Below are 57,671 nucleotides of genomic sequence, written 5' to 3' on the forward strand. Positions count from 1 at the left end.
AATGCGACTACGTTCAATGGGTGCCATGGCTGACCAAACAGCAAACCCTTGCTTAGCGCTTTCAATCGCGGCGTTTTGTACAAAACTATCAGCGACTTCTACATGATAAATTACTTCATCAGTTGCAGGGTTTTTAACCGCGAATGTTTCACCGCTTTGGTTTTTTAAGAAATCACCGTTAATAAAATTTTGGTAAACTGGCGTTGTCACATTAAGCTCCATACTGCTTGATTAGTGAACGTACAAAGTTTTTAGCTAAGTGCTCACAATGTTCAAATTGATCTTGATCAGACTTACTTAGTACAGCTCGTAACCATAAGCCATCAATCATGGCAGCACTTAGTTCAGCTGCTAATTTGGCGTCGTCAATACTCATTAACTGTTTAAATGAGCTGGTTAAATTACTAAAAAGTCGTCGGCTATTTACATTCTGTAAACGATGTAATTCAACATCGTGCATTGATTGCGCCCAAAAACTTAACCACGTTTTGGTGGTGTCGCTTTGCTGCTGTAAGCGCGCAAAGTTGGCTTCGATGATAAGCATCAGCCTTTGTTCGGGCGTCGTTGTAGATGTTAACCGTTCAATTAATACCTGCTTTAAGTTAGTTAACAAGTAGCGCACAGTTGCTTCAATCAGGCCCTGTTTACCACCAAAATAATGGCTAATAATACCCGACGACAAACCGGCTTTTTGGCTTATGCTATTAATCGTCGTTGCTTGTAATCCACGCTCAGCAACAGACTCTATTGTGGCGTCTATTAACTGTTGACGACGAACAGGTTCCATTCCAACTTTAGGCATATTTTTTATTAATTGAACGTTCAATAAAAATAAAGGTTAAAGTAATAGAACTGATAATTCAAGGTTGACAAGCTGTGAATGAACAAAGGGTGGTATAGGAAAGTTAAGCTAAGTCACTGTATTAGCATTTATAAATCGACTTAGAAAAAAGGTTTAAAAAAGTCAAAAATAATTGCTATTTTTATTAATATGTCGCGAAATGCAGCAATAATGCTCATAGTGCAAGTAACCCGAGTTCTGGTTAAATAAATTCACACCAGGAGTTTGATAACGTCTGCTTGTGATAAATTTATAATGATTTTCATCGTATTTCTATTGTAGTGGTTAATTGTAGTGGTGATAGAGTGTACGAAAAGATCACTCGCGTTGTGCTTTAAATGAATTTTCCTTGAGCTTATTTAATATCATTTCCATTGTAGGTATTTGTTAGGTTCTAACATCTGTGGTTCGCGGACACTTTCACATATCGCCAGCATAAACAGAGCAATATGATGTTTGTTCCCTTATGCAAAAATGTTATTAGAGCGTGTTGACCTTTGTGGATTGAAATTTGTTCAATCTAGGGGCGGTTTAATCGCGGCGCGAGGTTTGCAATCGAGTGGGCTCGATAACTGCTCCTGCGTTATTCTACTGGCTCACACCCATGTGAGAATAAGTAAAAACCGAGCAAAACACAGTTACCTCGCTTGATGACGGCCGCAACCACTATTTTTACAGCTTCACAATCCATAGCCCACTCTTTGTATTAGTTATTAATAACAGCTTTTAGCTTATTAAGTGCTGAAACTGAAAACCCACGGTCATAAAAGTAAATAATTGTTCCATCGCTATCCAGTAGCACTACTCGAGTATTATTTGGGTTTTCGTTACCCGTGAAAGCTTGTACTGCATCTCCATCTTTATAAATTGTGATAACTCCACCCCACAATTCTTTTGGGATACCCTTTCTCATACCGTTATCTATCAGTGTGCTAAACATGCGCGGCGCCATACCTTGAATTGTTGGTAACTCATAAGTAGGTATTGTTACACCAGTCATATCAAGACCTATTAACCAGCGGTCAATATCAAACTGACTATCTTGTTTATAGCCTATCAATAGTAAACTAAGTTGTTCGTTAAAATCAGTGGGGATCGTTATCCGCTTCTTCTCTAAATTTTCACCGCTTACAATTGGGAACTGTTGACCACTCACGTCTTGGTTTGGGTATTGACTTGAGCAGCCAGTCAATACCATGAATACAAAAGTAATAATTAATAATCTAAACATATGCACGTCTCTTTTTGTTTATTATTCAACCTGTAATTTTAAGGCGTTTAAGTGATAATTTTTATACATATACGCTAAAGCAACAATAAAAGATTCATTATCCTTCAATCAACGTTGTGATTTGTAATACTTTGCTAAAATCGCATCAGCCAATTAATTGTGTATCAATCGCATAGGTATTATTCAAAGCAGTGACTAGCTGGCCGCTTTCTATTGTTACCTTACGACTTTAATAAAAAGCTAAAACAGGTAATTATTGTGTTAAATAAATGCTACATTCAAACTTAGTTAATAGCACTTATAGCTTAAGATAATTTTTAAAGAGAGAGTATTTACTTATGTCACAGCGTTCATCTGTGCGTTTTAAACACATAAAAATTGCATTGTTGTTTTTAATTAGCTCGGTGTGTGTCACATTTACTCTACATGCCAAGGCACAAATTGTGATTGGTATCGTCGGGAAAACAAAAAATGACAGCTTTTATATACAATCATTTAAGGGTTGTCTAAAGTTTGCAGAATCAATGCCTGATGTTACCTGCGTATATGATGGCCCTGACGATTATCAAGATATTCGAACGCAATCACTCATTATTCAGGACTTAGTAAAAGATAAGATCGACGGTTTACTCTTAGCAACGACGGATTCGGATTACTTAGTAAGCAGGGTATTAAAGGATCTTGATAGACAAAATATCCCCGTGATCACTTTTGACTCAGATCTACTGCCTAAAGATCATCAATATAGGCTTGCGTATGTTGGTACAAACAATTTTGAGTTTGGTGTTGCACTTGGTAATCAAATTAAATTATTTGCGAAAGATTCTCCCCTAAATACCGTGTGTATTCAATCTGGCCATCAAACAACACCTAATCTCAATGAGCGGATCGCTGGTGTAAGATTTGCACTTTCAGGCAAAAGTGAGAAACGACTATCAGGTGAAAATGGTTGGGATGAATTTAGCCGCTGCCCTTTATACAGTTTAGGAAAAAGGGGGACTTCCTTGGAGCAGTTAAAAAACGTATTAAAAATGAAGCACCCCCCTCTTTTCTTGGCTGTTGCAGGGTTTGCTCAGTTCAACTCTGATTACATTAAATCAGTACAATCGCATAAAAGCAGGATAGAATCTGGTAATGTCGTCATTATTTCAGCAGATACTGAAGAGGTGCAGTTACAAGCTTTAAAGCAAGGTCTATCGCAATCTAATATTGGTCAAAACCCATTTGAAATGGGTCGCTTAAGCGCAGAGTTAATGTACAACTTTATTGTTAATGATAAGAAACCTGAAAAGCCTTTCTACTACTTAGATTTTCACTATTGCACTAAGAAAAATGTAGATACTTGTACTAAAAATTATTAAACACTCAAACAGAAGACTTTTAAAATGAAACGTATTTTTACGTAAAAACAGCATCTAGATTGCAAATTATTATTTATAAACCACACAATTACGGCCTTTTTCTTTTGCTAAATAAAGATTTACATCTGCCGCTTTTAAAAGTTCAGAAAGACTAGAATCAGTTGATGTCGAAACACCAATACTCACTGTAACATGGATGTTATCTTTGCCATGGGTAACGTATTCGGCCGCTACTTTCGATCTAATTTCCTCTGCCTTAATAACAGCAAGTTCAGGTGTTACATTTTCCATTAAAATACAAAATTCTTCTCCTCCAATTCTAAATACACTATTTCGATTTGTAGCTGAGGTCAAGCCCTGCGCTATTTTCTTCAACACTTCATCACCAAATGGGTGACCGTATGAGTCATTAACATTTTTAAAATAATCAATATCCAAAAGCGCTAAACTAACTGGTTGGCTTTTATTTAATTGGGAATACGTTTTGGTTAAACTAAGTCGATTAAAAGCCCCTGTTAACGGGTCTTTTAATGCTAGTGTACGCAGCGCTTTCTCTGAGTTTGCGCGTGATGTCTCATATGTATGAGAAATCCCCCAAACAAGAAGGTAACTAAAAGCAAAGTTCAATAACGGTGATGTGTAAAACGTCTCTGTTTTAAAATAGATAATAGTGATTTGAGCAACAAAGTAAAAACCACTTAAAACAATCCCAAAACGCTTACCTAATAAAAGATAAAACACAATCGGCAGAGCGAGCGCCCACATTAAAAGGTATGACATTAGTGGTGCCATATGTGCGCCACTTGCAATAAGCCCAACGAGTGAATACACATACAGCTGCTTTGACCAGTGCAAGCTATCTGTTTTACTCGCGTTTAAATATAAACCAAGTGAAAAAAAGGCGTAAAGACATTGCATACCCCCATAGATAAAATGTTGGCCGATAAAGATATTAAGGAGCCCCAAACCCAAAGCGAGCAATAAAGTGACACTTGTCATACCCCTTATTACTTTAAGTCTGAGCCTTAACGTGTAATCAAGATCAAACGTATCCATAACAGCCATTTTTAACATTCTTTATAGTCATTGTATTAATAAAGTAATTAGATAACATAGGGACAAAACAATCCAGAAAATAATAGGATAACTTACATGTGTACGCGTATTTTTAACAGTCTAAACCCAGATTTTCCAGTAACAGCTAGAAATATGGATTGGTTTGCAGGCGTAAATGCTTTTTTATACACTTTTCCGGTCGGATTAAAACGTATCGGCTTCATATCTGAAGATACTGATCAATTTAAAGTACCCCAAAGGCAAATACTCAAGTGGAAATCTCATTACTCAAGTATTGCAACTGTAATGGGTGATAAACGAATGGGCACAGCTGATGGCATTAATTCGGCAGGCCTCGTGGTCAATGCTTTATACGATACAGGAGCAGATTACATACCTATACGCGCAGACAATAGTTCGCCTTTGCTGAATAAACGCCAAACTGAGCACTCCCCTCTTGAAGAAAGTAAAAAAGTATTAAGTGTGCTCAGTTGGGCGCAGTTCACACTCGATAAATTCGGATGTGTCAAAGCTGCTGCAAAGTACTTCAGAAAACAAAAAATTCAAATTGTAGAAGAGAATGTTCCTGATGGTTTAGGGAAATCAACCCCCGCAACACTTCACCTTTGTTTATCAGACAAAACCGGAAACTCCGCCATAATTGAAGTCAATAATAACGCATTCGTTGTGTATGAAAGCGAAAAATTTAGAGTTGCCACTAATGAACCTAATTACAAAACCCAACTAGAAATAAATCAGTATTGGCAGTACATGTGGGGCAAGGCTGAGACGCCCAACTCTCGACCTCTTTACACCGTGCCTGGTGGCGTTTCTTCAACCCAAAACTTTGAGCGAGCTTCTTTTTACATATCACTTAGCGAACCCGTTAATTCAACAATAAAAGCCGTATCACAAACACGCTCAATGGTTGCAGCCTGCGCTGTACCACATGGATTTAATCCAAGAAGTGCAAGTATTAGCTCAAGCACTATTTGGTCAAACGTTAGTGATCAAGCAAGTGGCACCTATTATTTCTTAAATATGTGTAACATGGCACAAGTTTGGCTAGATTTTTCCACTGAAATTACAACATGTCAGCGAGTCCAAGTAATGACACTTGAAGGTGAAGAGCTTATTGAGCAGCCGCCTATTTTTGGCAACTTAAACGACAAATGCACAGTAACAAACGATCCATACGCAAGGGCTAAAAAAGCCTAGGGCGTGTTGACCTTTCGTAATTAATTTTGTAGCAGTCTATTTGGTAGTTAGGCAAGGCAGAGCCTATGGTGTGTGGTTGTTCCCCATAAATAGGCGAAACGCAGTATAAATGCCAAACATGCGCTACCCAAAGGGCTCTTCCTAGGGGCAATTAACTCTTTGTTACCTACACGGATGTAGGAAAGGGGCGTGAGCAGGACGCACAAGCTTTGCTCGGTTTTTACTTATTCTCACATGGATGTGAGCAAGTAGAATAACGCAGGAGCAGTTATCGAGCCCACTCGATTGCAAACCTCGCGCCGCGATTAACCCCCCCCTAGCTTGAACAAATTTCAATCTACAAAGGTCACCCAGCATTAAATCTCTTTTGGATAACACTAAGGTAGCTCTGATTTTATCTAGTTCATGCTTAGCGCTGGCAACAGGCAACAGGCAACAGGCAACAACCTTATTACGCCCTCTATTTTTAGCTAAATATAAATTCGCATAGCACTGCTTTAACCAATCTTTCCTGTACTTATTACAAACAAGTTCGCATACACCAATACTGACCGTTAATTCGCTCTCAGGAAGTAATTTACTCTTTTGCACATGGCTGCGTATCTCTTCTGCCGCTTGTATTGCTTGGTTTTCATCCGCACTGTGCAATAAAATTAGAAACTCTTCGCCTCCTAAGCGAAATAATATATCGTTGCTGTTCGAATTTGCTTTCATTATAGCTGCAAAGCCTTTTAAAACTTCATCACCTACGTCATGTCCATATTGATCATTTACCTTTTTAAAATGGTCAAGATCCAACATTAAAATTGACATAGGGGCTTTCTCGCATTGATTTATAAAGATGGCATTTTCTAAATAGTCACTAAGTAAAAAGCGATTGTTTAGACCCGTTAATACATCTGTTATAGATAACCTATGTAGCTGAGCATGCTGTAGAGCGATTTCTTTAAGAGTTAAATAAGCAAAAATACTAATGCTAATCAACACAGCATAAAAACGCGCAAATACATCAGGTGATAAATTATACCAACCGAATGGCAAAATTATGGCTAAATAAACAATGTTCGCTAATCGCGCTAAATGCAGCGGCAAAACAAAATAACAAGTTAAAACAGCTGGGTATGCCCAAAACGATGCTGTGACACCCCATACATTAATTGCAGCAAGTGAACAGCCTGCCATTATTGGCATCGTCGCAAATAAGTTTAATGGCAGGCTATAGGTCCCTTTAAAACACAATACGGCATTAAAAGTGCAAAATAAAATAGCAATAACCCCCAGAAAACCCATGCCATTTTTAATCACATAAAAATCATACACAGTAAAAGGGGCTATTGCTATTACACTAACGAGGGACACATTTAAGGCTGTCTTCAAGAGAAATTCAGGGTGCTTAGAGGTATGATTTACTTTCTTCATCCGGGATATATCCTAATAAAAAATATGTACCCAAAAACTTAAATTCAGGAAAACAAACTTCATGCTTATTCTAAATTGTATTTTTTTAGAATTACTGCCAATTTCCCTGACTTTTTAATATTTAAAAATGCCTTTTCAAATTTTTTTATTTGTAACTTTGACACCGATGTTTTACTAAATGCAAAATAAACAGGCTCAGAATTAATTACAAATGGGCTAATTGTCACTTTCATAAAATCTGGATTGTTTTGCACTTGATACACGATGTTATATTTTTCTTCTAAAAAGCCAGAAATACGCCCATGGCGTAACAAATCCAGTTTTAATTGGTTATCTGGTACGTAAATAAATCGCTCATCGGTATCTTGCTCTTCTATAAAACGTTTTTCAAATGTACTACCGTAATAAGCACCACGTTGAATTGCTATTGGTGCATCAAGTTCAAATAAACTACTTACAGTATTTATGCTGTAAGAACGTTCTGCATTCATAGCAAATACAATATTCTCCTGCTTTTGAGGGCCTATAAAATAAGCAAAACGCATACGTTGCGCCGTTTTAGACACGCTAAGCATTAGGTCCACTTCGCCATTTTCGAGCATTTTTAATGAACGCCCCCAAGGAACACTTACAAAGCGATACTCACAGCCAGCCTCATCAAGCAATGCTTTTGCAAAATCAACATCAAGTCCATGCCAGGTTAAGTCTTCATTTTGATGCGATTGTGCGGCATAATTTTCAAAGCGAACAATAATCTGGCACGTGTTCTCAGCTGAATAACTTACATTACTAAACATCGCACAGGACAACACAGCAATAATTAAATACTTCACATAATATGCTCTCAAAGAAGCGATATGATAAGTTTAGTTTATTTAATCAGCATCGCCACTACATACTTTGCTATCTAGTTTATAATCGCTTAAATGTTTACTGGCCTAAAAAGCGACTTTTTAAGTGCTATTTAAGTGCTGTAAAAAACACGTATTAATTTTTATCATCCCTAAAAATTCGGATAATAAGAGACAACCAATTACCGCTTATTATTCCCAACAAAAAAGCATTAAATTTTAAACTCTTTTAACTAAATAAAAAGTACTTGAAGGCTCTGTTTTTAACTTGCTATCAAACCAATACACTTCTATAGTCTGCAGATTATCACTCCCTAATTTTTGAACTACTTTGTCTAAAAAATCTCACGTACCTGCTAGCCCTTTTGGAGAGCTATTAGGCTATGCACTTGGTAATGTTGCTGTTTATTCGTCTGACTACGACAGTGCTGATGAAACAGCCTACCCAAATAGGAGTGCCTACAGAAGTTACCTCTATGGCATTTACATGGGCTATAAATGGCAATGTGTTGAATTTGCACGCCGCTGGATGTATCTCAATCACGGTTATATATTTGATGACATTGCAATGGCTTATGATATTTTTGAGCTACGCTCGGTACGTGATATAAACAGCCAAACTAGACTTCCTTTGCATGCATTTCGTAATGGTGCAAAACACCACCCAACAGTGGGAAGTTTACTCATTTGGGAAGAAGGCGGAGAGTTTGAACAAACAGGTCATGTTGCTGTTATAGTTGAAGTCCATACAGATAAAATTCGCCTAGCAGAACAAAATGTTGGCCATCAAGTATGGCCGCAGGGCCAGCAATGGTGCCGTGAGCTCAAAGCTAAAATCACACAGCAAGGTGACTACTGGATTGAGTGTTCTTACAGCGATGCCACTATTTTAGGCTGGATGACACAAACTGATCAAAGCGAATTTAGCGAGCCAACGCCTGAAGTAAGTACAGATCTATTTGCTATCAAACCTCAACATGCAACTGACTCTGGACAGGCCAAAAAGTCATGGCTTAACATTGCTAATGACGACGAAGCCGCCTACGTAGATATGATGCAAGGCCATAAACTAACTTCAGTAAGTGCTGATCAACATCATTACTTTACTATATCAAATACTGCACAACAAACGATTGAACATGCCACCAATGAGTTACATGGCTTATTTATGCATGCAACAGACTATGTGTTACAGCACCCTGAATTATTAAAAAAGTTTAATTTACCTGATGTCGTACTCAATAAAATTCGCCAATCATGGGATAACCGCTTAAACCAACTGATCACCAGCCGGTTTGATTTTGCACTCACACCTGCCGGATTGAAAGTATATGAATACAACTGTGACTCCGCGTCATGCTATATGGAAAGCGGTAAAATACAGGGTAAATGGGCTAAACATTTTGGTGTTAAAACAGGTGTTGATGCAGGCCATGATCTCTTTAAAGATTTAGTTAAAGCATGGCGAAAAAGTGAAGTAAAAGGCCTTATACATATTTTACAAGATGACGAACCAGAAGAGCATTATCACGCGTTATTTATGAAAGAAGCTATTGAAGCTGCTGGTTTTGAATGCAAAGTAATTATTGGTTTAAAGAGTTTACGCTGGGATGATTCCGGCAATATAGTTGATGCTGATGGTGAAAAGCTCAACTTTGTCTGGAAAACATGGTCATGGGAAACTGCATTAGATCAAATTAGGCAAGAGTGTGAAGCAGATCAATCCCAAGGGGATGATTTTGAACCTCAGTGGCAAGCGGGTAAAACGCCACGTTTAGTTGATGTACTGCTGCGTAAAAACGTCATGGTGTTTGAGCCACTTTGGACCTTGATCCCAAGTAATAAAGCGATTTTACCTGTGTTATGGAGCTTATTTCCAAACCATCGATTTTTACTCAATACTGCATTTGCTCTAAATGATGAATTATTACAAACAGGTTATGTAGTTAAACCGATCGTTGGCCGATGCGGTGCTAATATTCAACTCGTTGATGAACAACAGCAAGTCATAGAAAAAACCGTGGGTCATTTTGCCGCACAAGATCAAATATACCAGCAACTATTTGCACTGCCTAAAGTTGCTGACTACTTTGTACAGATATGTAGTTTTACCGCCGCAGGGAAATGCGCAGGTGCTGGGGTACGCGTTGATAAAAGTATGATTATAAATGGCCAGAGCGATTGTATGGCACTACGTGTTAGTGATGATAGCCTTTATATCTCGTAAACAATTAAAGTTCGTAACCCTCAAGTACACAAAAGAGCATCAGGTAAAGTCCCCTGATACTCTTTTAATTAACGGGTTCGTTTAATACTCATTGTTAATAGCAATAATCCACTAGCAATAGCCAAAAAGTAATAAGGCATTCCTGCATCCCAACTCGACTGACTGTTCACGCCTAAAAAGTCTAAATATAATCCAGCTTGCAGAGGCCCTATATACCAAATAACTAAAAACACGACTTCAAACATTCGCTTTGTTTGCGTAAATGCACCGCAAAAATAGGCTAATGAAACCATAAACGAAATAGCCACAAACAATTGTACCAGCAGCAACCACTCCGCCATTACTACGTACCGCGCAATACTACCTAAACACGCTAATGCTAACAGTCCCCAGCCAGCACTAAAACTCGCCATATTTTGCAATAATGGGGATTGCTTACTGTAAGCCATAATTTCAAAGGTATTTGTTTGCCTCTCTAGCTGCCCTAATGGTGATATAACCAATACACACCACAGCAATGAGATAGGTAAAAAAAGGCTCAATAACAGCTCCGGATCAACAAAAGCTTGGCATACATTCAAAGTGACCAACCCGATGAACCACAGATTTGTTTGCCCTTTGAGCATTAACTTAAACTCTAATCGTAATAAACATGTAAAAGCGAATGACTTTGTTGCGCCAGCAAATAATCTATCGAGTATTCCTGTGACTTTTTCAATTACGCTGACTATTCGCCATGGCTTTTTAGCCTCTTTCAGTGAGCCATTACTGAAACGATCAAAAAATAAAAATGCTAAACTCAAACCTATTAAGCTGATCATCAACAAAGGCAGCATTCCTAAGAGGTGCACAACACTTGGCTCAAATCCATGCCAAACAAATGTGCTTACAGATTCACTCGCTGTTATGCCAACATTGGTGCCACCTTGCTCTGCTGGAAAACGCGCAGCAACCTCCATATCTAAACTTTCAAGCACCGCACCAATGCCTGACACCCCTTCAATGCTTTGCGTTATCGAGCCAATCCACAAGAAAAAATACGCCACATTACCAAAACCACCTTTGAGCCACGTTATCGACTCAAACAAAATAGCAATTGATGCAATTGCTAATAACAGCGGTAAAACAAACACTAATTGCGGCCAAACAAGTGCCCACATATCAATCTGGTAGCTTTCGCCATAATAAAGTTGGATCAATACACTACTGAGCAACATCGCCAATACAATTGAAAGTAAAATCAGTACATTAACTCCCCACTTAGCGAATAAAAAAGCCTGTTTGCTAATCGACGTTGCTGCAATAAGCTCACATGTTTTTGATTGCCTATCTAACTCAAGTGCATTTTTAACTAAGTAAAAACAAATAATGGGTAAGAACATGACATTCAGCATCGCTAAACATACGCCAATCCACGCGCTGTTATAAATCCCGCGGTAGCCATTAATAACCAAAGTTTGGTACTGCGCATCAGGGGACGGAAAATACAATAACGTTAATACAGACATAGCCAACAAGGTCACCATATAACTTTGTTGGCGTGTGCGTTGTTTAAAGTCAGCTACCATACATTGCCAAATCTGTTTCATTAACGGATCCTCACTGCGCTGTGAGATGCTGATTGTTCGCTGGTAAAATACAAGTAAGCATCCTCAAGTGATGGCACTCGTTCCGTAGCTTTAGAGTCAGGGCAATGATCCGCAACAAGGTTTAATTCAAGCTTTCCTTCTTTTCGAATGCTGTGGCTAACTATATACTCATGCTGGATCTGTTTCAGCTCCGATGGTTCAACCGTTAGTGTCCAGCATTTTTCAGCCACTTTTTGCTGTAATACATCTGCTGTTGCTGATTGGATAAGCGTGCCACCGCGCATAATTACAATGCGATCCGCAATCGATTCAACATCTGACACAATATGCGTAGAGAAGATAATGCAACGATCCGCCGCAAGCTCGGTCAATAACTGTCTAAAGTTGGCGCGTTCATGCGGATCAAGACCAACTGTCGGCTCGTCAATGATCAATAACTTAGGATCATTTAATAACGCCTGCGCAATTCCAATGCGTTGTTTCATACCGCCAGAATAGCCTTTTAGCGGCTGGTGCGCGGCGTGAGTTAAATTAAGCTTATTCAGTAAATCATCAATAACACTCTTTGCATGGGCACTTTCAAGCCCTTTAAGCCCTGCCATGTATTGCAAAAACTCAATACCCGACAGCTGTTCATACACGCCAAAATATTGAGGTAAATAGCCCAGCTCTTTGCGTAACAATTGTGGTGATTTAACAATATCTTGGCCTTGCCATAAAATGACACCTTGTGTTGGCTTAGTAATGGTAGCCAGAATTCTCATCAAACTAGATTTTCCTGCTCCATTAGGGCCTAACAAGGCTAAAATACCAGGTTCAACTTGCAACGATAATGTATTAATTGCGCATTTTGCATCTTTGCTTTTATTATATTGATGACGTAATGATTGAATATCTAATAGCATGAGTGTCTATTCCTAATTAAGTTACACTCATTCAGCAAATATTAAGCCATATAAATAGCAATTAATAATCAACAACTTAAATTTTAAAATTTTTAAATAAACAATATTGAATAACAACTCTCACCAAATAATGGCGAAAAGCATCAACGTGATAAGTTAGGGTCTTTCTCACTCGCTGATGCATGTAACTTATTCAGCCTAACCACTGTAAAAACTAAAACAAACTTTGATACTGATCTATTAGATAATCTGTGTAAGCAATATCGCCACGATAACGCGATAAATGCGTGGTATCACGGTACATTTGCGGGGTTATTTGCGGTATATTTTGATGGTTTTTCAGCTTAATACCAGTAGCTTGTTCTATTTGCGTAATTACCGCAGCTAAACGTTTTTCAGCCTCTGGTGTTGTTTTTATCCACTTGCTGTTTTTTGGCAGCATGATCACTTCAACGTTATCAGATACACGTTGAAAGTTTTTTACAATGTTAATAAAGTGATCAACTAATAATGGCTCAAAATGAAGCTGCTCTATATCGGCACTACTAATGCGACTGAGGCGGTCATTTCTCATTGCGTTATCGGTTTGCGTAACGCGGTAATAGTCGTTAAATATGGCTAATGTTTCTGCTGAACGCTCTTGTGGAATAGTCCCGCCACCTTGCCATTCATAGCTCCATTCTACCGGCTTATGATCAGGGTATTCTTCATCAAACTTCTGACCAAGCAATCGCCCTAAGCGACGACGTTGCGCAATAGTTTCATCATCATCTTTAAACGTTTGATGTGACTGAGGAGGAAACATCCCTCGGCCAAAAAAGCTGGTGATCATTTCAGCTGAAATATTACCGCGCAAATACTTTATATTGAATAACCGTACGCCACGAGTAAGATCATTTTTTGCAATTTCCATTAACTCCTCGTCATTGGCAAGCAACGTTAAAAACGAGTCTAAAACTGGCGCAGCTCTATCCCAGCGTGTTTGCGTGGTTTGAAACGGATTAAACTCAATCATGGTTAGCTTTATTTTGCGATCTTCTTCGATAAATTCATCCGCAATACGCCGTGACAAGAAATCTTGAAAATATGGGTTTAGCCCACCAAAGCCATAATTAAACGATTTAACCTGCTTACCCCGCTGCGCTAAATCAGCATCAAATTTTCGCGGCGAAAACCCAGCTCGCGCCATTGATGAACCAAAAAACATCACAACATCGTTTGGTTCTTTCACTATTTGTGGCAAAGCCGCCCGTGACTCAGTGACCCTGCCTAATACGCCTTGTGAATTTGCCCCCATCCCATGCAAAATAAGATGAATACTGATAAGTGCGAAAGCCATACATAAGCCAATAACAAGAATCGACTTTCCATATAATTTTTGTGATGTCATTGTTGCTGTACCTTGATGATTAGAATTGGAAATAGATAAACTCATTACTTGGCTCCCCGATAAATAAACACACGCCTTGCCCTAACATCATTAACAGCCAAAATAGCCAGGGTTTATTTTCCAGCTTGTCAGCGCCCTTTATTACGTAAAAATCCATAATATGTACAAGTAGCACCCATATACTGGTCATTACAAAAATAATCATTGCGTTGCTTCCTGCTGCTATTGTTGAATTAAATACATGTAAATTAGTAATAATATCTATGGCAGAAGTTAAGTCGTTGGCTGCAAAAAATACCCAACCTATAAGGACTAAATAAAACGTGATGGCCCACTTAATAAAAGTAACAAGCAGCGCGTTGGATTGATTAAAACGTGCAAATATTTTCAACCCTGCTAAATAGTGCGTGACAGTAATAATAGCGCCATGAAATGCGCCCCACGCAACAAAGGTCCACGCTGCACCATGCCATAAACCACCCAATAACATAGTTAAAAACACATTACGGGTACGGTTATTATTTCTGTTTCCACCTAATGAGATATATAAATAATCGCGTAACCATGTAGAGAGGGAGATATGCCAACGACGCCAAAAATCAACCGGAGAAAGCGCAAAATAAGGCACTCTAAAGTTCAATGGAATACTAAAACCAAGTATCAGCGCAATACCAATTGCTATATCGGTATAGCCCGAAAAATCGCCATAGATTTGCCCTGCAAATGCCAGTACTCCAGTCCAAAGTTCAAGCGTGCTAATAGGGCCTTTTGCTTCAAAAGCATGTTGCGCTGGGATAGCTAATATATCAGCCCCCGTTTTCTTGATAAGCCCAACAGTGATCAGTAAAAAGCCATGTTTTACAGCCGTATATTTAGGTAATGCGATGGCGTGCATTTGTGGCAATATATGGCTTGCACGAAGAATTGGCCCTGCAACCAATTGAGGAAAAAATGATAATGCAGCAACAAATTCAACGAGGCCTTTACGTGGCTTCATGTCGCCACGATAAACATCAATGGTGTAACTTAAACTTTGAAAAGTATAAAAAGAAATACCGACGGGCAGCACCCATCCTAATGCTTCAATAGAGGCATTGTAACCAAGCGAAGATAACAACTCAGACACAGAGTTAAGTGCAAAATCGGCATATTTAAACACTGCAAGTAAACCTAAATTAAGCACCACAGATAAAGTCACCCATTGCTTTTTACGTTGCAGCGTTGATGCTTTATAAATAGCTTGGGCAATAAAGTAATCGGCTACCCCACTGCCCACCAGCAAGGGAATAAAACTATAATTCCACGCGCCGTAAAACACTAAGCTACCAACTAAAATTAAGTACACTTTGGGTTTTTGTTTTAAAAACACAAACCCGTAAAACAAAATAAAAATGGCAAAAAACCAAAAGAATATGGGGGTATTAAAGATCATGGTGTCACCTTCGTTGTTATTTTTTGTGTGATATGTGTTCTTTGATAAGGAATATTTGGGTATAAACATACTATTTCCTTTATTTAGAACGAGTTTGGCTAACCCACTAAAAGTAGGGTAAAAATCAATCAACAATTAATTGAAGTAATTTAAATAAACGTGATGCAGGCTAACTTAAATTGCGATAAAGCTAACCGGCTTAAAGCACACTAAGGTGGTAAGTGAAGTAAGATATAGATCATTGCCGTGCGCCATTAGCTATTAGTAGCGCTTTAATTGACTCAGTACGCGCACGATTTAGGGGCGAGCGTCGCTGATAACCATCAGAAACCCCTGTCGTAACCGCTAAGTTAACATCAGCTCCGCGTGCAACTAATAATTGGCTCATGTCGTAAAAACCAAAGTACGCTGCATTGATAAGCGGTGTTTCATCTCGCGCCACAATTGCATTTATATCAGCGCCGTTATCTAACAATAGCGTTGCCAGTTCAATATTATTGCTCATCGCAGCGACTATCAGCGGGTTACCATCACCACTTGATGACTGATTTACATCAGCGCCTAAGTCAATTAATGCCTGTGTCATTGCTTTGTTATTTTGTTTCACCGCAATCATCAACGCAGTGCCATCGCCAATCACTGGCACGTCAATATCAACCCCATCATTTTTCAGTGCTTTAATTGCGCCAATGTCATTACGAGTAACGGCATCAATCAGTAAGGTACTTTCAAATTGCGGTAATAGTGAGTAATGTCGAGCATCAACGACGGTGTGTTTAATACTGACTTTAGGTGAAAAGGCCTGTGTAGCTTGAATTGTGGTGACTGTTAGCCCTGCACATACCAGCATAATGATCGTGATACGTGGCTTTTTAAATTGCTTGTTTTCTAAAACCGCGCCGATACGATAATTCAGCTCTTTTTTCTTACTAAATAGTCCCATTGCCAACACGCTCCGCTGCTCCATCACCATTAATTTTGCACAATCAATCAGTGACTGCGCGTATTGCTGCGTATTTTTAATTTCGTTCACTGCGCGTAAATCACACGCTATTTCACGCTCTACATGAATTTGCTTATTAAGCAGGCGGATCACTGGGCTCCACCAAAATAAGATAGCAATGATCTCCTGAAATAAGCCAAACCAGTTATCTTTACGTTTTATATGCGCGTTTTCGTGGAGCACTATCGCTAGTAATTGCTCATGTTTGAGTTGTTCAGTAATGCTTTTTGGAAGGATGATTTTAGGTTGCTTAAACCCAATAACCAAAGGCGAGGATACTTTGCTTGAAGTATAAACATCTGTATTAATATGGGCCGATAAGTGCGGCGCTTTTTCTATCGTAGAGCGGAGCAAGTTTCGTGTTTGCATATATGACGATAACACCGTAAATCCACGCCATATACTACCTATAAACCAAAGTAGGACACCAATACTGAGTAAAAATGAGAAGTTAAATACAATCTCACTGGGTAAATGCCAGTTACTCTCCTGATCACTCATAGCGACTTTATTATCAGTTGCTGAAAAGCTATCTTCTATTTTTAAATCAACCGATTGCGCAACTGTATTTATAACGCTTGAAGTTTTATCCGCATCCATTGTGATCAAAGTGAAGGGGATGACTGTTGCGATAATAAATGCCGTCATCCATAACCAACTGCGCAGCTCCGCACTCGATGGTACACACTTATTAATCAACGCAATTCCCAATAAAAGGATAAAACCAATAATTAGGTGGTGAAATGCCAACGTTGTTAATAAAGTATATTCAATCATCATAGCCTTGGCGTCCTTATCTTGGTTTGTTAGTGTTTACTTTGGTCGACTTTACGTTGCAGCGCTTCTAGATCATCAAGGTCTATGTCGGTCTCTTGCATTAAGTGTTGCGCCAACACCTTAGGTGAGCCACCAAAAAACTTGTTTAACATTGAGGTTAATGCACTTTGTCGGGCCTCTTTTTGAGTGATTTTAGGGATATAAATAAACGCTTTACCCTCTTTTCTAAAATCAGCATAGCCTTTTTCAGCAAGGATCTTACACAGGGTTTGTGTTGTGGTGTAAGCCGTTTGCTTCTCTTTTGATAGTTCATCTGTTATGTCGCGCACAGATGCTTCACCATTTTTCCAAAGCACTTCCATAATACTTTGCTCACCATCGGTAAGCTGGTTTGATTTATTTCTAGCCATCGTATTTAACCCTTTATTTTAATCTACTAATTAATTAGTTTTAAATACTATAGCGCGCATAATTCCATCTATCAACTAATTAATTAGTTTTTAAACAAGCGACCATTTAACAGCAATTGAAGATGCTAATAGCAAGCTACAAATAATTAGTTGATGATTTGTAAATAATACATCTATGCTCTAAACCTAAAGAGTACCTATCAAATGGAGCACTTTTATGCCGACAACAAATACGGTTGATAAAAACACAGAGTTTGCCCGCTGTTTGCAATGTAATAAGGTAAATACATTCGCTGCATTTCATTGGCTTGCTCTTGCGTTTAAAGATATGACGCGAGCACCAATACTGAGCTTAATTTACGGATTAATTTTTACTATTATTCCTTTAGCTATTGTTTACACCGCCGTATTTGCAGGAACTTATATTGTGATTATTCCTGCAACCGTCGCGTTTGCTCTAATTGGGCCTGCATTTGCTGTTGGCTTATATGATGTAGCATGGGAGCTTGAAAAAGGGCATAAACCCACACTTACACATTCGTTAAAATCAATGTTTAGGAATCCTGTTGGGGAATGGGGTTTTGCAATTTTGTTGATGGTTATTATGATTGTTTGGATGCGCCTTGCAGCCTTAGTACATGCACTTTACCCAAGCCATGCTAACCCTACCTTTGAAGAATTATCAGCATTTTTAACCTTAGGCTCCATTATTGGCGGGATTTTGTTAGTCACTGTATTTGCAATTTCAGCGTTTACGCCGCAAATAATGATGGAAAGACGGGTCGATATTATGACCGCTGTCATGTCGTCCATGCACGCTGTTAAAACTAATTTTTCTGCAATGGTGGTGTGGTCTATCTGTATTTTTGTACTTGTGGCACTGGGTTTTGCAACCGGAGCAACAGGCTTTATTGTGATTATGCCGCTACTTAGTTACGCCAGCTGGCATGGCTATATTGCGATAATCAAAACTAAAAAGGCCAGAGGGTATGAGTAAATAAATAGAGGGCGAGTCAACGCTAGGGCGTGTTGACCTTTCGTGATTGATTTTGCAGCAGACTGTTTGGTATTTAGGCAAGGCAGAGCCTATGGTGTGTGGTTGCTCCCCATAAATAGGCGATAACGCAGTATAAATGTCAAACATGCGCTGCCCAAAGGGTTCTTCCTAGGGGCGATTGACTCTTTGTTGCTCGGTTTTTACTTAGCCCACTAGGTTACAAACCTCGCGCCGCTATTAAATCGCCCCTAGATTGAACAAATTTCAATCCACAAAGGTCAACACGCCCTAGCCCTTTGTTACTTAATTGTAATTTGACTTTTATTTTCACTAAATAAAAAACAGATCAAAACAACAATTGGAATATTCTTAGTAATTGGCCCAAACGGATGCAGCCAAAAGCTTGCATCTATCAACGTTAGCAGCGCAGTATATGTAATTATTACCGCCACTTGAACAAGACAGCAAACTTGGGTTTTAAAAGATGTGACGAGCCAAAGCCCAAGTGCTATATCTAACATACCACCAGCGTAAATTGCAGCTTTAGCTGGTAAACCTACAATATTGGCGCCCGCAAGAATTTCATAGCCAACGTCAGGTGCAAAATATACGGAGGTTAAACCGGTAAAAATCCACAAAAATGCCAATGCGTATTTTGTAGCATACAGCAATGTTGCTTGCTTAAAGTTATACATATGCCAAACCACCTCACACAAGCGAAAATGGTTTAAACACCATTAACCAAAATATCCCTAAAATAGCGGCAAAAGCGGGGATTCCTAATAAAGTCCACGTTTTCATCAATGATTTAAATTCTGCTGTAACTTGATTTAACTCTACCGATAATTTAGCAAGCTCACGTAATTTGTATTGAATACGCAACACAGGCAACCAACACACACCTATAAAAGTAAATAACCCAACAACCCAATAAAACCAAGGGGCTGAAAACGAGTACCCTAGCTTGCCCATCAACATTATGCCCGTGACAATTTGAATAATGACTGCTGGGGTTGTAAAAATCCAGTCTGCTAAAATAACGTGCTTAGCCGTAATATAAATAACCTGTGGATTGTTGGAACGATTTGCCATAAACATAAAAAAAGCAATACCGCCGCCAGTTCCCGTTACCACAACTGCAGCAAGAATATGAAGTAACTTTAAGAGCAAATAATATTCCATTATATGTGCTGCACTTGATTATCTAACGACATTTCTTGTTGATATGTAATACCAAGCGTATCAAAATAGTGACTAAAATCATCAAGCTCAAATAACCCTGCGCATGGTATTGCACCCACGCCCTGCTTTGCAATAAACGCCTCATTGCTCAACAATTTTTTGGCTAATACAATACTTGAAAGCGTTGGAATATATGGACCATTACCTTTTGGTGCGTACAGTGTCCATTTAATTTGTTTTGTTTTATTACTATGATCTTGCCCACTAATGAGTACTTCCATTGCACCATCTTGTGTGCCAAATGGTAAAAAAAGATTACTCGTGCTCACAATGGCTTTCGCTAACGGCGCCCAACTTTTTACAATGCCAATTTTTGATAAGTAAGCCATCCCCACCATCGTCCAATGCAATATGCCCAACTCTAAACCCGCTTGAAAACTCACTTGCTGTGATACGTTATAGCGATTTGGGAAAAGCTCTAAATCGGGCACATCCACATTGGCTAAACAACGCTTACCAACAAAGCTGCCAAAATCATTTACCCTTGAGTCCATCCAACCATAGACATCTTGCCAATGACCGCCTTTAAACACACTTAGCGGATGTCCGGTATAAGATAATATTGCAGCAACAGTAGCCACACCTCGCTCCGCTTTATTGCCTGGCGCAATCGCTAAATTAATTGATTCAATAGTACTAAATTGATTTTGATAATGATCGACAACCGCAGAAGATAAACCCGGCACAGAGCTGGCACCACTCACTATAAGTACGCCCTTTTCTTTGGCTTTGCTATCCAACTGATTAATATCGCAAACAAACCTGCGATCATCAGCTAAATCAATATAATGTGATCCACACTCAATGCACGCATTGGGTACTCTATAATCTTGCCCTTGAAAAGGACCGCTCGTATGAATAACCAAAAATGGCGCAAGGCTTGTTAATCTAGCTTTAAAATCATCAGCAAAAATATCAATAACTAATGGCGCTAAAATAGCGGCTACTTTCGGTTGTAAATGCTTAGCAAGTGCAATTGCTTTATCGTTATTCCTACCTGCAATAAGTATTGTTATTCCTGCTGTTTTTGCTAGATTTTCAACAATTCTTTTACCAAAGTTACCATATCCGCCTAACACAACGACCGTCTTCATTTAGCTACTCCTTCTTACTACGGGCTAAAATATGACAGCATTAATAAGCTAAGCAAAGCTTTAAAATACTATCAGCTAAATAAATAAGCCAAATCGTAAGCCATTAACCTCATGCGCTATGCAATTTCAATTTATACCACCACAGCTTTAACTATTAAGCTCGACTAACGCCGAGCTTAATTTCGAGGTGTTAATCCTTGCGCTTATAAACCATTAATAGCAAAGCTGGTAATACGGTTAAACTTACAACCGTTGAAACAGCAATGCCACATAGGACAATGATTCCGACTCCGCGATATAACTCAGAGCCTTCACCGGGTATAAATACCAATGGCGCTAAGCCACATAAGGTCGTCATTGTTGACATAACGATTGGTTTTAATCGCGTTTCCAGTGCACCAATAACAGCTTGATAAGCCTCAAGCCCTGCGGCTAAATTACGACGGCTTTGATCAACAATTAAAATTGGGTTATTCACCACTGTGCCCAGTAAAATCAAAAAGCCGAGCATAGTGATCATATCAAACGGTTGATAAAACCCACCAAATACAGAACCTACAGCGTTAATTGCATTTAATCCAAGTAGGCCACCAGCCATGCCTAAAGGCACCGTTGCCATAATAAATAAAGGCTGTCCCCAGTGTTTAAAAATTGCCACTAAAAGCAAATAACACAAGGCTAAAGCCACTATAAAGTTACTGCTTAATGCATTGCGTGTTTTTTCAAGCTGATCTGCAGCGCCACCAATACTTATATTTACCCCAGGTAATAAATCGCCCTGCTTTTGCAGCTGTGGCAATAGTTGTTCTCGGACCATTTGTTGGGCCCGCTCTAGAGCTACATCCCTCGGTGGAATAATATAAACAGTTACTGTACGGCGTCCATCTACTCGGCGTAGGCTGTCACTGTCGGCTTTTTCGCTTAAATTAGCCAAGGCGTTTAACGGCAACAAACCTTGCGATGTTACGACGGGTGCTTGCTCAAGCCCCTCTAAGCTTTGCTTGTTACCTGCCTCTGAGAATATAAACACATCCACTTTATCATCACCTAAAATTAATTCATCAACGTAGGCCCCGTCGCTAAGTGCTGCAACGGTATAGCCCAGCTCATCGGCGGTCATGCCCACCTCAGCAAGACGCTGCCAACGAGGTTGAATTTCAATTAATGGCTGATCAAGCGTTAGTGAAGACGGCTCAGAGTCAACTTGTGGATTATCAAACACCTCACTCGCAAGGCGGTATACAGCATCGGCAGCACGGTATAAGTCCACTTGCTCTGTACCACTAATATCTAGTGCTACCGCGCGCGTACCACCGTCGTTACTAGAGATAATCGAGCCTCGTGATGAAAATGCTCGCATTCCTGGGTAACTTTTAAATTTAGCGGTTATCGCCGCCATCATTTCGTCAATATGCTCTGGATTATTCGGCTCACTTAAAAACCAAATATTGCCCACCCCAACCGATAACGAATAATACTTTAATGATGGTAAATCGGTTTCCCCCTGCGCAAAGTCACTGCTTGGTGCATTTAAATGATTATTAAAATAGGTCAATAACTCATCACCAATTTTTTGCATATGGCTCAAGTTATATCCTGGGGGTGCTATCATCATTGAAAACGCTTTTGGTTCTTCACCTTCAGGAAGATATTCGGCTTCCGGCATAAATAACCAAGCGCCACCAATTAAACCGATTACAGCCACAACAACACACACTGAACGCTGAACTTTAGAGGCTAAAAATGCAGGAATAAACTGAGGTAGTCGCATTTTCGATGTCATTGTGCCATCAGACTTTGTTACACAAGCAAACCGTGCAGAAGCCGCGGGTACAACTAATAACGCGACCAGCATAGAAGCTATAATGGCCCCAGAAATGGCAATCGCAACATCTGAGTACAACTGGCCAGCTTCTTGTGTAATAAATAAAATAGGTGCAAACACCAATACTGTGGTCATTGTTGAAGCTAAAACCGCAGGCCATACTTCTTGCACGCCAGCAATAGCGGCTGCTAATTTTGACAGACCACGTTGTTTAGCTTGCTCAATATTTTCAAGTACCACAATGGTATTATCAACCGTCATGCCAATCGCAAAGGCAACCCCCGCTAATGAAATAACATTAATGGTTCGCTCAAAGAGTAATAAACCTAAAAATGCGGCAATCGTACAAATTGGTACACCCATTACACCAATCAACGTAGAACGCGGGCTTTTTAAAAACCAGAACATCACTAAAGTTGCCAGTAACGCCCCAATAGCTAAGTTAGTCCATACATTTTTAACTGAGCCTTTTACATAACGCACGTCGTCACTGAGTAGGGTTAATTGCAGGCCATTTTGCGCTAATAAATCACGGTTAATACGCTGTACAACTTGCGTCATTTCGTCTTTAATTGCCATTACATTTGAGCCACTTTCGCGGCGTACCGATAGCATTAAATTACGCTCGCCATCGTTATAAGAAATGTTTCTCAGTTCATAATGGTCTAATTTTATTTTCGCAACATCTTTAAGACGTACAGTGCGGTCTTCATGCTGAGCAATGACTAACTCTTCTAGTTCTTGCGCCGATTGAAAGCGCCCAACCATACGCAGTAAGTAACGGCGTTTTCCGCTATCTATATCACCCGCTGAAGCATCTTGATTGCGGCTACGTATCGCATTTCGCACTGCTATCAAACTAATATTTCGACTTGCAAGCTTTTGCTGATCGATCAATATCTGTATTTGATACAACGCCCCGCCTCGAACGCTAACCTGTGATACACCAGCCACACGTTCCATTTCTGGACGTACGTTATCTTGGGCAAAATCACGTAGCATGTCGATATCTATATTAAGCGGATTACCCGCCTGCGGTTTTAATGAAAAAAACATAAAAGCATTGGATGAAAATGAGCTACTGTAGAGCACGGGTTGATCGACGTTTTCAGGGTAATCAGGCACTTGTGCTAATGCGTTACTAACATTGATAAGCGCTTCATTAACATCAACGCCAAATGGGAACTCGAGTTCAACCTCAGCTTCGCCGGTATTAGCATAACTCGACATACGCTTTAAATTTGGTAGCGAGCGTAAATAGCGTTCTTGCTCTATGAGTATTTCCTTTTCAACATCTTGTGGTGTAGCACCTGGCCATTGGGTCACCACAGTGATAGTGCGAACATCTAAATCAGGGATCATCTGAACAGGAATTTTAAACGCGGCTACTAATCCTAAAATACATGCAATAAGTACCGCAACCGTCACCAATGTTGCATGTTTAACTGCGCCTTCGAGCATTATTGAATCCCCGTTGGCGATATCGCCTTAACTGCTTGACCATCTTGTAATAATTCATTGCCTTGAGTTACTACCCATTGCCCAGCTTTTAGACCTTCAATTACTTCTACTTGGCTATTCATACGCGCGCCTACTTGAACACTTTGCCTTACAGCGACTCCTTCAAGCACAGTAAAAACACTAAAGCCTCCATCAGGGTGGCGTAACAGCGCATCTCTATCGATAACAACACTGGCTTTAGCCGTTGGCTTTAATGACACTGCTGCACTTGCCGATAAACCCACTTGTAAGTCACCCGTATTATTAAGTTGTAAACGCAATAAAAAACTACGATGAGTGATATTTATCACAGGTACTTTCGCAATGACTGTTGCTGTAAATGCTTCATTTGGCCGTGAAGCTAAATACACTTCAACTATGGTTTCAATATCTATTGCTGCAAAGTGCTCTTGAGGCATATATAAATCAAGCCAAAGCTTGTCATTGTTCACTAATTCAAAGGCGCTTTGACCACGGGTAACCCACTCCCCTACATTCACCATACGCTTAGCAATAATGCCACTAAAAGGAGCAACTAGCTGATGACGCACTAAAAGCTGTTGTTGGTAAGTTTCGTTCGCTTGGGCTTCAAGTAAACTTGCTTGAGCACCTTTAACGGCTGCGTAGCGCTGCGCAAGTTCGGTCTCTGCAAATAATTTTTGTTTGGATAAAGATTGCGCTTCAGTATAACGACGCTTAGCATCATCAACGGTTACTTGCGCACGAGCTACAGCCGCTTTATTGGCTTGTAATTGTGCTTTAATTAATGCGGAATCTAACGCGAGTAAAGGTTCGCCTTGTTTTAGGTATTGACCTGCCTCAGCATAAATATCGGTGACTACCCCCTCAGCAAGTACCGAAAGTTGCGCATGACGCTGCGCTTTTAATGACCCCGTAAGCGTCACTTTAGGAGCAAGTTGCTGCTGCTTAACTTGCTGGGTAACAACATTAACGGTCTCAGCCGCAGAGCTAAATACACTAAAAAGCATCAAGCATACATACCAACAATACTTATAAATATTCAAAATAACTCCCTTTTCTATCCTATTAACACCGCGTGAGTGCTTGGATAAAATTTCGATTAACGCCAACAAGTAACAACATGCATGAGCAACTTGATAAGAATGTGCCTAATATAAAGCAATTACTCCACCGTAAACAAGAATCATTTGCAAAATAGTCGTTTTAACAGCAGAATTACGTGTAACAATAAAAAAATCTAGATTTTGCGACTTTCAACGCCAGGAATTTTTATGAGGCAGCAAGCCCTTCACGATGCAAAAACATTAGTATTCACAAAAAGTAGTGGGGTTATGTCGACCCTTTCTCATAACTTAAGAGGATACCCTTTTGGCTCCGTCGCCCCTTATATGTGCGACGAGCAAGGCCGTATTTACTTTTTTATTAGCAATATCGCCCAGCATACCAAAAACCTACAACATGATAGCCGCATGAGTTTAACGGTATTTGATGCCGCCGAGCAAGGCGATCAAAATGAGCATGGCCGTGTAACAATAGTGGGGGATGGCCGTTTAGTTGACACCGATAAAGCTGAATCGTTAATCGACAAATACATAGTCCTTTACCCAGAAGCACAAAGCTATCGTAACGCTCATGATTTTAATCTTTGGCAATTAGATGCAATACGCGTGCGTTATATCGGGGGCTTTGGAAAAATATTTTGGTTAGAACAAGATGAGTGGCTACAACCCTCTAAGCCGTGGGATGAAGAACAAGAACAACATATGATTGAGCATATGAACGGCGATCATCTAGATGCCATTAGCTTAATTTTAAAACAACACTGCAATGTAAATGACCCATCACCCATTATGAGCGGCCTATACCCAAACCACCTCAAGATGCGAGCGTCGTTGGAATTAAAAGCGATTTAGGCAAGGCATTGATTGCAAGTAATAGTGGTTCTATTATTAAAATCAATAACGCAGTATAAATCGCTTTTAAACCAACCCGTTGGGCGTTTCACAGAGACTTACTCTCATCGTTGTTCCTTCTTAAAAGGGACGGCCATTCTTGCAAAGTAACGCCTTGATATTAAGCCTCTGTGAAACGCTGAATTCTGCATCTTGAGGTGGCTTGGGTATATTACCACAGGGATTTTACCTGCAAAGCCAACAACGTAACTATTACATTGCATTTTATGCACTTTGTGACAGCCCTATGGCTGTGCGTAAGGCATTAGTTAAATTAACAAAAGCTGCCCGTGCAGAAAGTGAGTAGTTAGCTCAAAAGTCGGCTTTATAAACGCTTAAGCTGTCGCTTTATCAAAAAAGTACCTTCGTACAAAAATTAACGCAGGTACTTTAATGGCTAAATTAATCGCAGATAAATTAGCTTCTACGCCCGCTCATCTTTAGGTGAATCCATCACAACATGAGAGGTTATTGTACGCACTTGTGGTATTGACCCTAGCACATCCGCATGAAACGCTTTATAAGATTTAATATCTGCGGTTTCTATTCGTAATAAATACTCAAATGCACCGGTCACATTGTGACATTCTTTTACTTCATCAATAAACTCCAGCGCTTGCTCAAAAGTACGTTGTGATTTAGTAGAGTGCTCATTTAAGCCCACACCAACATATGCAACAAACCCCAGCCCAAACGCATGATTATTTATCACTGCACGATACCCCGTGATCACACCTATTTTTTCTAATTCTTGCACACGGCGCAAACAAGCTGATGGCGATAAACCAACTCGCTCTGCAAGCTCAGCATTTGCAATTCGGCCATTGAGCTTTAGCTCTTGCAATATTCTGTCGTTTATTCGATCTTTTTTCATTTTAAATTGTCAAAAATAATTTTAGTTGCATTAATAAGCGCAAAAATTGCGAGGTAATAAACATATAATTGCATAAATACAAGCAACTAAGTGAGCATTAAATATGAATATTGAATTATTATCAGCATTGGCGCTATTTGCGCTTGTTTCTTCTGTCACGCCTGGGCCTAATAACTTAATGCTGATGAACTCTGGCGCTAACTTTGGTTTTAGGCGCACTTTGCCACACTTATTGGGCGTAACAATTGGCTTTGTGATAATGCTCGTGCTGGTTGGTTTAGGAGTAATGCAATTATTTGATGTTTTTCCGTTAAGTTATCAACTATTAAAAGTGCTTTGTATTGCTTATTTACTTTATCTTGCTTATAAAATTGCCAGTAATAAAACACCTGTTGGCGCTGAAAATGGCGATACTAAACCCTTTACCTTTGTCCAAGCGGCTTTATTTCAATGGGTAAACCCGAAAGCGTGGACCATGGCATTAAGCGCAGTGAGTGTATATGCGCCTTCTAAAAGCATCGGGGCGATCGTGATTGTCGGTGTTATTTTTGGCTTGGTAAATTTGCCTTGTGTCAGCGCGTGGACATTACTTGGGCAAAAATTACAAATATGGCTAAGTCACCCTGAACGTCTGCGAGCGTTCAATATTTTTATGGCGATACTGCTCGTCGCTTCTGTACTTTTTAGTATGCTCTAAATTTTTTAATTAAAGCGATCCCAATAACGACACACCTCGCCTTTTTATCAGTCCCATTATCGACACACTGTAACTTTACCCTGTGAAAAATAAAATCTAATAAATTGATAATTAACGGTTATTTTTATTGGCATTGAAACTGCTATATCTAGTTATGATCAGCATTTTTAAGTTACTTTAAATGGATATAATCCGAAAAAAACAAAAAGCAGCAAACAAGAAACCTTATATTATTGCTGGGATATGCTTAGTATTAGTGATGGTGATTTGGCAAATATCACGCTCAAATGCCAGTAATATAATTGCCACTAAAGACACCTTGTTAATCGATACCGTAAAACGGGGGCAATTTGAGGTGACCGTTCGTGGTATCGGAGTGCTTGTACCCAAAGATATTCGCTGGGTAGCCACCAATATCAGTGGTCGTGTTGAAGCTATTTATGCTAAAGCCGGTGCCAGCGTAAAAGTTGACGATATCTTAATGGTTTTAAGTAACCCGGAGCTTGAGCAACAACTTGAAGAAAGCCAGTGGGAATTAGAAGAAATGAAGGCGCAACTTCATGCTCAAAAAATTGCCCTTGAGTCACAAGTATTTGATCAAGAAGCTTTAGTGATCAATAGCCAATTAAATTATGAACGCGCCCTGCTAACACTTAATGCGCAAGAATCTTTAATTGCACAAGATATCGTCGCGGTATCAAAAATAGCTCATGAAGAAGTAAAAATTGATGTAAACCAATTTAAGCAGCGCTGGCTACTAGAACAAAAGCGTTTACTAAAAAGCCGCGAAAACATGCAAGCACAAATAAAAGCATTTTCAGCGCGCTCAAAACGCATGCAGCATATAGTCAGCAGAATGCAAAGCCAAGTGGACGGCTTAACGGTTAAAGCAACGATTGATAGTATTGTACAAGAAATGCCGCTGGAGCTTGGCCAACGTGTAAACGCAGGCACTAATCTAGCCCGCCTTGCCAAAAGTGGCGAATTTTTAGCTGAACTACGCGTTCCCGAAAAACAAGTCAGCCATGTTGCTCTAGGTCAACACGTCACCATCGACACCCGCGCAAATATCACAACAGGCATTGTCAAACGCATTGATCCTGCGGTGATCAATGGCTCTGTACAAGTCGATGTTGAATTAGTCGGTGACATTCCAAAAGAAGCACGCCCTGAACTGTCTGTTGACGGCATTATTGAAATAGCAAAACTCGATGATGTGTTATTTGTAAAACGCCCCATGTTTGCTAAAGCAAACAGCACAGGCACCATTTACGCATTAGATACAGCCAACGAATATGCCCAATCAACAACAGTCGAATTTGGACAAATGTCAGCAACCCATATTGAAATAAAACAAGGATTAGCGACAGGCAACAACATTGTCGTCTCAGATGTCTCCGCGTGGGATGGTCATCAACAAATAAAAATTAATTAGGAAGCACTATGAAAACGCACTCAAACCCTGTACTGGTCGAACTCAAACAACTGAAAAAAGTTTTTGTTGCTGATGACATTGAAACCCATGCCTTAAATGACATTAACCTGTTGATTAACCAAGGTGAATACATTGCAATAACAGGCCCGTCAGGCTGTGGAAAATCTACGTTACTTTCTTTATTGGGTTTATTAGATAACCTTTCGCAAGGGCATTATTTATTAGCTAATCACGACGTATCAAACCTTGATCGTGATGAGCGCGCACATATTCGCAATGAAAAAATTGGTTTTATATTTCAGGCCTTTAACTTAATTAGTGATTTAACCGTTGCCGAAAATGTTGAGCTGCCATTAACCTATCGTAAAGACATTAGCAAAGAGCAACGTAAAACCATGGTTGCTGATGCTTTAGCCAAAGTTGACATGGCTCACCGAGTTAATCACTTTCCTTCTCAGTTATCAGGTGGGCAGCAGCAACGCGTTGCCGTAGCCAGAGCGATAGCAGGCAACCCGTCGATTATTTTAGCCGATGAGCCCACAGGTAACCTTGATTCAAAAAATGCGCAAGCGGTGATGAACTTACTCGACCAACTTCACCAAGAAGGCGCGACTATTTGCATGGTTACTCATGATCCGCGTGGCGCGAGTCGTGCAAAACGCACAATTGAAATATTCGATGGCAAGATTGTTGCCGATCACGAAAACAATCAGCAGTCAGCTGCAATTACGGTATAAAAGGACAAAATGATGTCATTAGCTATCGAGTTAAAATATACCGCACGAATGTTACTAAAAAAGCCAATGTTTACTGCTTTAACCATCTTGATTGTCGCAATTGGCCTTGGTTTAACACTTTACGCCTATTCAATTTTAAATAATTTGGTGTTTAAACCCATGACAATGAATGGCGACACGCCACTTGTCGCCATTGAAGCTAAATATAATTATAACCATCAATACCGAATGCAAGCAGATCCTTTTCATTTACTGCAATTAGACCAACAACTAGGGTTATTTACAGATGTTGCCTATTATTATGAAGGAACGACTATTGCAGGAGGCGCAAAATCAACCAATAGTAAGCTCCAACAAGCAAAAAAATATAATGCAACTTACACCAGTTGGAATATTTTTGAAATTGCCGGTGTACAACCCATACTGGGGCGAGGATTCGCACCTGAGGATTTTTATGACGGTGCGGAGTCTGTATTTGTACTCAGTTACGAAATATGGCAACGAGACTTTAATAGCGACGCTAAAATAGTTGGCCAAACAGTATCACTTGATGCCATGCCCTCACGTGTTATTGGTGTTATGCCTGAAGGCTTTTCATTTCCACAATATGCACAAATATGGCAACCTTTGGGTCCTGATTACTTAAACCCAATTGAAGCAACCAGAAACAGCGCTTTTGGTATTGCTCGCCTAAAACCAGATGCCACATTCGCACAAGTCGAAGCCGGGGTTGCCTCTTTCAATACGCAAATTGAGCCTGAGTTAATGAAGGATTTTCGTTGGAGACTCAGCGATAACGGCGAATACCTAATTGCAAAACCCTACAAACACGCCAGTATTGTGCAGTATTACACTATTTTTGTTGCCTTGTTTGTTGTGGTATTTCTTATATTAGCGCTTGCCTGCATCAATGTAAGTAACTTACTCCTTGCACGTGTAAACGAACGTCTAAAAGAGGTCGCGATCCGTGTTGCTCTCGGTATTCCTAGAAAACGTTTAATTTTACAAATGCTGTGGGAAAGCGTCTTTATATGCTGTACTGGTGGACTGTTTGCATTGTTATTTGCCGCTTACGGATTAGAAGTCAGTAACGAAATACTTAACGCCAATTTTACTGTCGAAAATAAAAAGCCATTTTGGTGGGATCTATCACTTGAGCCAAGCGCTATAGTGCTATTAATCGTCTCAGTGGTGTTAATGATTGCAATCACTGGCCTGCTCCCTGCGATTCGCTCGTTATCAAATGATTTTAATGCAGTAATACGAGATGGCACACGAGGTGCTTTAAGTAAAAAAGCAGCTAAAGCTGGCAGAGTGTTAGTCATTTCTGAGATTTTACTGTCCTGTGTTGTATTAGTCATTGCCACTATTTTACTTGTCACAGGTTACTCTGCAGGCACCGCTGATTACGGTGTTGATACCGACAAGCGCCTTACAGCACAAGTACAACTGTCACCTGAAAAATACCCTGTAAGATACGATACTGAGTTTGAATACCAAGACCGTATAAATCGTTCTGATATGTACTATAAATTAAAGGAAACACTTGAAGCCATGCCAAGTATAGAAGCCGTCTCTTTCATGTCACAACTACCTGGTCGAGGGGAAGGCACCAGTTATTTTGAAATTGAAGGACGCGCCGCACAAGTTTGGAATGAAAACCCTTACAGTAATAATGAGCTCGTTGCCCATGATTCATGGCGAGCCATTGGCATGGAAATAATTCAAGGTCGTGCTTTTGATTACCGAGACCGAGAAGACGGTGCGCTTAGCATTATGGTTAATCAAACCATCGCCAAGCAGTTTTTTCCAGAAAATGATGCCATTGGTCAGCGTGTAAGGCGTGTTAGTGCAAGGGGCGCATCTGACGATTGGTATACCATTGTTGGCGTTGTATCTGATACCTTTCATGGTTCAACTATGCGATCCTCTAGTGCCTCTTATAACTCCTATCATTCAATGGATAACATTGGTCCATGGCGGCTATATGTCGCATTACATTATCAAGGCAATGAAGCAGCTATCAAGCAAGCCCTAATGGATGCTGTAAATACTGTTGACCCTGATCTTGGTATTTATCATATACAAAATTATGACGATCTAATTAATCAACCAATGTTACTGGTGCTGTCAGTGAGTAAAATATTTTTACTGTGCGGGGTAATCGCTGCATTTTTGGCAGCCAGTGGCATTTACGCAATGGCTGCAAATAGCATTACTCAGCGCACTCAAGAAATTGGTATTCGCAGAGCCCTAGGCTCACCTGATAATGACATTATTAGATTATTTATGAATCAAGCCATTAAGCAGTTAGCTATCGGCCTTGCAATCGGTGTTTGTCTGTCGCTATTATTAGTCAGTACCATGACTAATACATTAGTGATAAGTAACACCAGTTATGTATTAAGTCTAATTTGTGTCCCATTGTTAATAACAGCAATGGTCTTATTAGCTACCTTTATACCCGCTAAAAAAGTGATCAAAATGGAGCCCAGTGACGCATTACATCACGATTAATGCTTAGGGCGTGTTGAGCTTTAGTGATTGATTTTGCAGCAGTATGTTTGGTATTTAGGCAAGGCAGCGCCTATGGTGTGTGGTTGTTCCCCATAAATAGGCGATAACGCAGTATAAATGCCAAACATGCGCTGTCCAAAGGGTTCTTCCTAGGGGCGATTGACTCTTTGTTGCCTACACGGATGTAGGTAAGGGGCGTGAGCAGGACGCGGAAGCTTTGCTCGGTTTTTACTTAGCCCGCTAGGTTACAAACCTCGCGCCGCGATTAAATCGCCCCTAGATTGAACAAATTTCAATCCACAAAGGTCAACACGCCCTAATATTTCTTTTATGCGAACAGCTCTAAATAAGTTGTTCGCTGTTAAAATGGTAAACTAATGACACCAAATACCCCATCGATACTCGTCGCTGATGACGATGCTAACGTACTCATAGCTTTAAAAATGCTACTTAAATCAGAAGGTTTTGAAGTAACCACCGTTGAAAAGCCGTTTGATGTATTACAGCTATTAAAACGAAAAGACTTTGCCTGTGTATTAATGGATTTAAATTATCACCGCGATACCACATCCGGACACGAAGGATTTGAGCTACTTACTGCAATTAGAGAGCTTGACGAACAAGTCCCAGTCATCGTTATGACCGGGTTTAGTAGCATTGATATTGCCGTTGCATCAATGCAATTAGGGGCTGTCGATTTCATACAGAAACCGTGGAAAAATAACGACCTAATTACCAAGGTTAACGCACAAATCAAACTCAGTACTTTAACCCGCCAAGAGCAACGTTTAACCCAAGAAAACGCCTTACTTAAACAAGAATCACAACTACCAAAAAGCCAAATAATAAGCCAATCTACTGCAATGCAGTCGATCATCAACCAGCTTGAACGCTTAGCTCTCAGTGATATGAATATTATTTTTACTGGCGAAAATGGTACAGGTAAAAGTATGCTCGCTAATTATTTACATCAATGTTCTGCCCGTGCCCAACAAGCATTTTTGTCCGTCAATATGGGGGCTATTAGCGAAAACTTATTTGAAAGTGAAATGTTTGGTCATATAAAAGGCGCCTTTACTGACTCCAAAGAAACCCGTATTGGCCGTTTTGAAATGGCTGATAATGGCACTATTTTCTTAGATGAAATAGCCAATATTCCATTATCGCAACAAGCAAAATTATTAAGGGTGCTTGAAGAGCGACAATTTGAAAAAGTGGGGAGCTCTAAAACCCAAAAAATTAATGTTCGCCTAGTCTCAGCAACCAACGCTGATTTACCTAGTTTGATTGAACAAGGACAATTTAGGCAAGATTTGCTATACCGACTCAATACTGCCGAAATACGCATTCCTGCACTGCGTGATCGCACTGCTGATATACTTCCTTTAGCCCATTATTTTCAAACACAGTTTTGTGAAAAATACCGCTTATCGTGCAAACCGTTTTCAAAAGATGCCATTAAAGCATTGCATAGCTATCATTGGCCCGGCAATATCAGAGAATTAAGCCATATTATTGAACGCGCATTATTTTTAGCCCAGCACGATGAGATACAAGTCAGTGATTTAGGCCTAGCAACACAAGATAAGCCCGAAGCATTCGCGTTTGATGAAGCAACATTAGACGATATCGAATCACATGTAATTAAAAAGCGCCTTGCTTTGTTTGATAATAAAGCCCACGAAACAGCGCTATCTTTAGGTTTAAGTCGCAGCGCATACTACCGACGTTTAGATAAATATAAGTTACTATATGACGAAAATTAAACGCAAAATAGTAAAGAGCTACGAAGGCGATATTATACGTTTAGTGTTACTAGCAACTGCTTTACCAAGTGCTTTGTTATTTTATTTTGTAATATCAGCAGGTATATCAATTTACTTAAAAATACTGATTATACTTTTTGTAGTTATTGTTACCGGCTATAGCTGCTTCAGTATCTGGCAAAAAATAACCTACCAATTACGCACATCTATAAACATTATCGAATCCGTTATTTTTGGCGATGGCACAACGCGCCCTGTTAGTCGATACAAACAAGGTGCGCTTGCTGAGTTTAACCACACCCTTACAGGTTTATCGTCGGCAATTAGTACACACAAACAAGAGCTAAAAGAACAACAGCTACTATTAACAAAAATCATCAATCAAATCGATGTTGCCATTATTACCACTGATCATAATAACGCGATTGTTTTAATGAACCCCAGCGCTGAAAAGCTTTTTACCTGTCGTTTTGAAGCCGTTATCGGTGGGCCAATTAATCAGTTAGGTTTGCAAGATGCGTTAAACGTGGATGGGCAAAAGGTGGTTGAGTTTCAATTAAAGCAGCACCGTAAAAAAGTGTATCTGCACGTTGATAAGTATTTAGTTAATACCCAAACACATAATTTGATATTTATCACGGATATTCAACAACTGCTGCGCGAAGAAGAGCGAATTGCATGGCAACGCTTAGTAAGAGTATTAAGCCATGAAATTAATAACTCATTAGCGCCGATAGCCTCAATAAGCGAGTCTTTAGCAAAGCTCACGAGGGCCGATTTAACCCAAGCTGACAATAAAGCGGATTTACATCAAGGCTTATGTGTTATTTCAGAGCGCGCGCATTCGCTCAATACATTTATTAAAAGCTATCAGCAATTATCTACCCTTCCGCCACCAGCAAAGTCTCTTATGTCTGTCGCTGATTTTATCCACAGCACCACGGCCCTTTACCCGCAAATAAACTGGCAGTTACCTAAAAGCCCAGACATCTCTTTTTTTGTTGACTGTCAACAATTACAGCAAGCGTTGGTAAACTTGATCACTAATGCAATTGAAGCTTCAAACACAAACCAATCAGCCAGCAATAAAGAACCGATTAGCTTAACGTTGCAATGGAAAATTAGTGAGGGAAAGCTATTAATACAACTACTGGATTCAGGCGTTGGAATAGCGAATATTGATAACTTATTTGTGCCATTTTACACCACTAAAACTCAAGGTAGTGGTATAGGGTTAGTCCTCAGTCGGCAAATAGCCATGAACCATGATGGCGATCTACACATAGAAAATCGTGATACTCAGCGCGGCGTACAAGCCACGATTGTTCTACCTACACGTTAATATAATTATCTTGTGAAGTTTGCAGATTTTACAAATGCCTGCAAACTTTTCATAAAAAAATTATATAAAAACAATCACAGTGACAAGTAAAAAAACCCAACTAATTGTATTTAAAGAGATTTAATTTCAATTCACACTAGGCATGACCATTGCTTTATATCCTATGGATTATTTAAAGCATCAATTTATTTAAGCAGGAGAAATTATGAGTAATAGTAAAGTTGCTGAATTTACAGCTCCCGGTATGACTAGCGAATCTGCAACACGCACCATTGACCTACTCGATAACCGCATGGTGGCCCTGATTGATTTACAACTGACTTTAAAGCATATTCATTGGAACGTAGTAGGTCCTAACTTTATTGGCGTACATGAAATGCTTGATCCGCAAGTGGAGGTAGTTCGAGAAATGACCGACACCATCGCTGAGCGAATTGCCACGCTAGGTGGTGTGCCAATCGGTACTCCTAAATCTATTGTCGATCGCCGCTCATGGGAAGATTATTCAATTGGCAAAGGCTTGGTAAAAGATCACCTAGTAGCACTTGATAAAGTATATAACGGCATTAATGGTGATCACCGCAAAGCTCTTGAAAAGCTATCTGAATTAGATCCTGTGTCTGAAGACATGATCATCGCACAACTTGCTGACCTTGAGCAGTTTCAATGGTTTGTTCGTGCGCACTTAGAGTCGTCAACTGGGGAACTAAAAACCAAATAACCCCCATAATACCCAGACAACCCTGCCCGTAGTGCAGGGTTTTTTGTCGCTATTTTTTACCTACGCGCTCAGCTTCTTTATAAAAATAATAATCGTCTTCGCAGTCATATTTATCATAGTCTCGATGACTTATAGTAAACGTTTTAGGGTCAGCTCCAAGTACTTTTTTCTCGTGCCAATACACGGCATCAGCATCTTTTAGCAGCTTATCTCGATTAACAACTTCCATGCTATCAAGATCTACCCCATGTATTTTATGGTGACCAAAATACACTGTTTTTCCGTCACAGCCATACATAGCAAACCGCTCTAATAGCGCGAACTCCTGTACATCAACAGATTCCAATTGCGTGCCTTGATAGTAAACTGCATCAGTCGTTTTTAAAAAATCATTGTTGCTTAGCTCTACTCGCTCGTCGCTATAAGGACCAATAAGCTGTTGTTTAAAATATAGGTGATTTTTATCGCTGGAGTAATTTCCGGATGGAGATAATAATGTAAAATGTTCAGGCACTACTTTTTCTAGTGGTTTAGCTAAGTAAAAAACCTGCTGTGAGTCACACCCAAATGCAAAGTTACTTAATAGCTCAAACTCATTAGCTTTGGCATTGGGTAATTCCTCAGCCCCTAAATACACTTTACTATCAATAATAAAGTAATCGTCGTCGAGCACTTTTAGTGTATTAATATCTTTGTATGGCACGCATTCAAGCCATGTTGTTGTATTAAAAGAACCATCAATATCCTGCTCATATTTGCCTTGATGCCAATATAAGTGGTTATCGTCGTATATGTAGCGCTCATCAAATGCTTTTACTCCAACGCCACTGACAGCCGTTCTATTAAACGTATCATCGCATTTAATAAACACGCTATGTTGATCTTTCACTATAGACTCAGTTAAATGTGAAAACGTGTCGTAACCGATATTCTGGCGTACAAAGTTATAATAATGGTGGTTGCAGTCTTTTGCCCAAAAATCATTCATTAATACAAATGTGGCAGGATCTGCACCACCTAGAATGATGAACTGTTGTTCTGGTCTTAATTGACTCGCCATGGCAAAAGACACGCTGTGCTTATGAATAAAAACATGGTATTTATCGCGAATAACATCGTGCTCTATAATTTCAAAGCTATCGTAATCCACTTGACCTGAAATAACATGGCAACCGTAATAAAGCTGATACTTATCTTTTGCAAAGTTACGCGCGATGACTTCAAATGAATCAATATCAGCGCCTTCAACTAAGCTATTACCGAGTGAAAACCAGTTTCCCATTGGAGAAAAACGGATCTGCTTTTTATTGACCGAGTAATAATATGAATCCGAGCGTTCACTATCAACAGGTCCTGAAAAAACCATTGACGGGCTTACTAAAAAATTAAACAACGTACTCTTATTTTTAAGCGTAGGAAATAGTGAGTTCAAAAGTTGTAGCACGGCAAAAAAAGCAAACAATACAAAAATACAGGTCCAAAAATCCATTTTAATATCTCTATCCATAGGGGAGTAAGCATCTTAACTCAAATTATATTTAAGCTAAACTTTCGTCAGCCAATCAATCATTTTCTGCTTACATAAAAATAGGTTATTTTATATAACCTAAGTTATTGCTATTAAGTAAAAAAACAGACTCTGCGCTATACTGATTAGATTAAATTTACTACCAAAGTGTAAAAAGGAAGCTATGCTGCTCTCTCGTTTATATGATTTTATGCCCGGCTTAAATACGTTACTTCACTATGAACGAAAATGGTTTGCTGATGATGTAAGAGCTGCACTCTCTGTCGCAGCGGTGGCATTACCAGTTGCGATTGCCTATGCACAACTCACCGGTGTTAACGCTGCGGTAGGTTTATACTCTTGTATTTTACCGATGATCCTTTACGCATTATTTGGCACTTCAAGACAGCTCATCGTCGGACCTGACGCAGCAACTTGCGCTGTTATTGCAGCAGTCGTTACACCACTGGCAGCTGGTGATAGTTTCAAGCATTGGCAACTTGTTGTCACCATGACTGCAATGACCGGCTTTTGGTGCTTTATTGCAAGCCGCTTTAAGTTGGGAGTATTAGCTGACTTTTTATCTAAGCCGATTCTTATGGGTTTATTAAATGGTGTCGCGATTACTATTATTGTTGGTCAATTTTCAAAAATACTTGGCTTCACTTTTGATGAAAAGTATTTATTGGAGCGTTTAGCCGCAATACCAACATACTTATCCCATACTCATATTCCAACTCTTTTAATGACCTTCTTTACAATTGCTGTTTATTTTACAATGAAACGCCTAAAGCCCACCTGGCCTGCATCTATGTTCGCCATCGCATTTGGCGCAATACTCGTATGGCTGTTTAATTTAAAACAGTTTGATATAAACACTATTGGTACTGTTACAGGTGGATTACCGGTATTTCACCTCCCCGTATATGATTTTGGGATTATTCGTGAGCTGGTGGTGCCTGCACTTAATTTAGCTATTGTTAGCTTTGTAAGTATGATGCTTACTGCGCGCAGTTTTGCCGCAAAAAATGGTTACGACATAGATGCTGATAAAGAATTTAGAGCACTGGGTATTGCTAATATTGGCTCAGCTTTATCACAAGGCTTTGCTGTAAGTGGCGCAGACTCACGCACTGCTGTTAACGACGACTCTGGCGGTAAAACACAGTTAGTGTCAATCATTGCAGCTGGCATAATCGCTATCATTGCACTGTTTTTAACAGCCCCCCTTGAGTTTATTCCCAGCGCAGCTTTAGGTGTGGTGCTTATTATTGCCTCTATTCATTTATTAGATTTAAAAGCTGTATGGCAATTAAAACGCAAAGACAAACACGCATTTTACCTTGCCTTAGCAACCTTGTTCGCCGTGCTCTTTATTGGTGTAATACCGGGGATCACACTTGCTGTACTATTAGGTTTATTTCAATTTATTCGAACTGTAATGCGCCCAACAGACAATGTGCTCGGCGTTGATGTAAAAGGCGTAGTAAGAAGTTTAGACACCACAGATAAAGCAAAAGCCGTACAAGGTGTATTTATTTATCGGTTTAATTCTCCTCTAACCTACTTTAATGCAGGCTATTTTAAACGCAGGCTTCTTGAGCAATACGCACGACAAAAAGACGACACACAGACACAATGCGTGATTATTGATGCTGTGCCCTGTTTTACGCACTTAGATTTAAGTGTCATGGCAATGCTAGCCGATTTAGATGTGATTTTTAAAAAGCGCGATATTCGTTTAGAGCTTGCAGGCAGAAAGCGCCAGCTACTTACGTGGTTTGAAATCGCAGGCATGACAACTGGCAAAGAAGGGATCTACATCCACTCAGACCTATATGTTGCCCTGCGAAAAAACAGCGTCAGTCAGCCTATTAAACAAGTCGACTTATTTGAAGAAAATCAAATAGCGCCTTAGTAATAATAAAAACACACTGCTTAATGGATGAAAATTACTCATCCCATTAAACTCAACAATAAAATTATTTGAGTCGTGTATATAGCGCTATATCAACATAAAATAATAGTTTTTGCCAACGGTGGTCTTTTATCTTTATTGAGTAAAACAAACCAATCAAGTCAACACCTTAAATTGTATGATTTTCATTCGACGATATGAAAACTATTCAATATTAAAGCCAAACTCACAGTGCTAAGTTTTTATTACCCAACAGGGTAAACAATCAATAGGAAATAATAATGAAGAGATTTATAACATTGAGCCTCGCTTTTGCAGTGACACTAGTTACTACAACTAGCTTTGATAGTGAAGCCGCGAATAAATATACAACGTGTAAATATCAAAAAGTTGCCGGTGCCCCTCACGAGCCAAATACAAGAACCAAATATTTTTCAGGTCATGTTCAATGCCCTGCAAACTTAACAACAGGCGAGGGTTATCATAGATTAGTATCACAAGTGCATAACAACTAAACTTAATTCTTAAATTCAAAAAAAGATAATATATTGATTATAAAATAAAAGGTCAGATATTAGCCTGACCTTTTATTTATTTGGAAGTATGCTCTACTTTAATCTTTCCATAAGATAAACATAGCTTAAACTACTCACCATCGCGCTTTGCTCATTATTAGCAGCGCCAGCATGACCACCTTCCATATTTTCAAAGTAAAGAACTTCAAGACCCATGCCTTGCATTTTTGCTACCATTTTACGTGCATGTGCAGGGTGTACACGGTCATCACGTGTAGAAGTAGTAAAAAACACTTTTGGATAGTCTGTCTCCTTTTTCAAATTATGGTAAGGCGAATACGTTTTAATATAATTCCATTCACTTGCAACATCAGGGTTTCCGTACTCCCCCATCCAACTAGCACCAGCTAATAACTTATTGAAACGTTTCATATCAAGTAATGGGACTTGGCAAATAACCGCATTATATAAATCAGGTCGACGTGTAAATGCAGCCCCAACTAATAAACCACCGTTGCTACCACCTTGAATTCCTAAGTGTTTTGGTGACGTTATTTTTCGAGCAATCAAATCCTCTGCAATAGCTTCAAAATCTTCAAAAGCTTTATGACGATTCTCTTTTTGTGCACTTTGGTGCCAGCTTGGTCCATACTCTCCGCCACCGCGAATATTCGACAATACATATACACCATCATTAGCTAACCAGTTCTTTCCTAAACTTGCTGAATAATAAGGCTGCATTGATACCTCAAAACCGCCATAGCCGTATAACAAGGTAGGATTTTTACCATCGAGCTTTAGATTTTTGCTATGAACAATAAAGTAAGGAACTTTAGTACCATCTTTTGACGTTGCAAAATGCTGTTTCGATTCATACTTACTTGCATCAAAGTGAGACTTTGCACTTTTTATTACTTTCGGACTGAGGCTTTTACCATCAACTAAATACAAACTTGAAGGTGTTAAAAAGTCAGTGTAGTTTACGAAGAAATCATCTTTATCTGGATCTGTATTGAAGACCGAGATACTTCCCGTCGTAGGAAAATCGACTTGCTCTATTTTCCATTCATCATTTTTAGCTGGAGTATAATGATAGAGTTTGTTTTTTACATCTTCCATTACAGTGACTAAAATAGCTGACTTTGTAAAACGAAGGCTTTCAATTGAAACGCGCTCAGTAGGTTTAATAAAACTGATAAACTCAGCTTTGTCGGCAATTAAAGAGTTGACGTCAGTATAAATAACCTCCGCTTGCACAAATTTTTTCCATGGCGATTTTAGCTGTACAAACACTTTATCGTTATTTAATCCGACTACAGACGCATCATTAGGAAGATTAAGCTTAACGAGTTTATCTTTTGCTAAAACATACATGTCACGCGTATAAAAACTTGTACCATCATAAATCAAATGATGCGTTTTATCGCCGTCATAAGCCGTATATCCCCCTGCTGATACAGAACTTTTACTCGCAGTAAATACTGTTTTTGCGGACTCTAATTTGGTGCCTCGCTTCCACAACTTTACTACCCCTGGATAACCAGAGTCAGTCATTGAACCTTCGCCAAAATTAGTACCAACAAATACTGTATTTTCGTCATACCAAGAAATAGATGATTTTGCTTCTGGTAAACTAAAACCATCTTTAACAAATGACTTAGTGCTAATATCAAACTCTCTTACAACGGTTGCATCCGCACCGCCACGAGATAATGATAATAAACAGCGCTGATAGCGAGGGTAATGGCAATTCATACCTTTATATACCCAGTTTTCATTTTCTTGCTCAGCTAATTCATCTAGATTTAAAACCGTTTCCCACTTTGGTGAATCTTTTTGATATTCAGCAAATGTAGTACGGCGATAAACACCACGAACATGTGTTTCATCACGCCAAAAATTATAATAATAACCCGCACGTTCTGCGGCATATGGTATCCGCTCTTTGTCATTTAAAATCGCTAACGTATTATCAAATGTTGCTTGATAGCTTTTCTGGGATTTAAGGTGCGTTAAAGATTCATCGTTTTGTTTTTTAACCCAGTCAAGAGCTTGTTTACTTTCAACCTCTTCAAGCCATAGAAAGGGGTCTTCTGTGGCAAAAGTATTCGTTATTATTAACGAAGAAGCGATCAGTGCAGTACGCAATATATTTTTTCTTTTCACGTCATTTCCTTCTGATTAAAAAAACCACTTTATAGCAACCAGTACCTGCAATCAACACAATTGCGAATGCCAAATATCATACTTTGGCCTATACACCCAAGTCACCTCAAAATGCGAACATCGTTGGAATTAGGAACATAAAACAACTATTTCGTAATCGCTTAGCTGTAAAAATTACACAGCAAGGGATAATATAATTACTTTAATAGTCACATATCATAGGCTCTGCCTTGTCTAAAAGCCTAACATGCTGCTGTAAACTCAACCTCGAAAGATAAACAGGCCCTACGCTTTTTTCACAAACTTAGCCGTTATCATCATTTCTCCTACCCCATCGACTTTACAATCGAGCTGATGGTCTTTCGTATCTTTAATCCAACGGATCACCGCTTTGGTGCCAATTTTAATAACGAGCGAGCTGGCTTTAATTTTTAGATCTTTAACCACAGTTACTTTATCGCCCTCGGCTAATAAAGTGCCATTGGCATCTTTAACGTTAACTGCATCTTCTAAGGCATCACTGACAGGATCCCATTCATGTGAACACTCAGGGCAAATCAATAAAGTGTGATCTTGGTATACATATTCAGATTGGCATTTTGGGCAAAGGGGTAAAGACATAAGTAAGCACGCGTAAATAAATTTTCGATTATAATAATCACTCACACTGAATTTGTCTATTTGTAGACATTACGTGCAAAACTCTTGGAAAACACTTTTGCTTACTCACCACTTACTTTGCTCTTTACCTAGGAAAAATGGCATATCCACCTTTTGAGTAGGCTGTTAGCGTTGAAAATAGCCATTGTAGAGAGGTTTATTATCCAGAGTTTTGGTTAATTACAATACAACCCTAAGTAGCTTTTATTGCGTCGTAAAAGCCTTACATGTACCCTTACCTGACTTTTAGAATAAGTAACTATTATGTATAAGCGTAAACTTTTTTATTTTGGCCTAACAACCGCCTTCTTTTTATTTTTGGCCCTGCTTAGCACCGCAATATCGTCGCATTTAACACGTGAAAATTTATTACAAAGTAATATAGCGCACTCATTACTTGTAGAGCATGAAAAGCTATCAAGTATTTCATACCGACTTTTTAAACAACTGACCGATGAAATAATTTTTGGCCAAAATGCCAACCAAGCTTACGTACGTAAAAAACAAAATTTAATTCAGCAGTCACTCAATCAAATTAAAAAGCTCGAAATTGAACAACGAAAAGCACTTGGTATATCTTTTACCAAAGGAAGCATCGAAGATACAGATGAGCTTGTACGGATGATTGATGAAATCACCATTGAATTTAGAGCGGTTGTGAGCAGCGGAAATAAAGCACCGTTAAATCAACAGGCACAACTAAAGCGCTTATTAGAAGTAACCATTGATGATCAGTTTAGAGAGGCTATCAATTCAGCCGTGGCTCGCCAAACCCGTGTTGTTACAGCAATTAATGCCAAAATGGATATGCTCAACACCACTATATTATGGTTTGCTATTGGCCTAGGCGCTCTTTCTATTCCACTAATATTATATGGCTGCTATTGGCTTTTTAACCAGCTTTATCAACCTCTTATATTAATTGCTAACGCAACAAATTCTATTGCGCTGGGCCACTACCAAAAACCTATATCTGTAAAACTAGATGATGAGTTTGAAGAACTTGCCACCTCGATAAATCAACTCGCTCTGCGCCTTCAAGAGCATGAAAACAATGCAATACAATCTAGAAAACAATTAGAACAAGAAGTAAAACAACGTACCAGTGAACTCACTGAAGCCAACCTTTTATTAACTAAAATTGACTCAAGGCGTCGTCAATTTATTGCCGATGTTTCACATGAATTACGCACACCATTAACGATAATCAGAGGTGAAGCACAAGTAACACTGAGAATGCAGTCTGTATCGATTGATGACTTTAACCAAACACTAACCTCAATACTCGGACAAGCCGTGGGTCTAAGCCGTTTAGTTGACGACCTACTACTGTTAACACGCGCAGAGATGAACCAAATAGGCTTAGAGGTTTTACCAACCCAAATAGTGCCATTAATAAGAACTGAAGTTGCTAAATGGCAAAAACTGAACCTAAGTCGCAGCATTGCATGCGTAACTCACTCAGATCTAGACGATTTAGTCGTAACAATAGACACCCAAAGAATACAGCAAGTGCTAGCAATTTTATTCGACAACGCCATTAAATACTCAAAATCAGATCAACCCATCGACATCAGTCTACATAAAACAGAGTCACTTATTACGATTACCATAAAAGATCATGGTGAAGGGATCTCTGCTGCTGAAGTTGATAATATTTTTGAACGTTTTGTGCGCTTTAGTAAACACAGTGAAGGCTTAGGTTTAGGGCTACCAATCGCAAAAGCCATTATTGAAGCTCACGATGGCAGCATTAGCGTTATATCTACCCAAGGACAGGGATCTGTATTTTCAATCTCTTTACCTTTAGGACATGCATGATGAATATATTACTCGCAGACGATGAATTACCTCTATTAAATTTTTTATCGCGAGGTTTACGGGCTGAAGGCTATGAATGTACAAACCTAAATGAACTACACGAAGTGCTCCCGTTTATTAAAAAGCACTCCCCTCAACTAGTGATCCTCGATAGGCTATTTGGTTCACAAGATAGTTTATCAATACTCGAAGCTATAAAAGCCTTACCAACCCCCCCCATGATTTTGATGTTAACTGCACTGGATGAAGTATCTGAACGCGTTAAAGGACTCGAAATGGGCGCTGATGACTACCTATGTAAACCTTTTGATTTTGATGAGCTATTAGCCCGTGTACTCGCATTAAAACGACGCATGAATACACCGCAGCAGCATAATCAAACAACACAAAACATCGGTTCACTCGCTTTACTGATCCAACAACGCATAGCGTTACTCAATGATGAAGAGTTACCGCTGACAAAAATTGAGTTTGAGTTATTGCTTTATTTTGTTGAAAACCAAGACAAAGTACTATCTCGAGAGCGAATATTGAGCCGTGTATGGCAAACCTATAATGAGCCAAATACTAATATTGTTGATGTTTATGTTAGTAAATTAAGAAAAAAAATAGAAAGCGAACCTGATTTAACTATCCAAACATTGCGCGGAAATGGTTATAGAATGAGTCTAAAATAGCGCGAGCGGGTCACTCGCGCTTTAATTATATTAAAGTGAAATAGGCGATAACAACTTAGGGTTTTGCACTAAGTTTCGCACAGCGTGGGCATGATCTTCTTTAAATACATTATCATTACACCACTTACCAACACTGTTAATATCAACCATTGCAACATTAGGTCGGACGCTCCAGCTCACCTGTAACGGTGACGCTTTTTCATTATATGATGGGCCAGTAGTCGATCCTAGGTATTCAACAGGCACCCCCATATTAGTTGGTATATTAGGCGCTTGATAATAGCCATTTACTTTTTCAATATCAGCAAGTTGTGAAAAGTTAAGCGCATTTTTATCATTCGCTAAAACAATCACCTGCCCTTCAACTCTCAAGCCCGGATTCATCGTACTTTCAGCTAAACACGCGCCTAATGTTGGCCCTGGTGTAACTTGTGCAGATGAATAAACAAAGTGCACTTCTAGCGTATCACCTACGTTTAATGAATCCCCCTTTGCAGAACAAATATTACTATTAACGGGTTTTAACTGGGCTGCTGATAATTTACCATCATAGATATAACCGGTGTGATGACCTTTCCCATCACCGTTGCCTGCAAAAGAGGTGAACTCGCCACCTTTATGCTCTGCATTTTTATGAAAATGAATATTACATAAATTAAGATCGCTACGGCTAGGCGCAGTACCAAAGCTACGTAAATTAGTTCCGTAACCTTGATCTATATCACGTGGTGATTGTGGCCCAAAGCCTTTGCCATTCGTGTTTTTTTCAAGTGCTACACGCTGCTCTGCAATCACACTATCACTCACTGTTTTTGCACCAGCCATAGCACTCGTTAAAGTAAATGCCGACAAGCTAATAATACATGCACATTTTGCAATCATTGTTTTTTTCATTTTTTTCACTTTCATTTATGCCTTTTGTTAAAGTTCATAAACTCATGTTATTGAAAGTATCTAAAAAAAACTTATAGGGAACATTAAAATTAGATTAAAACTAAGAGAGTAATCGCACCAACATCGCAGCGATTAATAATTGAAAATGAAATGGTAACCTGACTTGATATTCAAGCTACCTGAAAAAACAGTTCGGTCCATTAATGTGATTTTTTAGGCCCTCGGCGAACCAAATCTTTCCCATTTTCAAATACATCCTGTGTTATCCAGCGACCTAATAACAACTTATGCTGATCATCAAGCACAGCGATAAACGGGCGACCATTTGTATTATTAGTGGCCAATGCCACACCTGTTACATTTTTTAAACCCAAGCCGCCGTTATCAATTAAAAATAAAAAGGCTTCAAGTTCCTCAAGTGTATCTATTACATCATTATCGTTAATCATGTTCATTACTTATTACTTATTACTTATTAATGGACATAGAATAACAGTTATGGGAAAGAGGATAAATAATAACAAGCTTTAACGCCTGCAAAGAAGAACATTAATTAATCAAAAAAGACTTCCGAATAATCAATTTTTAAATTAATTATACAAATTTACCCATATACTATATCGACTAGCAGAACTGTCATAATTTTCAATTAAAGGTCCAAAATTTCACCTGAAAATTATTAATACAAAATAACTTGATCAGCGTAATCAACTAGAGGATGTTTGAAGGGTAATAGCAAAATAAATAGGGTAAAACATGTCTAAACTAAATAGTGCGCTGTTCATTGATTTCGATAATATATTCATTTGCGCTAGCTATGAAGAGATCGGACATTTGTTTATTGATAAAATATCCTCATGGCTCAAAGAGCTCAGTCAAACCCGACATTTTAATGTTAAACAAGTCTACATGAACCCTATCTCATTCTCTCAATATCGACAGCCATTTTTAGAGCATGGATTTAAAGTAATCGACTGCCCACCCGTCACTACACTTGGTAAAACAGCAACGGATCAAGAAATTGCGGTCGATGCAACTATGTGCTTGATAACGCAACCCCATATAGAGGAATACTTTATCATGAGTGCCGATGCCGATTTCACTCCGGTTTTACGTAATGCCCGTGCACTTGGTAAACAAACCGGTATCAGCTTTGCAGGAAAAGCTAGTAAGTGCTACCTATCAGTTGCAGACTCCGTTTATAAACTCAATGAGCTTATTGGCTATACACAAAATGATCTACATTTAGAGCTAACACACACTCCACCGCTTCCCAAATCAGTAAAGCATAAATTAGAAAGTAAGTTAGTGTCCTACTTAGCAACAATTAAAAAACCGATTTACATCGGTAATATTACAACTAATGGTGCACTAGAGGATATCGAAATTCCAAAACATCGCTGGGGGTTTAAAAATTTTACGCAGTTGCTCAAACACCTTAATTTGCACCCTTATAAATCTGATTCGTCCTATCTATATGACCCTGCTTATCATGCTATAAAAGGTAACTATCCAGATGCGCAAATTATTACGCTAACACCATCTAATAAATCAAATAATACAACTAAACTAGTCTTGTGTGACACTGATAAATCCAATATGGCTGATTGGTTAAACACTCAGATTACACTAACGAATAAGCCTATTCATGTATCTAATTGCATACATAACACCCCATTATCTGAGTTTATTGCAGCAAGAAAACAATATGGCTTTAAGACAATATCTTTGCTTATTGCTAGCTTGAAACTAGATGAATTACGCTATCATAGCGGTTATATTTTTCATCCAAAAAAACATCTCATCACGGGTGCTCACCCCAACTGTGTGATTATTAATTTGCCTCATGATGAGACATCAAATTCACAAGCTTTAAATGAGCAACCTGTGACTTCGTTAAACGATAAATTACAAAAAGTACTTGATAGATTAGAAATTCCTTTATTTAATAATAACGTGTTTACGCGCATTTTTTCTGTTTTGTCTAAAGGTATTGCGTTAAGCCTTTATTGCCCAAAAGCACTGTCAAATTTTGTCACTGAGGAAGTCGTTAAGTCAGGTAATACTGTAAAAACGAAACACATTGAAAATATCATTACCCACTTGCAGAATTCGGGTCATTATTTTTCTGATAATGACTGTACTAAAACACTCACAAATGCGTTTTTAAAATATTTACGCGAACAATGCCGAGCTTTAAATATTCCACTCACCATCAAAGAGCAAGTACAAGTAAAAAGCTTTTTTATAGCGGATAAGCTGTAATTAGAGAGGTAAATACAGGCGTATAAAAAGACGAACTTATTTTCAAAAAAACGATATGGCTGTTCTATCTTTCATTTCAGTTGCAAAAATAACAAAGGCCACGAGAACGGCCTTTGTTATTTTTATTTTTATATTAGTCTAGCTGTGCACTCATAAATAAATACACATAATTACTAAACTCAGGCTTAGTTATATGCCCACCTTCAGCTATCGTATCTAATAATTTGGCATAGCTTTGAGCATCAGTCGCATTGCCACCATAACCATATAGCAATAAAGTTAACTCTTCCAACACCACTTGGTCTACAGGTTCAGGAAAAACACTGCCAAAAGACAAGTTAGGGATTTGCCCTGAAACACCGCCACTGATATCCCAATCAAATCGAGTTTCAGCTGCATCACTCACCAAAAAGCTATAGCCCCAGCGCGCTCTAGCAAACCTCTCATCGACATTACTAAAATCAAAGTTTAACTGCGAATCGTTTGCAAACTGCATTAAATCGAAGCCCAACCCCGATGATATCTCTGGTAAATCTGTAGGTATATAACTGCCATCAGCATTGACACTGCTTCGAGCGTAGCTGTTGAAGCTCACTTCTACATTATTCGCATTACTTTTTTGTGAGTTAACTTGAACATAAAAGTTATGCTCAGTAACTGTTGGGAATACGAATAAAGAATCATCACCACTAAAAAATGCGGACTGTACAAACTGATATTTACTCGCCTCTTCGATATAACCTCTTGTGCTAGAATAGCCATTTTCTTGAGTTTGCTGTACGGCCACTTCTACGCCTTCATGGCTAAAATCAGCTTCTGTCAATTTGATAACTTTGGAATCTTGAGGTATTGCTATTACGGCTGCTTTAGCTTCAACAGCAGATTCAGTAATTGCCGTTAAATAGAGTTTTTCTTCACCTGGGCAAATATATACTGTATCTGTAAGCTCATTCCCTGCTTTGTATACTTTATAGTAAGCTGCAATATCACCTAGGTTTATTGTATCCACCCTATATTCCTCACAACCACAATTTTGATTGTAGTTTTCGAAATAAAACTTACCTAGATTGTTTCTATTTTCAATATCAAGCTCTGTTAATATCTGTGTGTATTCTTCTTGCTGATAATCCGTCACATCACCTAATACTGAAAGATGCTTAGTGCCAGTGGGTAATTCACCAGAAAATAGGCCTTGTTCATCCGTTTTTGCTGAACCTATTGAGTTACCATCTTGATTATGAAAAACGATGTCAGCTTGGTAAGGCGTATCAATCTCGCATTGATAAGAAAGCGCTTGTAGTGAAATAGTCTGTGCTTGATTAGAATTCCCACCATTAGAACCAGGTGTTGTAGGGGTCGTATTATCACTATTAGATGATGACCCACCACATGCTGTTAATGCTACTGAAAGTGCAGCTACAAGCGGCGTAAGTATATATTTATTCATTATTGATCCATTCAGTTTTTATGCTATTTTTATTATCTCAGCTAAGAGCGTGCTATAACAGGTTGAAAGTTAAAGAATTGCAATAAATTGTAAACAAAAGCGAAAATAAAGTTACTCAGAAACTTACCCATTACTGACCTTAGCCTATACGCAGCATAATACGCCTTCACTTAATTATTAGATCAGTCAAAAAGCAATCTGTGCATATTATTTTCATCGCAGCTCGTTTGATTAACCCCACCAAAACCTCCATTAAGCACCAATAGCTTTTTAATTTTAGCTACTTAAAATTTTATCTTTTACACACCAACCTATTCCTTCTTGATTTATGATAGTTTTCAAACGGAGCCCATTACTAAATACAACAATCAATATTTGGTTAGGCTTGTATTAACCGGCACTCAGCGATTTTATTTGCGCCAGCAACGCATTAATAAGATAGTAAGCCTAATAAATAGCGCTAACCGCATAGGACCTCCATGATCAAACAACTATTAGCCACTAGCTTAATGCTATCTTCTTTTTCTACCTTGAGCGCTAACTTAACAGTTGAAGAGTTACGCCTTGAAAAAGCCGCAACAGCAATGCCACAGGTTTTAGCTGCATTTTCTGATGATTTAACGCAATTTGAACACAGCTGGAAAAGCCTAAAAAACTTCAAGCAAGCAACAGACTTAATACATGATTACTCAAGCCAACTTTGGCAAAACGCTAAAACCCGTATTGTAACCAGTAAAAGTTACGATGATCGCGAACTATACTGGGCTCGCTTACTTTCGAGCAAAGTAATTCGTACCACAAAAACCGAATTCCCCTTAACTCCAGCACAGCAGAGTACTCTGTTAACTATGTTAGAAAACGGCAGTCGTGGCCGCACTGATCTTGCCTACTCTAAAAGCACCGCAAAAAAGATTTTACTGACTGGTTTTGACCCATTCTTACTTGATCGAAACATCAACCAAAGTAATCCATCTGGCGTAGCCGCATTATTATTAGACGGACAAGTGATCACTTATAAAGGCATTAGCGCAGAAATAAATACCGTGATGGTGCCTGTGCGCTACGAAGATTTTGATCAAGGCATTATTGAAGCACTACTTGCACCTTACTACGCACTAAATAATGTCGATATGATAGTAACTGTAAGTATGGGGGGTAAAGACTTTGACCTTGAGCGCTTTCCGGGCAAACGCCGCAGCGTCAACGCTCCAGACAACGCCAATATTGTTTATGGTGGCACAGCAACAGCCCCTAAAATACCAAGCTTAAACGAGCGCCCGCTACCGGGTAACGAATTTGTAGAATTCAGCCTACCCGTTACACAAATACAACAAGCTAAAGGGCCATTTACCATAAATGATAACCACAAAGTCATTACACTTGAAAAAGCATTTGAACCCAACAGTTTGAATAAACTAAAAAATGCCATTGCAGTAAAAGGCGGTGGTGGTGGCTACCTATCGAATGAAATTTCGTATCGCAGTATTCGCCTGCGTAACGAGTTAAATTCAAGCATTCCCACAGGGCATATCCATACTCCACGCATTGCACAATTTGAACCAGAAACAGAAGCAAAGATAGTTAAACAAATTCAATCAATGTTAGAGAAAAGCTTAATAGCATTATAACGAGAATCATAAACCACTATTAGCTTTACCAAGCTGTTAGTGGTTCAATCAAATTCCCCACGCCCCCCAAAACGAATAAATAAAAATACCTATTAAGTAAACTTTGTTAAACTAAAATTCGTATAGGCATTAGCAAAATTATAAGTTGGATAACATGGAAAAGATTTTTCAAAATAGTCGATTTTTAGTCATCATAGCCGTAATCACCGCAGCATTATCAGCACTGCTGGTTTACGTGTCATGCATTAATATTGTGTTTAATATAGTAAAAATAACTATATTCAATTTGCCTGACTCGGCTAAAGGTGGAAAAGAACTCATAGTAGAGTTACTTAAAATTCTCGATTTACTCTTAATCGGGATCACATTACAAGTTATCGCCATCAGTTTGTATCGTCTATTTATAGCGCCCCCTAAGTCAAATGAGATTCAATTTTTAGCCGCATTCCACATCAAGGACTTTCATGACTTAAAAATAACACTCGTGCAAGTCACTTCTGTCGTACTGGTTATCGTATTTTTAGAGCATGCGGTTGAATTTGGCGGCGCCTTAGAGACTCTTTATTTAGGTATTGCTACCGCCGTTGTAATCGCCGCTTCTACATTTGCATGGCGCTCAATGAAGTAGCTCATATACCCAAACCACCTAAAGGTGCGAGCGTCGTTGGAATTTAAAGCGATTTAGGCAAGGCATTGATTGCTAGTAATAATGGTTCTATTGTTAAAATCGATCCCTTATAAAAGTAACCTAGTATAAATCGCTTTAAAATCAACCCGCGGGGCGTTTAACTGGGACTTACTCTCATCATTGTTACTTCTTAAAAGGGATTGCCATTGTTGCAAAGTAACGCTGATATTAAGCCACTGTGAAACGCTGAATTCTGCATTTTGAGGTGGCTTGGGTATGTAATATCAAATTAACGACATAAAACAGGTCGAAACAACACTTTCGGCCTGCTCTTTTTATAGACAGGTTATTAATTGTTTGGCCATATTTGCGCACCATCCACTTCAACTTGAGTGTGATTTAACGAACTGCAATAACCTTTTTCACTCGCAGCAAAATACACATCGCCTAATACGGGATAATTTTTACTATTAACTTGCTGCTGCGCTTTAGCCGAAGTTGCCATTCCCCACAGAGTAAAATAATTGCTTAAATTAAGCGACGTCACCTCTGACAATGCAATCAGTAACCAATCATTATTAGTTATCAACTTTGCCTCTGCGAGTGTGTAGTCATTAAAGCCCAATGCATTTTTTTGCGCTTGCCAATTACTCTCATTGTTATCGGCTTGGCTAAAAGCACGCTCTATAATGTGTAGTCGTGGATATAAATGCCAACCATTTTCAAGTTTGTTATATGCTTGTGCCGCCATCATAATTTGTAGGTAAATGGCATGACTTTGTGACCATTCGGACATAGCCAACCCTTGCATGTAAGCAAATGGATCAGGCTGCTTTTTACTATGTTGTAAATGGTTAAATAAACTTTCAAACGGTAAACTTTGGCAGTTCGCTGAATTACCTGTCTCATCTTCAAAAAGCGATTTAGTGTAATAAGAATAAAAGTTTGTATTTGAATGACCGCCAAACCCATCTATACGAAAACGCCCTTTTTCTAACCCATGGCCAAGCTCATGAATATCACCATGACCAACAGGGTTAAAATTCCAACCTGCATCATATGGATTACCAGAACACCCCCAACCGCATGTAGGTTGATCTGCATTCATGTGCTTTACAATATCAATTGTTTGCACTTCAAGATTACGGCTAGTGGCAAAGTCATGGATCTCATTAACCACAGAAATACCAGGACCTTTAAAGCCCGCTAACACATGAGGGTAATTATGCGTATAACGCACAACCGCATTAGCAAAGTCAGAAGCGACTGGCCAGTAACCTTCATTAATCGATTGTCGCATTTTCTCAAGTTTTGAATGTATTTCAAAGCCATCCGTTGCCACTTCAGCCCAATCGAAATCGCCTTTTTCTAGTTGCTCTGCAAAAAGCACATCATCAACTGGGCTTCGCCAATATGGATGCTGCCCTACACTTTCAAACTTAAAACTGACCGATATATTATTTTTATCAAACTCAACTTGGATAGGCCCACCATAAGGTGACGTAAAATATACCGTTTCATTGCTAGCAACTGGAACATGAATCGATTGTAATTTAGACGGTCGGTTATAACCATTTTCGCTCATAAAATGAGTGGCACCATCGCGTAGTGAATTAACAAATATTTTGGTAGATACCGCTTGATTATCAGTGCGAGTAATAGAAAACGTTTGCCCAGGTAAAGCATATACCCCAGCAGAGCGAAATTTGGGTTTGCTTACCATAGTCACGGTTACCACTTTAGGCGTTACATGGCTAAAATCGCTGCGGCTAAAATTTCCCAAGTCGGTTTGCTTTGGGTTCACTTTTCGTAGATTCACAACCGAATGATCAGCAAATAATGATTTAAAAAAAGCATTCGTATCACTACTTAGTTTATCCATCGGAAATGTGACTGTTTGGCGATAGTGATCGCCTAATAACGCTAGTAACTTATGAAAACGATGCCCCTCACTTTCAAATATCATACGCTTATTAAGATCAAACTCTCTTAAGTCATTTTTGATAATTTCTGCGGCATCAGCAAACTGTTGTTGGTACTGGCTTTGATCTGGGCAACTGCGTGTATCACAGCTCGAAAGGTCGACAGTGAAGCTATCGTTTTTAAATCGTAACAGTAGATCTTTAACTACTTGAGCCGCTGCGGGTAAAGTATTGTTAAGTACGTTTGAATCCCAATCTTTCAGCTCTAGTCGATGCCAGTAATTATCTGCAATAACATTTATATTCATAAGCTCAAACAAGGCTTGCCCTAACGGTGTTTGACTACCATCTCGTTGAATATAAAGTACCGCTATATCTCGCGCTAGAGCTTGTTTTACCGCTGCTGCTATTATCTCAGTGTTATGTTCTGTACGCAGGTGCTGCGAAATAATTAATACATCAATGTCGTCAGTTAAGCAGCCTGTTAGCGCAGTATTATCACATGCGCCAGCTTCGTTATAACTCACGTTGTCGGCAAAGTGGGTATCGAACCATAAACGTGTTTGACTTTGATCTTTAAAGTAATAACTCTCATCAAGTTGCGCCATAACTAATTTAAGCGGCTCAGCCAAATTAATGTTGCGCCCTGCTAACCATGTAGAGCTATTACCCAAAAACGTCTGCATTTGTTGGTTAATTTCAGTGCGAAATGGGTTACTACCAAAAACTAAATAACGTCCGCTGTTATCTTTATTATTGCCTGCAATAGCTAAAGGCTGCTCTTTGCTTTCATACCCTTGTTGCCAACTATTGTTTGTATAGAGCACAGTTTGATTAAACGGATACTTTGCTTTTAATAAGGTCGCATCCCATGTTGGGTTCCAACTTAGTGCCGTTAATGGGCTCTGTGAATCATATTGAAACAATGCTTGTTTGATGGTTTGAAAGCGCAAACTATGTGCATCAACTTCAGCTAACGCTGCGTCTAATAATAGCTCACTGTTTGGTACATCTAATGCATTACCAGAAACCAAAGCCGTTTCAACATAACTAGGTGAAATAGTGATAATTAATTGTTTAACTGTTGTCACGCGAGCATCTGATAAAGACACATTTAACGTTAACTCAGCAACATCAGCGTCTGTTGCTATCCCTGTTAGCTCAAAAGAACGGCTATTAAAAGACAGCCAATTCGGCAGTTCAGCAATAGATACACTAACTGGATCTGAGTTTACATCACTTACTTGCAGAGTTAATGAAAATGCTTCACCCGCTCTGGCGGCAGCCTTTGTCGTTATTAAAATTGGTGGTGTATTTGCTCGTTCTTGTACTTTAAAAACTTGCTGTTTTGTTTGTTGGTTTTCACTATCACTAAACTGAAACGTAATAATGTGCTCACCCACATCTTTATAAGCAGGTATTCCTGAGAATGTTTGCGTCGTAGCATCAAATACTAACCAGTCTGGCTGCAAACTAGGTGTAACAGTAACTAGGTCGTTTTCAGGATCTTTAAAAGTTAATGAATAACGATACATCAGCCCTTCATGCGCATCCAAAGGCGCTGACAATAAAATTGGCGTTTGATTTATTACTTCTGTGATTGGCGGATCAATAATAGGAGACTTATGCTCATCACTCCCCCCACATCCGCTCAAAAAGGAAAGTAAAAAAGCAGTTATAAGCGATGACTTGAGGTTGGGGCACATTTTTATCATTATCAACTAAAGTTACAGACGATCATTACTGGTATTATAATCTCATATGCAAAACTAATAACTAGCAATAAACACTTATATTCACCCCAATCAAACCAGATCTTTTTGCCACTGATAAATTCAATAAAGCTAAATAACACCAATAATAAAGCGCAGTAAAGGCAAGCCAGCACTCACTTTATATTGAATTATATTCACCTATTGCTGTTTTTAATTTATGCTTGAGTAAATTGCAGCTAGGCATCATTATAAATGAAACATAAATACCCTCCCCTTCACCTGTTAAGTATTTTTGAAGCCGCTGGACGTCTAGAAAACTTTAAAGCCGCCAGTGAAGAATTATTCATTACTCCATCAGCTGTTAGCCACCAAATAAAAGCGCTTGAAGGGCATTTAGGGTTTGCTTTGTTTCAACGAAAAAGCCGTGGTGTAGCACTCAATGCAGCAGGCGAAATGTATTTAAAATATGTGCAGCGAGGGCTAACCCAGTTTGAAGATGGTACTAAAAAGTTGCAGCACCACTTTTCGTCCCCTGCCCTTAAAATATCTTGTTTCACTTCCTTAGCCAGTAACATTATTATCCCACAACTTGGTGCATTTCAAGCTGCCCATCCAGATATAGAAATCAAAATAGAAATAGGAAATAAGCTGTCGGACTTGCGCTACGATGATATCGACTTAGCGATTAGGCTAGGTGATGGTAATTGGCCTAATACTATGACGCAAAAACTCGTTGATATTCAAGTGGCAGCAGTATGCTCACCCACCTTTGCCAAACAACATCAACCTCAATTATTAACAGATATTAGTCAATTACCGTTAATTGACTTTACCTATATTGACGACGCATGGCAGCAATGGGCAAAAGCCATGGGGGTAACACTCAACAGTAGCAAACGCTCACTTACATTTAATGATTACGAGTCTGCAATGAATGCTGCCACACAAGGATTAGGTATGACGCTTGCCATGTTTCCTATTGAAAACACGTCACTGAGTCATGGGATGATTGTCGCACCATTTAATGAATTTATGCCCTACCCAAAATCATTGTATGCAGTTTATCGACAAGAAGATGCTGAACGCCACGACATTCAATGTTTTATCAATTGGCTAAAAAAGTCAGACCTACTGCCACGCAATAGATGAATATGACTCACCCATCGAGTGAATATTATCCTTTTGTGCCGCTAACCATTTGTTTCTAAAATAGCCCATATATTAGCAAACACAATGAATAGCCCATGCTCAATAAAGCCTTACTGATCTGTTATCGCATCATCGCCACTGTGATCATCCTGATGCCGTTGATACTCAACGTCGTTATGCGAGGTGACGTAGTAGCCTCGTTTATTTATGTACCATTACTTGCCCTTGTACTGCTACTTATTGCTGTTTACTGTGATGATAAGCTGGTGCGATTTATAACTTAGGGCAAAAGGTCTGGTTTTATCAAAACAACCACTAGGATCATAGTGTTTATATTTGCGTTGTAGCTGTTTTATATGCCCAAGCCA

The 57,671-nt window shown here is 39.1% G+C and carries 46 protein-coding genes (1 of these 46 only partly in view); 21 read left to right on the plus strand and 25 right to left on the minus strand.

Translation table 11 applies throughout. From position 1 onward, the window contains the following. The 3 genes from betB to HH219_RS09525 all read right to left on the minus strand — a co-directional run. Positions 1-210, minus strand: partial view of a betaine-aldehyde dehydrogenase gene (gene betB, locus HH219_RS09515; RefSeq protein ID WP_054203485.1) — the 5' end (the start) only. It extends 1,254 nt beyond the left edge of the window; the window shows 210 of its 1,464 coding nt (coding positions 1-210); the start codon lies at positions 208-210; its stop codon lies beyond the left edge, outside the window. Position 211: 1 nt separating this feature from the next. Further along, the gene (gene betI / locus HH219_RS09520) at positions 212-802 is read right to left on the minus strand and encodes a transcriptional regulator BetI (protein WP_054203427.1); all 591 of its coding nucleotides are present in this window, start codon (positions 800-802) and stop codon (positions 212-214) included. A 745-nt stretch (positions 803-1,547) separates the two neighbouring features. After that, positions 1,548-2,072: a hypothetical protein gene (locus tag HH219_RS09525; protein ID WP_054203428.1), complete on the minus strand. Its 525-nt coding sequence runs from the start codon at positions 2,070-2,072 to the stop codon at positions 1,548-1,550. A gap of 338 nt (positions 2,073-2,410) precedes the next feature. Between HH219_RS09525 and HH219_RS09530 the strand changes: the two genes are divergently transcribed. Next, on the plus strand, positions 2,411-3,433 hold the full coding sequence (locus HH219_RS09530; RefSeq protein ID WP_169327298.1) for a substrate-binding domain-containing protein: 1,023 nt from the start codon (positions 2,411-2,413) through the stop codon (positions 3,431-3,433). Positions 3,434-3,502: 69 nt separating this feature from the next. On the opposite strand, the gene HH219_RS09535 is transcribed toward HH219_RS09530, so the two are convergent. Continuing rightward, a complete protein-coding gene (locus HH219_RS09535; RefSeq protein WP_082378989.1) occupies positions 3,503-4,507 on the minus strand; it encodes a GGDEF domain-containing protein in 1,005 nt (334 codons plus the stop codon). A 78-nt stretch (positions 4,508-4,585) separates the two neighbouring features. Between HH219_RS09535 and HH219_RS09540 the strand changes: the two genes are divergently transcribed. Further along, positions 4,586-5,707, plus strand: coding sequence for a linear amide C-N hydrolase (locus HH219_RS09540; RefSeq protein WP_054203431.1), 1,122 nt, complete (start codon positions 4,586-4,588; stop codon positions 5,705-5,707). A gap of 162 nt (positions 5,708-5,869) precedes the next feature. Here HH219_RS09540 and HH219_RS09545 read toward each other — a convergent pair whose 3' ends face one another. Both HH219_RS09545 and HH219_RS09550 read right to left on the minus strand, forming a co-directional pair. Continuing rightward, entirely contained in the window at positions 5,870-7,126 is a 1,257-nt protein-coding gene (locus HH219_RS09545) for a GGDEF domain-containing protein (protein WP_169327300.1), read from the minus strand. Between the two features lie 65 nt (positions 7,127-7,191). Then, positions 7,192-7,959: a transporter substrate-binding domain-containing protein gene (locus tag HH219_RS09550; protein WP_349251612.1), complete on the minus strand. Its 768-nt coding sequence runs from the start codon at positions 7,957-7,959 to the stop codon at positions 7,192-7,194. Positions 7,960-8,308: 349 nt separating this feature from the next. Here HH219_RS09550 and gss point away from each other — a divergent pair, with 349 nt between their 5' ends. Further along, positions 8,309-10,204: a bifunctional glutathionylspermidine amidase/synthase gene (gene gss / locus HH219_RS09555; protein WP_169327301.1), complete on the plus strand. Its 1,896-nt coding sequence runs from the start codon at positions 8,309-8,311 to the stop codon at positions 10,202-10,204. 68 nt (positions 10,205-10,272) lie between these two features. Here the strand turns inward: gss and HH219_RS09560 are convergent, their stop codons facing one another. The 6 genes from HH219_RS09560 to HH219_RS09585 form a co-directional block, all read right to left on the minus strand. Next, on the minus strand, positions 10,273-11,793 hold the full coding sequence (locus tag HH219_RS09560; protein WP_169327302.1) for a hypothetical protein: 1,521 nt from the start codon (positions 11,791-11,793) through the stop codon (positions 10,273-10,275). Continuing rightward, the gene (locus tag HH219_RS09565; RefSeq protein ID WP_169327303.1) at positions 11,793-12,698 is read right to left on the minus strand and encodes an ABC transporter ATP-binding protein; all 906 of its coding nucleotides are present in this window, start codon (positions 12,696-12,698) and stop codon (positions 11,793-11,795) included. Before HH219_RS09565 ends, HH219_RS09560 begins: the two co-directional genes overlap by 1 nt. 214 nt (positions 12,699-12,912) lie before the next feature. Next, on the minus strand, positions 12,913-14,133 hold the full coding sequence (locus tag HH219_RS09570) for a hypothetical protein (protein ID WP_054203437.1): 1,221 nt from the start codon (positions 14,131-14,133) through the stop codon (positions 12,913-12,915). Further along, entirely contained in the window at positions 14,108-15,520 is a 1,413-nt protein-coding gene (locus HH219_RS09575; protein WP_054203438.1) for an MBOAT family O-acyltransferase, read from the minus strand. The genes HH219_RS09570 and HH219_RS09575 overlap by 26 nt, the downstream gene beginning before the upstream one ends. A gap of 238 nt (positions 15,521-15,758) precedes the next feature. Further along, the gene (locus HH219_RS09580) at positions 15,759-17,303 is read right to left on the minus strand and encodes a M56 family metallopeptidase (protein ID WP_169327304.1); all 1,545 of its coding nucleotides are present in this window, start codon (positions 17,301-17,303) and stop codon (positions 15,759-15,761) included. Positions 17,304-17,329: 26 nt separating this feature from the next. Beyond that, positions 17,330-17,710 (minus strand): BlaI/MecI/CopY family transcriptional regulator, encoded by a 381-nt coding sequence (locus HH219_RS09585; protein WP_169327305.1) that lies wholly within the window; start codon positions 17,708-17,710, stop codon positions 17,330-17,332. 217 nt (positions 17,711-17,927) lie between these two features. Here HH219_RS09585 and HH219_RS09590 point away from each other — a divergent pair, with 217 nt between their 5' ends. Continuing rightward, complete coding sequence (locus HH219_RS09590; protein ID WP_054203441.1) at positions 17,928-18,707, plus strand: DUF2189 domain-containing protein; 780 nt, start codon at positions 17,928-17,930, stop codon at positions 18,705-18,707. Between the two features lie 299 nt (positions 18,708-19,006). Here the strand turns inward: HH219_RS09590 and HH219_RS09595 are convergent, their stop codons facing one another. The 5 genes from HH219_RS09595 to HH219_RS09615 form a co-directional block, all read right to left on the minus strand. After that, positions 19,007-19,402, minus strand: coding sequence for a DoxX-like family protein (locus tag HH219_RS09595; protein ID WP_054203442.1), 396 nt, complete (start codon positions 19,400-19,402; stop codon positions 19,007-19,009). A 13-nt stretch (positions 19,403-19,415) separates the two neighbouring features. After that, positions 19,416-19,877: a DUF2269 domain-containing protein gene (locus HH219_RS09600; RefSeq protein WP_235575736.1), complete on the minus strand. Its 462-nt coding sequence runs from the start codon at positions 19,875-19,877 to the stop codon at positions 19,416-19,418. 11 nt (positions 19,878-19,888) lie between these two features. Continuing rightward, a complete protein-coding gene (locus HH219_RS09605) occupies positions 19,889-21,043 on the minus strand; it encodes a saccharopine dehydrogenase NADP-binding domain-containing protein (RefSeq protein ID WP_169327306.1) in 1,155 nt (384 codons plus the stop codon). Between the two features lie 190 nt (positions 21,044-21,233). Continuing rightward, complete coding sequence (locus HH219_RS09610) at positions 21,234-24,329, minus strand: efflux RND transporter permease subunit (protein ID WP_169327307.1); 3,096 nt, start codon at positions 24,327-24,329, stop codon at positions 21,234-21,236. Further along, positions 24,329-25,393, minus strand: coding sequence for an efflux RND transporter periplasmic adaptor subunit (locus HH219_RS09615; RefSeq protein WP_249118486.1), 1,065 nt, complete (start codon positions 25,391-25,393; stop codon positions 24,329-24,331). Before HH219_RS09615 ends, HH219_RS09610 begins: the two co-directional genes overlap by 1 nt. 228 nt (positions 25,394-25,621) lie before the next feature. Here HH219_RS09615 and HH219_RS09620 point away from each other — a divergent pair, with 228 nt between their 5' ends. Beyond that, the gene (locus HH219_RS09620; protein ID WP_169327308.1) at positions 25,622-26,263 is read left to right on the plus strand and encodes a pyridoxamine 5'-phosphate oxidase family protein; all 642 of its coding nucleotides are present in this window, start codon (positions 25,622-25,624) and stop codon (positions 26,261-26,263) included. Positions 26,264-26,726: 463 nt separating this feature from the next. On the opposite strand, the gene HH219_RS09625 is transcribed toward HH219_RS09620, so the two are convergent. After that, the gene (locus tag HH219_RS09625; RefSeq protein ID WP_054203447.1) at positions 26,727-27,176 is read right to left on the minus strand and encodes an Lrp/AsnC family transcriptional regulator; all 450 of its coding nucleotides are present in this window, start codon (positions 27,174-27,176) and stop codon (positions 26,727-26,729) included. 103 nt (positions 27,177-27,279) lie between these two features. On the opposite strand from HH219_RS09625, the gene HH219_RS09630 reads away from it, so the two are divergent. The 7 genes from HH219_RS09630 to dps all read left to right on the plus strand — a co-directional run bounded on the left by HH219_RS09630 (position 27,280) and on the right by dps (position 36,391). Then, complete coding sequence (locus HH219_RS09630) at positions 27,280-27,873, plus strand: LysE family translocator (protein WP_169327309.1); 594 nt, start codon at positions 27,280-27,282, stop codon at positions 27,871-27,873. A 181-nt stretch (positions 27,874-28,054) separates the two neighbouring features. Then, positions 28,055-29,308 carry an HlyD family efflux transporter periplasmic adaptor subunit gene (locus HH219_RS09635; RefSeq protein WP_169327310.1) on the plus strand — a complete coding sequence of 418 codons (1,254 nt, stop codon included), beginning with the start codon at positions 28,055-28,057 and terminating at the stop codon, positions 29,306-29,308. An 8-nt stretch (positions 29,309-29,316) separates the two neighbouring features. After that, positions 29,317-30,045 carry an ABC transporter ATP-binding protein gene (locus HH219_RS09640; protein WP_064435303.1) on the plus strand — a complete coding sequence of 243 codons (729 nt, stop codon included), beginning with the start codon at positions 29,317-29,319 and terminating at the stop codon, positions 30,043-30,045. Positions 30,046-30,054: 9 nt separating this feature from the next. Then, positions 30,055-32,562 carry an FtsX-like permease family protein gene (locus tag HH219_RS09645; RefSeq protein ID WP_249118487.1) on the plus strand — a complete coding sequence of 836 codons (2,508 nt, stop codon included), beginning with the start codon at positions 30,055-30,057 and terminating at the stop codon, positions 32,560-32,562. A gap of 377 nt (positions 32,563-32,939) precedes the next feature. Continuing rightward, positions 32,940-34,328 (plus strand): sigma-54 dependent transcriptional regulator, encoded by a 1,389-nt coding sequence (locus HH219_RS09650; RefSeq protein WP_169327311.1) that lies wholly within the window; start codon positions 32,940-32,942, stop codon positions 34,326-34,328. Next, positions 34,315-35,670: an ATP-binding protein gene (locus HH219_RS09655; RefSeq protein ID WP_169327312.1), complete on the plus strand. Its 1,356-nt coding sequence runs from the start codon at positions 34,315-34,317 to the stop codon at positions 35,668-35,670. Before HH219_RS09650 ends, HH219_RS09655 begins: the two co-directional genes overlap by 14 nt. 205 nt (positions 35,671-35,875) lie before the next feature. After that, positions 35,876-36,391 carry a DNA starvation/stationary phase protection protein Dps gene (gene dps, locus HH219_RS09660; RefSeq protein WP_054203454.1) on the plus strand — a complete coding sequence of 172 codons (516 nt, stop codon included), beginning with the start codon at positions 35,876-35,878 and terminating at the stop codon, positions 36,389-36,391. 49 nt (positions 36,392-36,440) lie between these two features. Here the strand turns inward: dps and HH219_RS09665 are convergent, their stop codons facing one another. Next, the gene (locus HH219_RS09665; protein WP_169327313.1) at positions 36,441-37,880 is read right to left on the minus strand and encodes a DKNYY domain-containing protein; all 1,440 of its coding nucleotides are present in this window, start codon (positions 37,878-37,880) and stop codon (positions 36,441-36,443) included. A gap of 205 nt (positions 37,881-38,085) precedes the next feature. On the opposite strand from HH219_RS09665, the gene HH219_RS09670 reads away from it, so the two are divergent. Then, positions 38,086-39,816 carry a SulP family inorganic anion transporter gene (locus HH219_RS09670; protein WP_169327357.1) on the plus strand — a complete coding sequence of 577 codons (1,731 nt, stop codon included), beginning with the start codon at positions 38,086-38,088 and terminating at the stop codon, positions 39,814-39,816. 281 nt (positions 39,817-40,097) lie between these two features. Further along, positions 40,098-40,331: a hypothetical protein gene (locus HH219_RS09675; RefSeq protein WP_054203456.1), complete on the plus strand. Its 234-nt coding sequence runs from the start codon at positions 40,098-40,100 to the stop codon at positions 40,329-40,331. Between the two features lie 93 nt (positions 40,332-40,424). On the opposite strand, the gene HH219_RS09680 is transcribed toward HH219_RS09675, so the two are convergent. Beyond that, positions 40,425-42,482 carry a prolyl oligopeptidase family serine peptidase gene (locus HH219_RS09680; protein WP_054203487.1) on the minus strand — a complete coding sequence of 686 codons (2,058 nt, stop codon included), beginning with the start codon at positions 42,480-42,482 and terminating at the stop codon, positions 40,425-40,427. Between the two features lie 300 nt (positions 42,483-42,782). Further along, entirely contained in the window at positions 42,783-43,118 is a 336-nt protein-coding gene (locus HH219_RS09685) for a zinc ribbon domain-containing protein YjdM (RefSeq protein ID WP_054203488.1), read from the minus strand. Positions 43,119-43,421: 303 nt separating this feature from the next. On the opposite strand from HH219_RS09685, the gene HH219_RS09690 reads away from it, so the two are divergent. Together HH219_RS09690 and HH219_RS09695 are read left to right on the plus strand one after the other, a co-directional pair. After that, positions 43,422-44,978 (plus strand): sensor histidine kinase, encoded by a 1,557-nt coding sequence (locus tag HH219_RS09690; RefSeq protein WP_169327314.1) that lies wholly within the window; start codon positions 43,422-43,424, stop codon positions 44,976-44,978. Next, positions 44,978-45,655 (plus strand): response regulator transcription factor, encoded by a 678-nt coding sequence (locus HH219_RS09695; RefSeq protein ID WP_054203458.1) that lies wholly within the window; start codon positions 44,978-44,980, stop codon positions 45,653-45,655. The genes HH219_RS09690 and HH219_RS09695 overlap by 1 nt, the downstream gene beginning before the upstream one ends. Positions 45,656-45,685: 30 nt before the next feature. Here HH219_RS09695 and HH219_RS09700 read toward each other — a convergent pair whose 3' ends face one another. Further along, positions 45,686-46,564 (minus strand): delta-class carbonic anhydrase, encoded by an 879-nt coding sequence (locus HH219_RS09700; RefSeq protein WP_099458957.1) that lies wholly within the window; start codon positions 46,562-46,564, stop codon positions 45,686-45,688. Positions 46,565-46,749: 185 nt separating this feature from the next. Next, the gene (locus HH219_RS09705) at positions 46,750-46,998 is read right to left on the minus strand and encodes a hypothetical protein (RefSeq protein WP_169327358.1); all 249 of its coding nucleotides are present in this window, start codon (positions 46,996-46,998) and stop codon (positions 46,750-46,752) included. Between the two features lie 307 nt (positions 46,999-47,305). Between HH219_RS09705 and HH219_RS09710 the strand changes: the two genes are divergently transcribed. Further along, entirely contained in the window at positions 47,306-48,814 is a 1,509-nt protein-coding gene (locus HH219_RS09710) for an NYN domain-containing protein (protein ID WP_169327315.1), read from the plus strand. Between the two features lie 133 nt (positions 48,815-48,947). Here the strand turns inward: HH219_RS09710 and HH219_RS09715 are convergent, their stop codons facing one another. Continuing rightward, positions 48,948-50,261 (minus strand): hypothetical protein, encoded by a 1,314-nt coding sequence (locus HH219_RS09715; protein ID WP_169327316.1) that lies wholly within the window; start codon positions 50,259-50,261, stop codon positions 48,948-48,950. Between the two features lie 479 nt (positions 50,262-50,740). On the opposite strand from HH219_RS09715, the gene HH219_RS09720 reads away from it, so the two are divergent. Beyond that, on the plus strand, positions 50,741-51,889 hold the full coding sequence (locus HH219_RS09720) for a hypothetical protein (protein WP_169327317.1): 1,149 nt from the start codon (positions 50,741-50,743) through the stop codon (positions 51,887-51,889). A gap of 154 nt (positions 51,890-52,043) precedes the next feature. After that, entirely contained in the window at positions 52,044-52,517 is a 474-nt protein-coding gene (locus tag HH219_RS09725) for a YqhA family protein (protein WP_054203463.1), read from the plus strand. A 349-nt stretch (positions 52,518-52,866) separates the two neighbouring features. On the opposite strand, the gene HH219_RS09730 is transcribed toward HH219_RS09725, so the two are convergent. After that, positions 52,867-56,154 (minus strand): ImpA family metalloprotease, encoded by a 3,288-nt coding sequence (locus HH219_RS09730; protein WP_169327318.1) that lies wholly within the window; start codon positions 56,152-56,154, stop codon positions 52,867-52,869. A 252-nt stretch (positions 56,155-56,406) separates the two neighbouring features. Here HH219_RS09730 and HH219_RS09735 point away from each other — a divergent pair, with 252 nt between their 5' ends. Beyond that, positions 56,407-57,303 (plus strand): LysR substrate-binding domain-containing protein, encoded by an 897-nt coding sequence (locus tag HH219_RS09735; protein WP_169327319.1) that lies wholly within the window; start codon positions 56,407-56,409, stop codon positions 57,301-57,303. Between the two features lie 95 nt (positions 57,304-57,398). Then, positions 57,399-57,587, plus strand: a complete 189-nt coding sequence (locus HH219_RS09740) for a hypothetical protein (RefSeq protein ID WP_054203466.1) — start codon at positions 57,399-57,401, stop codon at positions 57,585-57,587. Positions 57,588-57,671: the final 84 nt, after the last annotated feature.

Source organism: Pseudoalteromonas sp. NEC-BIFX-2020_015 (assembly GCF_012952265.1).
Classification (GTDB): Bacteria; Pseudomonadota; Gammaproteobacteria; order Enterobacterales; family Alteromonadaceae; genus Pseudoalteromonas; species Pseudoalteromonas neustonica.

What these genes read in the sequence shown, in the direction of transcription:
- betI (WP_054203427.1), bottom strand. Translation starts at nt 802, where the DNA reads ATGCCTAAAGTTGGAATGGAACCTGTTCGTCGTCAACAGTTAATAGAC.
- HH219_RS09525 (WP_054203428.1), bottom strand. Translation starts at nt 2,072, where the DNA reads ATGTTTAGATTATTAATTATTACTTTTGTATTCATGGTATTGACTGGC.
- HH219_RS09530 (WP_169327298.1), top strand. Translation starts at nt 2,411, where the DNA reads ATGTCACAGCGTTCATCTGTGCGTTTTAAACACATAAAAATTGCATTG.
- HH219_RS09535 (WP_082378989.1), bottom strand. Translation starts at nt 4,507, where the DNA reads ATGTTAAAAATGGCTGTTATGGATACGTTTGATCTTGATTACACGTTA.
- HH219_RS09540 (WP_054203431.1), top strand. Translation starts at nt 4,586, where the DNA reads ATGTGTACGCGTATTTTTAACAGTCTAAACCCAGATTTTCCAGTAACA.
- HH219_RS09545 (WP_169327300.1), bottom strand. Translation starts at nt 7,126, where the DNA reads ATGAAGAAAGTAAATCATACCTCTAAGCACCCTGAATTTCTCTTGAAG.
- HH219_RS09560 (WP_169327302.1), bottom strand. Translation starts at nt 11,793, where the DNA reads ATGAAACAGATTTGGCAATGTATGGTAGCTGACTTTAAACAACGCACA.
- HH219_RS09565 (WP_169327303.1), bottom strand. Translation starts at nt 12,698, where the DNA reads ATGCTATTAGATATTCAATCATTACGTCATCAATATAATAAAAGCAAA.
- HH219_RS09570 (WP_054203437.1), bottom strand. Translation starts at nt 14,133, where the DNA reads ATGAGTTTATCTATTTCCAATTCTAATCATCAAGGTACAGCAACAATG.
- HH219_RS09575 (WP_054203438.1), bottom strand. Translation starts at nt 15,520, where the DNA reads ATGATCTTTAATACCCCCATATTCTTTTGGTTTTTTGCCATTTTTATT.
- HH219_RS09580 (WP_169327304.1), bottom strand. Translation starts at nt 17,303, where the DNA reads ATGATGATTGAATATACTTTATTAACAACGTTGGCATTTCACCACCTA.
- HH219_RS09585 (WP_169327305.1), bottom strand. Translation starts at nt 17,710, where the DNA reads ATGGCTAGAAATAAATCAAACCAGCTTACCGATGGTGAGCAAAGTATT.
- HH219_RS09590 (WP_054203441.1), top strand. Translation starts at nt 17,928, where the DNA reads ATGCCGACAACAAATACGGTTGATAAAAACACAGAGTTTGCCCGCTGT.
- HH219_RS09595 (WP_054203442.1), bottom strand. Translation starts at nt 19,402, where the DNA reads ATGTATAACTTTAAGCAAGCAACATTGCTGTATGCTACAAAATACGCA.
- HH219_RS09605 (WP_169327306.1), bottom strand. Translation starts at nt 21,043, where the DNA reads ATGAAGACGGTCGTTGTGTTAGGCGGATATGGTAACTTTGGTAAAAGA.
- HH219_RS09610 (WP_169327307.1), bottom strand. Translation starts at nt 24,329, where the DNA reads ATGCTCGAAGGCGCAGTTAAACATGCAACATTGGTGACGGTTGCGGTA.
- HH219_RS09620 (WP_169327308.1), top strand. Translation starts at nt 25,622, where the DNA reads ATGAGGCAGCAAGCCCTTCACGATGCAAAAACATTAGTATTCACAAAA.
- HH219_RS09625 (WP_054203447.1), bottom strand. Translation starts at nt 27,176, where the DNA reads ATGAAAAAAGATCGAATAAACGACAGAATATTGCAAGAGCTAAAGCTC.
- HH219_RS09630 (WP_169327309.1), top strand. Translation starts at nt 27,280, where the DNA reads ATGAATATTGAATTATTATCAGCATTGGCGCTATTTGCGCTTGTTTCT.
- HH219_RS09635 (WP_169327310.1), top strand. Translation starts at nt 28,055, where the DNA reads ATGGATATAATCCGAAAAAAACAAAAAGCAGCAAACAAGAAACCTTAT.
- HH219_RS09640 (WP_064435303.1), top strand. Translation starts at nt 29,317, where the DNA reads ATGAAAACGCACTCAAACCCTGTACTGGTCGAACTCAAACAACTGAAA.
- HH219_RS09645 (WP_249118487.1), top strand. Translation starts at nt 30,055, where the DNA reads ATGATGTCATTAGCTATCGAGTTAAAATATACCGCACGAATGTTACTA.
- HH219_RS09650 (WP_169327311.1), top strand. Translation starts at nt 32,940, where the DNA reads ATGACACCAAATACCCCATCGATACTCGTCGCTGATGACGATGCTAAC.
- HH219_RS09655 (WP_169327312.1), top strand. Translation starts at nt 34,315, where the DNA reads ATGACGAAAATTAAACGCAAAATAGTAAAGAGCTACGAAGGCGATATT.
- dps (WP_054203454.1), top strand. Translation starts at nt 35,876, where the DNA reads ATGAGTAATAGTAAAGTTGCTGAATTTACAGCTCCCGGTATGACTAGC.
- HH219_RS09665 (WP_169327313.1), bottom strand. Translation starts at nt 37,880, where the DNA reads ATGGATTTTTGGACCTGTATTTTTGTATTGTTTGCTTTTTTTGCCGTG.
- HH219_RS09675 (WP_054203456.1), top strand. Translation starts at nt 40,098, where the DNA reads ATGAAGAGATTTATAACATTGAGCCTCGCTTTTGCAGTGACACTAGTT.
- HH219_RS09685 (WP_054203488.1), bottom strand. Translation starts at nt 43,118, where the DNA reads ATGTCTTTACCCCTTTGCCCAAAATGCCAATCTGAATATGTATACCAA.
- HH219_RS09690 (WP_169327314.1), top strand. Translation starts at nt 43,422, where the DNA reads ATGTATAAGCGTAAACTTTTTTATTTTGGCCTAACAACCGCCTTCTTT.
- HH219_RS09695 (WP_054203458.1), top strand. Translation starts at nt 44,978, where the DNA reads ATGAATATATTACTCGCAGACGATGAATTACCTCTATTAAATTTTTTA.
- HH219_RS09700 (WP_099458957.1), bottom strand. Translation starts at nt 46,564, where the DNA reads ATGAAAGTGAAAAAAATGAAAAAAACAATGATTGCAAAATGTGCATGT.
- HH219_RS09705 (WP_169327358.1), bottom strand. Translation starts at nt 46,998, where the DNA reads ATGATTAACGATAATGATGTAATAGATACACTTGAGGAACTTGAAGCC.
- HH219_RS09710 (WP_169327315.1), top strand. Translation starts at nt 47,306, where the DNA reads ATGTCTAAACTAAATAGTGCGCTGTTCATTGATTTCGATAATATATTC.
- HH219_RS09715 (WP_169327316.1), bottom strand. Translation starts at nt 50,261, where the DNA reads ATGAATAAATATATACTTACGCCGCTTGTAGCTGCACTTTCAGTAGCA.
- HH219_RS09720 (WP_169327317.1), top strand. Translation starts at nt 50,741, where the DNA reads ATGATCAAACAACTATTAGCCACTAGCTTAATGCTATCTTCTTTTTCT.
- HH219_RS09725 (WP_054203463.1), top strand. Translation starts at nt 52,044, where the DNA reads ATGGAAAAGATTTTTCAAAATAGTCGATTTTTAGTCATCATAGCCGTA.
- HH219_RS09730 (WP_169327318.1), bottom strand. Translation starts at nt 56,154, where the DNA reads ATGATAAAAATGTGCCCCAACCTCAAGTCATCGCTTATAACTGCTTTT.
- HH219_RS09735 (WP_169327319.1), top strand. Translation starts at nt 56,407, where the DNA reads ATGAAACATAAATACCCTCCCCTTCACCTGTTAAGTATTTTTGAAGCC.
- HH219_RS09740 (WP_054203466.1), top strand. Translation starts at nt 57,399, where the DNA reads ATGCTCAATAAAGCCTTACTGATCTGTTATCGCATCATCGCCACTGTG.